We start from the raw sequence: 57,671 nt of genomic DNA, 5'->3' as shown, positions 1-57,671 counted from the left end.
GGTCCATCCGCTCTCCGCGCGATCGTCGACGAGGAACACCGGACCCCGGACCCCGGCAAGGCTGGCCGCCAGGGCTGGCGGGACGGTCAACGCCTGGTGGAGCGCCCGGACCCGCTGGGCGCTGTTCGAGGACGGCAGTCCGAACTCCGGCGCCTGATCGGTGTACTCCAGCGCCCCCAGCAGCGGGAGGCGCCCCACCTCGGCGATGCGCGCGGCCAGGGAACCGACCAGCTGGGGGCGGCTGCGTGAAGGCAGCGCCACCACGCCCACGGGCCGGGCCGGGGCGTCGGCCGCCCCCGAGGCCCAACCGCCGGGCCCCCGGGCCCAGTCGGCGAGCACGGCCACCACGGCCTGTACGACATCGTCCGGAACGGGCTGATCGGCTGCCTGCGGGGCCAGCATGGGGCGCAGCCGGTTGCCCCAGCCGATGTCGGACAGCCTCCCCAGGGCGCGGCCGGTCGAGGACTGTTCCCCGGCCGGGATCCGCCCCTTGAGGTCCACGCCCACCGCCGCGAGCCCGGTCGGCCACATCCTGCGCGGTTCCAGTTCCACGCCGGGACGGCCCAGTTCGCCCCGGGCGGTGTCCAGCGCGGCCCCGGAGACCTCCGCCGTGAAGCGGGCGCCGGCGCAGTTGTCGCAGCGGCCGCAGGGAGCGGCCTCCTCGTCGTCGAGCTGGCGGCGCAGGAACTCCATCCGGCACCCGGTGGTCGCCACGTAGTCCCGCATCGCCTGCTGCTCCGCGGCCCGCTGCCGGGCGACCCAGGCGTAGCGCTCGGCGTCGTACGCCCAGGGCTCGCCGGTGGCGGTCCAGCCGCCCTTGACGCGGTGGACGGCGCCGTCGACGTCGAGCACCTTGAGCATCGTCTCCAGCCGGGTGCGGCGCAGGTCGACCAGCGGCTCCAGAGCCGGCAGCGACAGCGGACGGCCCGCCTGCGCCAGCACGTCCAGGGTGCGGCGGACCTGCTCCTCCGGAGGGAAGGCCACCGAGGCGAAGTACTGCCAGATCGCCTCGTCCTCCCGGCCCGGCAGCAGCAGGACCTCGGCGTGCTCGACACCGCGGCCCGCGCGGCCGACCTGCTGGTAGTAGGCGATGGGGGAGGAGGGCGAACCCAGGTGCACCACGAAGCCCAGGTCGGGCTTGTCGAAGCCCATTCCCAGGGCGGACGTCGCCACCAGGGCCTTGACCCGGTTGGCCTGGAGGTCGCTCTCCGCCTGCTCGCGGTCGGCGTTCTCGGTCTTGCCGGTGTACGAGGAGACCGTGTGTCCGCGGTGGCGCAGGTAGGCGGTGACCTCCTCGGCGGCGGCCACCGTCAGGGTGTAGACGATTCCGGAACCCGGCAGCTCGGCCAGGTGGTCGGCGAGCCAGGCCAGCCGGTGCGCCGCGTCGGGCAGCGTCAGGACGGCCAGGCTGAGGCTCTCGCGGTCCAGCGGGCCGCGCAGCACCAGCGCGTCCGTACCGGCCCCGGTACCCAGCTGCTCCGCGACGTCGGCCGTCACCCGGGCGTTGGCGGTCGCGGTCGTCGCCAGCACGGGAACGCCCGGCGGGAGATCGGCGAGCATCGTGCGCAGCCGGCGGTAGTCGGGACGGAAGTCGTGGCCCCAGTCGGAGATGCAGTGCGCCTCGTCGACCACGAGCAGCCCCGTGGCCGCCGCCAGCTTGGGGAGCACCTGGTCGCGGAAGTCCGGGTTGTTGAGCCGCTCCGGGCTGACCAGCAGGACATCGACCTCGCCCGCCGCCACCTCGGCCTGGATGCCCTCCCACTCCTCGGGGTTGGCGGAGTTGATGGTGCGCGCGTGGATACCGGCCCGGGCGGCGGCCTCGACCTGGTTGCGCATCAGCGCGAGCAGCGGGGAGACGATGACCGTCGGACCGGCGCCGGCGGCCCGCAGCAGGGAGGTGGCCACGAAGTAGACCGCGGACTTGCCCCAGCCCGTGCGCTGGACGACCAGGGCCCGCCGCTTGTGTGCGACGAGGGCCTCGATCGCCCGCCACTGGTCCTCGCGCAGCCGTGCGGTGCCCGTGGGGTCGCCCACGAGGCGGGCGAGTACGGAATCGGCCGAGGACCTCAGGTCTGCGTTCATGCCCCCATGCAACCCGATGCCTCTGACATCGCGCCAATGCGGCCCCGGACCTGTGGATGTTGAATACCGAACGGGTTATCCACAGGGGTTTCCGGTTCGGACCGCGCACGGGACCGTCGACGCATGACGACGAACAGCGAATCACCCAGCCCGTCCGGACGGCCCTCCCTCAGCCCTTCCGGTGCCCCCTCCGAATCCCAGATCACCCTGCGCAGCCCGGCGGAACTGGCCGACGCGCTGCCCTACATGCTCGGCTTCCACCCCACCGACTCCCTCGTCATGGTCACCGTGCACGGCGAGAACGGACGCTTCGGCGGCCGGCTCCGCGTGGGCATCCCCCTCGCCCCCGCGGAATGGGAGGACACCGCCCGGCAGGTCGCCGAATGCCTGATCCGCGGCAGCGAACGGCGCGGCGACAAGCCCGACGGCATCGTGGTCTTCCTCTGCCAGGACCCCCGGGACGGCGAGAGCGGGCAGCGGGTCATGACCCGGCTGCGGCCGCTCGCCCAGCGGCTGCGGATCGCCTGCGGCGCATTGGACGTGCCGGTCCTGGAGGCCCTGTGCCTCTCCGCCGGCCGCTACTGGTCCTACACCTGCGGCGACGACGGATGCTGTCCGGCCGAGGGCAACCCGCTGGCCCCGCCCGGAACCTCGGTGATGGCCGCCGCGGCCACCTTCGCGGGGCTCCAGGTCCGGGGCTCCCTCAAGGAGATCGAAAGCCGGCTGACCCCGCTCGGCGGGACCTGGGCCGTCGAGCAGGAGGAAGCCCTGGAGCGGGCCGCCGCCGCCCTGGTGCCGAGGATCCTCGACGGGGCGACCAGGGAGGAGGTCGGCGCGGAGACCCTCGCCCTGGCCCGGACCCTGATGCGGCGCCTGACCCTCGCCCCGCCCGTGGAGGGCGGCCCCCGCGCCGACGACTGGGACGACGCGCTGCTCGGCCACGACGAGGCCGCCGCCGTGATCCTCGGACTCCAGGACCGGGAGATCCGCGACATCGCCGCCGAGTGGATGGAGGACGAGGAGGCCGCCCCCGCCCTGAGGCTGTGGCGAGCCCTCGCCCGGCGCTGCGTCGGGGCCTACGGGGAACACGCGGCCGCCCCGCTGACCCTGGCCGGCTGGGTCTCGTGGTCCACCGGGGACGAGCCGACCGCCCGGATCGCCTTCGGGCTGGCCCTGCGCGCCGACGCCGAATACCGCTTCGCCCAGCTCCTCCACCACGCCTGCAACGAGGGCATCGACCCCGAGGGGCTGCGGGAGTGCCTGCGCGAGGAGCGCAGGCGCCGCGAACCGGGCCGCAGGAGGCGGGCCGCGGCCACCCGCCCGCCCGGCCGCCGCACCGGACGGCACCGCCGCGCCTCCCGCCGCCCCGAGGGGAGCGGGCAGTGAGCCCCCGTCAGGTCCGTGCGGGGACCCGGCGGCGGGCGGCCGGCGCGGCCCCGCCCCGGAATCACCCCGCCAGGCGCGGGCAGCCGCCACCGGGGCCCGTGACCCGGGCCGGGGTGGGGACGTTCAGGGGGAGGGTGGTGGGGGCCCGGCCGCGCCGCCGCCCCGCAGAACCGGCCGGAGCGCAGACAAGGCGGCACATGGCTCCCTCCGTACCCCGAAGCGGCCCGCCCGGGCCCCCTCCCACCCCGGCGCCCCGTCCACCCGAACCGGCGCCCGGCCACCCGCCGGAGCGCTCGGCCGGCCGTCCGCCGGGGGCCGTCGGGTCGGCGCGGCAGCCCTCGGGGCAGCCGTCCGGCGCTGGTGCGGGCCGGCTCGGGCAGGGGCGGGACGGCGGAGCCGGGCTGCCCGGGCAGGCGTCCGGTGGTGGCAGTGGCAGTGGCAGTGGCGGTGGCGGTGGTGGGCACAGGGCCGAGCTGCCTCCGGTGCACGGGGCGGTCGTCTGCGTCGCCGCCCCCTGCCTGGCCATCTCGCCCGAGCACGGCCAGCTGACCGGGCGGGGGATCGACGGGATCTACCGCTCCGGGCGCCGGCTGCTGTCCCGCTGCGTGCTGCGCGTCGCCGGGCGGGACCCGGTCGCCCTCCACGGCCGCAGCCTCGGCGCCGACCGGGCCGCCTTCACCGCCACCGTCCGCACCGGAATCGAGCCCGGACCGGACCCCGACATCGGGGTGGAACGGGTCCGCCACGCCGACGGCACCGAGCGCATCACCGTGCGCAGCTTCGCCGCCCGCCCGCTGCGCCTGCCCGTCGAGGTCTCCCTCGGCACCGACCTGGCCGACCTGGCCGCGGTGGCCGCGGGGCGCGCCGGGCCGGAGTTCGCCGCCGCGGTGCACGCGGCGGGACTGCGCTGGGGCACCGGCGACGCCCTGGCCGTCACCACCGCCGAACCGGCCCCCGACGACGCCCTCGCCTCGGCCGGGCTCCTGCGCTGGGAACTCGAACTGGGCCCCGGCGAGTCCCGCACCATCGAGCTGCGGACCACCCCCGACCGCCTCACCCGGGCCCCCGCCGGGCAGGTGGCGAACCCGCTGGCCGCGGCCCGCGCCGAGGGGGACGACCCCAGGGCCGACGCCTGGTTCCGCACCAGCGTCGAGGACCTCCGGGCCCTGCTCCTGCGGGACCCCGCGGCACCCGGCGACGCCTTCGCCGCGGCAGGAGTGCCGTGGCGGCTCGGGCTCGCCCCGGCGGAGTCGCTGTGGGCCGCGCGGATGGCACTGCCGCTCGGCACCGGGCTGGCCGCCGCCACACTGCGGACCCTGGCCCGCGCGCAGACCGGGGGACGGGGCCCGGACGCGGGGAAGATCCCGGGTCCGTTGCGGGCCGCCGGGCCGCAGCTGCCGCCCGGGTGCACCGGGACCGAAGCCACCCTCGGCTTCCCGGCGGTGCTCGCGGAGGCCCGGCGCTGGGGCCTGCCCGAGGAGGACGTGGCCCGGCTGCTGCCCGTCGCGGAGCGCTGCCTGGACTGGCTGCGCGGGTCGCTGGGGGAGGACGGCTTCCTGGCCGATCCCGATCCGGGGCCGCGGCGCTGCGAGACCCAGGCCCACGCCCACCGGGCCGCGCTCCTCGGCGCCGATCTGCTGGACGGGTGCGGTCGCGACGGAGCGGGGGAGTGGCGGGAGTGGGCGGCCGCGCTGCGGGAGAGGTTCCGGGACCGGTTCTGGATCGACGGCCCGGACGGGGGCCGCCCCGCCGCCGCCCTGCACCCGGACGGCCGGCCGCTGCCCCGGCTGACCGGAGCCGCCGCGCACCTGCTGGACACGGGCCTGCTCGGCGGGGGCCGGCTCGCCCCCGGGCTGCTGGACGCCGTCCGTACCGAACAGCTCGCCCGGCTGCTCGGAGCCCCCGCCATGGACTCGGGGTGGGGGCTGCGGAGCATGGCCGCCAGGGAGCCGGGGCACAACCCCTTCGGCCACCGGTCCGGAGCGGTCCGGGCGCACGAGAGCGCCCTCGCGGTGGCCGGGCTGGCCCAGGGGGGCTTCGAGAAGGAGGCCGCCGGTCTGCTGCGGGGCCTGCTCGACGCGGCCGAGGCCTTCGGATACCGGCTGCCGGAGATGTACGCCGCCGAGCAGCGCACAGCGGGCAGCGCCCCGCTGCCGCATCCCGCGGCCTGCCGGCCGGCCGCGGTGGCCGCCGCCGCCGGGATCCACGCGCTCACCGCCCTCGCCGGCATCCGCCCGGACGCCCCGGCGGGCACCGTCGCCGTGGCCCCCCGGGCGGGCGCCCCGCTCGGCGCCCTGCGCCTCTCCGGCCTGCGGGTGGCGGGGGAGCCCTTCACCGTCCGAGTGAGCCGCCTCGGCGTCGGCATGGTGGAGGAGGCCGCCGATGGACTGCAACTGGGAGGCTGAGACGACGGCCGGGAGGTGGTGCCGCGCGCTCGGGAGGATCCGGTCCGGGCTCCGGATCGCCGCTCTCGGGATCACCAAAGGACTGTTTATCGTCAAGCAGACGACTATGATCGCGGCATGTCTCCCTACGACCCGTCGGCCTTTCCGCCCTTCGCCGTCACCGTCGATCTGGTCGTGCTCACCGTGCGGCGCCACGCGCTCTGCGCGCTGGTCGTCCGACGGGGTGAGCAGCCGTTCCAGGGGCGCTGGGCGCTGCCCGGCGGCTTCGTGCGCGGGGACGAGGACCTGGCCGGTGCCGCGGCCAGGGAACTCTCCGAGGAGACCGGGCTCTGCGCGCACGACCCGGCCGCGCCCGGCGTGGACAACGGCGCGCACCTCGAGCAGCTCGCCACCTACGGGGACCCGCAGCGCGACCCCCGGATGCGGGTGGTCAGCGTGGCGCACCTGGTCCTCGCCCCGGACCTGCCCGCCCCGAGGGCCGGCGGCGACGCGAACAGCGCCCGCTGGGCTCCCGTCGACGAACTCCTGGAAGGCCCGGACCGGGCCTCCGCCGGGCTCGCCTTCGACCACGCGACGATCCTCGCCGACGGCGTCGAGCGGGCCCGCTCGAAGATCGAGTACTCCTCCCTGGCCACCGCCTTCTGCCCGCCCGAGTTCACCGTGGGTGAGCTGCGGCGGGTGTACGAGGCCGTGTGGGGCGTGGCGCTCGACCCGCGCAACTTCCACCGCAAGGTCACCGGGACCCCCGGCTTCCTGGTGCCCGCCGGGGGGACGACGACCCGTCAGGGCGGACGGCCCGCCCAGCTCTTCAGGGCCGGCGGCGCGACCTTGCTCAACCCGCCCATGCTGCGCCCCGAGGTCTGATCGGACGGAGCCGCGCCGACGGCGCCCTCCGCCGTCCGGGGGGCTGCCGGCAGTCATATCGGCAAGGACTCGGACCGGTTGCGTACAAAATCGGACATATCGCGTTATCTTGCTTGCGGTACTCACGCTGCCGCAGAGCGGTCTCACACCCCGCGAGAGAAGCGATGCTCCAGGCCATCGGACTCACCAGCACACCCCGTCGAGATCTCCCGCCCCTCGTGGACGACCTCACCTTCGAGGCCCGCCCGGGGTGCGTGACCGCCCTGCTCGGAGAGCCGGGTTCGGGCAAGACCACCGCACTGCGGCTCATGCTCGAACTCGAACCGGGCCGCGGCGTCACCTACTTCCGCGGCCGCCCGCTGCACCGGATCCCGCATCCCGCCCGCGAGGTCGGGGTCCTCCTCGGCGATGTCCCCGGACACCCGTCGCGGACGGTCCGCAGCCAGCTGCGGATGCTCTGCGCCGCCGTCGGCGTACCGGCCTCCCGCGCCGACACCATGATGGAGGTCGTCGGCATCGGCGGCCTGCGCGACCAGCGGCTCGGCTCCCTCTCGGCCGGCATGGACCGCCGGGTCGGGCTGGCCGCGGCCATGCTCGCCGACCCCTGCACCCTGATCCTCGACGAGCCCGCGGCGGGGCTGGCCCCCCGGGACCGGGCCTGGCTGTACGGCCTGCTGCGCGGCCACGCCTCCCTGGGCGGAGCCGTGCTCTTCACCACCGGCGACGCGAAGGAAGCCGCCCGCAGCGCGGACCGGGTCGTCTCCATCGCCGCGGGCCGGCTCGTCGCCGACCAGGACGCCGCGGACTTCGCGCGCACCAGGCTGCGGCCCCGGGTCGCCGTGCGCACCCCGCACGCCGCCCGGCTGGCCGACGTACTGGGCCGCGAGGCCAGAGCCGCGCACCGGGTGGTCGAGATCGTCGAGGAGAGCGGCAGCCGGCTCTCGGTCTACGGAAGCAACTGCGCCGAGGTGGGTGAGGCCGCGTTCCGGCACGGCGTACTGGTCCACCAGCTCGCCGACGAGACCGGCGACACCGGAGCGCCCGTCCCGCCCGTACCGCAGGCCCGCACCGGAGCCGGCTCCGGCGCACGGGTGGAAGCCCGCGCGGAGGCACGGGTGGAAGCCGCCGCCCAGGTCCGCACCGGACCGGGCGTCCCCGCGGCCGGGGGTGGCGCCGGCGTCCACCGCGAACCCGGCGCCGGTACGGGCCCCGCCGGAGGGGCCCGTACCGAACCGCCCGCCCAAACCCCGCCCGCTCCCGGCCCGGCCGTCCCCGCCCACCCGTCCGCCGGGCGTGCGCGCTCTCTCGCCGGGAGCGCCCGGCACGCCCGTCCCGCGCGCCCGGCCCCGCCGGTGCGCCGGGTGGGCGGCCCGCTGCGACCGCTGCGCTACGAGCTGCGCCGCGTCTTCGGCACCGCCACCCCCTTCCTCACGGCCGCCCTGGTCGTCGCCGTCTCCGCCGCCACCGCCCTCGTGCTGGCCCGCACCGGCCACACCCCGCTCAACCGGGTCCTCGCCGCCTGGCCGCAGCCCTTCCCGCTGCCCTGGGCCGCGCTCGGCGCCGGACTGCTGGGCGCCCTGGCCTTCGGCGAGGAGTACCGCTACCCCGCCCTCGCGGCCGACCGCGGCACCGTGCCGCGCCGGTTGGGGCTGCTCACGGCCAAGCTCGGGGTGTGCGCCGCCCTCGCCCTCCTGCTCGGAGCCCTCGTGGTCACCGCCGACGCCGCGGCGGTGCGCCTCGTCTTCGGTACGGCACCGCTGCGGGCACCGGCCGACTGGCCCGCCGCTGCCGCGAGTTGGGCCGGGCTGCTGGTCGGCTGCGCCTGGGCCGGGGTGCTCGCCTCCGGGGCCTTCCGGTCCTCCCTCGCGGGCATGGCCGCCGTGATCGCCGTACCGGTGGCGGTCGTGCCGCTGGTGCGCAGAGCCCTGGAGGGGCAGTCCGCGTACCCGGCGGGCGGGGTGGCCTCCCGGCTGCGGGCCCTGGCCTCCGCGCCCTGGCCCGCGGAGGCGGACCGCTTCGTGCTGGGGGCCCTTCGGGTGATGGCCCAACCCGTCGGCACCGCGCTGGTGTTGTCGTTGATGGTCCTGTTGTGCGCCTATGGGTTCACAGGACTGCGCGCCCGAGTCCGATGGTGATCGTTCCGATGCGGGAGGCGACTGCCCGGTGACCGGAGAAGACCGCTTCGCGCGAAATCACGCGAAGCGGACCGCAACTCCCCGCAAAAGGCCCGGTTCCTTACGATAAGTCGTCAATTGCGTAGGTGGCACCGATCACCCTTTCGTGTGCTTTTCACCAAAGACCTCAAGGGTCGTGGAGGCACGGCCGACAAAGGATTCGTGAGTACCCTTGCGCACACCATGATGACCGCCGCCCGCCATGCCGACACCGGCCTCGCCGGCCCGGGCGACCTCGACCGCTACCCCTACGCGGAGGCCGCCGGCTCCGACCGGGTCGCGCCACCCCACTGGGACGGCGGCGACGTCGAGTTGAGCCGCGTCGGCCGCCGGGCGGCCGGCAGTCGCGGCCGCGGGCTCCACGGCCAACTCGTCCAGCAGCTCGGCCAGATGATCGTCTCCGGCGACCTCGGCGCGGACCGGCCCCTGGTCCCGGAGGAGATCGGCCAGCGCTTCGAGGTCTCCCGCACCGTCGTCCGCGAATCGCTGCGGGTCCTGGAGGCCAAGGGCCTCGTCAGCGCCCGGCCCAACGTGGGCACCCGGGTCCGGCCGGTCGCCGACTGGAACCTCCTTGATCCCGACATCATCGAGTGGCGCGCCTTCGGCCCCCAGCGCGACGACCAGCGCCGCGAGCTCAACGAGCTCCGCTGGACGATCGAGCCGCTGGCCGCCCGCCTCGCCGCCGGCCACGACCGCCCCGACATCCAGCAGCGCCTCTCCGACATGGTCGAGATCATGGGCCACGCCCTCGGGCAGGGAGACGCGATCACCTTCGCGCGCGCCGACAACGAGTTCCACGCCCTCCTGATCCAGATCGCCGGCAACCGCATGCTGGAGCACCTCTCGGGCATCGTCTCCGCCGCCCTCCAGGTCTCCGGCAGCCCCGTGACCTCCTGCGACCGCCCCAGCGAAACCTGCGTGGCGCACCACGCGCGCATGGTCGAGGCGCTGGCCTCCGGCGACAGCTTGGGTGCCGAGAACGCCATGCGCCAGCTCCTGACGGTGCACCCGGAGGTAGAGCGCGTGGTCCCCGCACCGCGCGAGCACTGACGCTCCGACGCACGGGGGCGTGGGAGCGCACCACCGGTCGCCGGGTCCTTCGGGCCCGGCGACATCGGCGTGCGCGGCTCCCCGCGCGGCCCCCCGGGCCGGGCCGTACGGGTGCGCGACCGGCACGGGTGGGCGCACGCCGTGTGACGCAGCCCACGGAGGGGTGTACTCGGGACACGAAGATTGGGCGTAACGCTCCGCGACGTCACGCGATGAACTAAGAGGTGATGGCCGACGGAGGGAAGACAGCAGCCCTTGGGGATGCTGTGCAGCTCCCCGGCCCCTGCCCGCGCCCCCGGCCCATCCCCAGTCGGTGGTCGTCGGCTCCGGTCCAGCACCACGCCGGGGTCGGAAGCCGTTCCCATCGTTCCGAGAGGTTGTTCGTGTCGGCCAGCACATCCCGTACGCTCCCGCCGGAGATCGCCGATTCCGAGTCTGTGATGGCGCTCATCGAGCGGGGCAAGGCCGAGGGGCAGATCGCCGGCGATGACGTGCGTCGGGCCTTCGAGGCTGACCAGATTCCAGCGACCCAGTGGAAGAATGTTCTGCGCAGCCTCAACCAGATCCTCGAGGAAGAGGGTGTGACGCTGATGGTCAGTGCCGCGGAGTCGCCCAAGCGCACCCCCCGCAAGAGCGTCGCAGCGAAGACTCCCGCGAAGCGGACGACGACGAAGACCGTCGCGGCCAAGACGGCGGCCGCCCCGGCAGCGGCCGACGCCGTCGCGGAGCCGGGGACGACGGACCCCGACACCGCCGACGCGCTCGCCGGGGAGCCCGCGGCCGAGCCCGCCGCGAAGAAGACGGCGGCGAAGAAGACCGCCGCCAAGAAGGCCACCGCAAAGAAGACCGCCGCGAAGAAGACGGCGGCGAAGAAGACCGCCGCCAAGACCGCCGACGAGGGCGAAGAGGAGACCCTGGAAGAGGGTCCCGAGGCCGTGAAGGCGGAGGCCGAGGAAGAGGAGGAGGGCGGCGAGAACAAGGGCTTCGTCATCTCCGACGACGAGGACGACGCCCCCGCCCAGCAGGTCGTCGTGGCCGGTGCCACCGCCGACCCCGTCAAGGACTACCTCAAGCAGATCGGCAAGGTCCCCCTCCTCAACGCCGAGCAGGAGGTCGAGCTCGCCAAGCGGATCGAGGCGGGCCTGTTCGCCGAGGACAAGCTGGCGAACTCCGACAAGCTGGCCCCCAAGCTCAAGCGCGAGCTGGAGATCATCGCCGAGGACGGCCGCCGCGCCAAGAACCACCTGCTGGAGGCCAACCTCCGCCTCGTCGTCTCCCTGGCCAAGCGCTACACCGGCCGCGGCATGCTCTTCCTCGACCTGATCCAGGAAGGCAACCTGGGCCTCATCCGCGCGGTCGAGAAGTTCGACTACACCAAGGGCTACAAGTTCTCCACGTACGCCACCTGGTGGATCCGGCAGGCGATCACCCGGGCCATGGCCGACCAGGCCCGCACCATCCGCATCCCGGTGCACATGGTCGAAGTGATCAACAAGCTCGCCCGCGTGCAGCGCCAGATGCTCCAGGACCTGGGCCGCGAGCCCACCCCGGAGGAGCTCGCCAAGGAACTCGACATGACCCCCGAGAAGGTCATCGAGGTCCAGAAGTACGGCCGCGAGCCGATCTCCCTGCACACCCCGCTCGGCGAGGACGGCGACAGCGAGTTCGGTGACCTCATCGAGGACTCCGAGGCGGTCGTCCCGGCCGACGCCGTGAGCTTCACGCTCCTGCAGGAGCAGCTCCACTCGGTCCTCGACACGCTGAGCGAGCGCGAGGCCGGCGTGGTCTCGATGCGCTTCGGACTGACCGACGGGCAGCCCAAGACCCTCGACGAGATCGGCAAGGTCTACGGGGTCACCCGCGAGCGCATCCGCCAGATCGAGTCGAAGACGATGTCGAAGCTGCGCCACCCGTCGCGTTCGCAGGTGCTGCGCGACTACCTGGACTGAGCCGGGCCGAGGGCCGGCCGGGGGCGGGCGCGGCCCCGGGCCCGGCCGGATCCCGGGCTGCCGTCGAGCGGGCTTCGGCGTGCCCTCGACCGCATCGGCGGGCCTCCGGCACCGCACGGGGCAGCGGGTGCGCATGTTCCCGGGTCATCCCACTCTGGGTGTATTCGAGCACACTCAGAGTCAGGAGGCCTCATGCGTCGTCCCTTCGCCCGTGTCCTGGTGGGCGCTCTGACCCTCGTGGCGGGAGCGGCCGCGGCGCCGCTGGCCCAGGCGCCCAGGGTGGCCGCGGACAGCGTCGTCATAGGCGGGAGCCCGGTACGGGTCGCCGACAGTCCGTGGGTGGTGGCCCTCGCCAGCCGTGACCGGTTCGGGGGTATCCGGGACGGGCAGTTCTGCGGGGGTGTCGTCGTGGCACCCACCACGGTGGTGACGGCGGCGCACTGCCTCGGCCGCCAGGTACTGGGCGGGCCGGTCGAATCCGTCGCCGACTTCCGCGTGATCACCGGACGTACGGAGCTCCGCGCGCCCGAGGGCCGCGAGATCGCGGTGCTGGAGGCCCGGGTGAACCCGGCCTACGACCCCGGGACCAACGCCGGGGACCTCGCCGTGCTGGAGCTGGCCGAGGCGGTGCCGGCGGACCATGTCCTGCCCATGGCCGGGGCCGGCCACCCCGCCTACGGAGCGGGCACCGAGGCGGCGGTGTACGGGTGGGGCGACACCAGCGGCTTCGGCGACTACGCGTACGGACTGCGGGCGGCACGGGTCACCGTACTGGCGGACGACGTCTGCCGTCGGGCGTACCCAGGGGACTCGGACGGGCGCTACCAGGAGGACTCCATGGTGTGCGCGGGCGACCGCTCCGGCGGGAAGGACGCCTGCCAGGGTGACAGCGGCGGGCCGCTGGTGGCCCAGGGGCGGCTCATCGGGGTGGTGTCCTGGGGCCGGGGCTGCGGGCGCGCGGACAGTCCGGGGGTGTACACCCGGATCGCCCCGTTGGTCGGCTTCGTGAGCGGCCCGCAGGGGGGCGTACGGCCGGGCGGGCTCTAGGAACACCACCCGAGGCCGGGGAGGGGCTCCAGGCGGCCCGTACGGCCCCTGAAGGGGTGCGTGGGCCGGAAGCCGCGGAGTCCGGGCGGCTCCGGACATGAGGACGGGCGGCCATCCCTGGGTCTCAGAGATGCCGCCCGTCGACCGGCCTGGCCGGTCCTGGCTCGTCGGATGCGAGGTTCAGGCTTGTGTCAGCGGTCCTCGTCGGCCGCGCTTGCGGCGGCCGGAGCGGACGTAAGCCGCTCGGTCTCATCCTGTATTTCCGCGGCGATCTTCTTGAGTTCCGGCTCGAACTTACGCCCGTGGTGGGCGCAGAAGAGCAGTTCACCACCGCTCAGGAGGACGACGCGCAGATATGCCTGGGCGCCGCAACGGTCGCATCGGTCAGCGGCCGTCAGCGGGGTCGCGGGTGTCAGAACAGTAGTCACGTCGCCTCTTCTCTAGCTCGACGAGCTGTCGTACCAGGGTCAACATCCAACCAGGCCGAAAACGTTCCCGCTCGCGGCTTTTCCTCGAAACTTCCTTCCGAAGCTGGCCGGCTGCTGCCGGTTGGCGGCGAAGGAGCCGTATTGCGTTGCTTTACGGTTTCGCGTTGTCAGTCGTTCGCTTGTAGCAGTTCTCGTCCTCCCGGCGTGAGTGCCGGTTGTGCATGAGGACGTGCCCGAACCCTAAATGGTTCATGCGTCGAAGGGAACGTGATGTTTGCTTCACCCCCCGGGGGGATCGAACATCCGTGCGGATCTGGACTACGCTGTGGAAGCCACGAGGGTGGCGTTGCATCGGCTCTACCAGGCCTCGGTACCCTTCGACCGGCGACCGAGCCATCCCTGCGCCCGACCGGGCCAGAAAAGAAATTCAGCGAGGAGCGAACTGCGTGACCGCCGACACGTCCGTGCCTTCCAGCGCGCTGCTGTCCGGAGCAGACCGGGACGGCTCCAACTACACCGCGCGGCACCTGCTCGTCCTCGAAGGCCTCGAGGCCGTCCGCAAGCGCCCTGGTATGTATATCGGCTCCACCGACAGCCGAGGCCTGATGCACTGCCTCTGGGAGATCATCGACAATTCCGTCGACGAGGCCCTGGGCGGCTACTGCGACCACATCGAGGTGATCCTGCACGACGACGCCTCCGTCGAGGTCCGCGACAACGGCCGCGGCATCCCGGTCGACGTCGAGCCCAAGACCGGCCTGTCCGGGGTCGAGGTCGTCATGACCAAGCTGCACGCCGGCGGCAAGTTCGGCGGGGGCTCGTACGCGGCCTCCGGCGGTCTGCACGGCGTCGGCGCCTCCGTGGTCAACGCCCTGTCGTCCCGCCTGGACGTCGAGGTCGACCGGGGCAGCTCCACCCACGCCATCAGCTTCCGCCGAGGCGTCCCCGGCCTCTTCGCGGACCAGGGCCCCGACAGCGCCTTCGACCCCGCGAGCGGGCTGCGCAAGGTCAAGCGGATCCCCAAGGGCAGGACGGGCACCCGGGTCCGCTACTGGGCCGACCGCCAGATCTTCCTCAAGGACGCCCGGCTCTCCCTGGAGAACCTCTACCAGCGCGCCCGCCAGACCGCCTTCCTCGTGCCCGGCCTGACCATCGTCGTCCGCGACGAGCGGGGCCTCGACGGCGCGGGCAAGACCGAGGAGACCTTCCGCTTCGACGGGGGCATCAGCGAGTTCTGCGACTACCTCGCCCCGGACAAGGCCGTCTGCGACGTCCTGCGCCTGACCGGCTCGGGCACCTTCAAGGAGACCGTCCCGGTCCTCGACGACCGCGGCCACATGACCCCCACCGAGGTCACCCGCGAGCTCGGCGTGGACATCGCCCTGCGCTGGGGCACGGGGTACGAGACCGGCGTCAAGTCCTTCGTGAACATCATCGCCACCCCCAAGGGCGGCACCCACGTCTCCGGATTCGAGCGCTCGGTCACCAAGACCGTGAACGAGGTGCTGCGCTCCGCGAAGCTGCTGCGCGTCGCCGAGGACGACGTGGTCAAGGACGACGCCATGGAGGGCATGACGGCGGTCGTCACCGTCCGGCTCGCCGAGCCGCAGTTCGAGGGCCAGACCAAGGAGGTGCTCGGCACCTCCGCGGCCACCCGGATCGTCGCCGCCGTCGTCGCCAAGGAGCTCAAGGCCTTCCTGACCTCCACCAAGCGTGACGACAAGCAGCAGGCGCGCGCCGTGATGGAGAAGATCGTCGCGGCCGCCCGGACCCGGATCGCGGCCCGCCAGCACAAGGAGGCGCAGCGCCGCAAGACCGCGCTGGAGTCCTCCTCGCTGCCCGCCAAGCTGGCCGACTGCCGCAGCGACGACGTGGAACGCAGCGAGCTCTTCATCGTCGAGGGCGATTCCGCGCTCGGTACGGCCAAGCTCGCGCGGAACTCCGAGTTCCAGGCGCTGCTGCCGATCCGGGGCAAGATCCTCAACGTCCAGAAGTCCTCGGTCTCGGACATGCTCAAGAACGCCGAGTGCGGAGCGATCATCCAGGTCATAGGAGCCGGCTCCGGCCGCACCTTCGACATCGACGCCGCCCGCTACGGGAAGATCGTCCTCCTCGTCGACGCCGACGTGGACGGCGCGCACATCCGCTGCCTGCTGCTCACGCTCTTCCAGCGGTACATGCGCCCGATGGTCGAGGCGGGCCGGGTCTTCGCGGCCGTGCCCCCGCTGCACCGGATCGAGCTCGTCCAGCCCAAGAAGGGCCAGGACAAGTACGTCTACACGTATTCGGACAACGAGCTGCGCCAGACCCTGCTGGAGTACCAGCGCAAGAACATCCGGTACAAGGACGCCATCCAGCGCTACAAGGGCCTCGGCGAGATGGACGCGGACCAGCTGGCGGAGACCACCATGGACCCCCGCCACCGCACCCTGCGGCGCATCAACATCGGCGACCTGGACTCCGCCGAGCAGGTCTTCGACCTGCTCATGGGCAACGAGGTGGCCCCGCGCAAGGAGTTCATCACCGGCTCCGCGGCGACCCTGGACCGCTCGCGCATCGACGCCTGACCCGGGCGCGGTACCGGCTGGCGGCGGCCGGTACCGCGGATGCGGGAACGCGTTCCGGCACACCGGTGCCGCTCGCTCCATCACCTGAAGGGGTGAAGAGCACCGGTACATCAGTCCGGAAACCGACCAACCGGCACATCCTTGTGGGCACGCGGCCAATGCGGCAGCGGACAAGGAGAGTTCGGTGGACAAGCACGAAGGCCGTGATGCCGGAACGATCCGGCTGGACGACCCCTGGTACGACGCGCTGGCCGTGGGCTGGGGCGAGGGATCGGACACGGTCCCGGCCCAGGTCCCTCCGGCTCCCGGAGGCCGGGCCGCGCCCGGCGCGTCCGACATCTACCTGGAAGTGCAGCGCAGCGCCGCCTTCCAGGAGGTCCGCGGCCGCTACCGGGGGTTCGTCGTCCCCGCGACCGCCGGCTTCTTCCTCTGGTACGTCGCCTACGTGGTCGCCGCCACCGCGGCACCCGGGTTCATGGCCCGGCCCGTGGCCGGAGCGGTCAACGTGGCCCTGCTGGCCGGCCTCGGACAGTTCCTCAGCACCTTCCTGCTGACCTGGGCCTACGCCCGGCACGCGCGGCTGCGCCGCGACCGGGCGGCGCTCGACCTGCGCTGGACCGTCTTCGAGCAGGAGCGCGTACACGAACGGGTACAGGAGCGCGCACAGGGACGCGCGCCCTCCCGGGAGCAGGAGCACGGGCAGCCGCGGACGGCGACCGGCCCCGGGGAGGACGCGTGACCACCGAGCACCAGACCCTCGCGCTGATCCTCTTCAGCGCCTTCATCGCGGTCACCCTCGGCATCACGACCTGGGTCAGCCGCAACCGGCACGGCTCGGCCGAGGAGTTCTACGCGGGCGGGCGGCTCTTCTCCCCGATGGAGAACGGTTTCGCCATCGCCGGCGACTACATGTCGGCCGCCTCCTTCCTCGGGATCTCCGGGCTGATCGCCCTCTTCGGCTACGACGGCCTGCTCTACTCCGTCGGCTTCCTCGTCGCATGGCTGGTGGTCCTGTTCCTGGTCGCCGAACTGGTCCGCAACTGCGGGCGGTTCACCCTCGCCGACGTGGTCGCCGCGCGGATGAGCGAGCGGCCCGTCCGGATCGCCGCCGGGACCTCCTCGGTGGTCGTCTCCGTGCTGTACCTGGTCGCGCAGATGGTCGGGGCGGGCACCCTGGTCGGCCTGCTGCTCTCGGACGCGGGGCCCGCCGCCCGGACCCTCACCGTGATCGGGGTGGGCGCGCTGATGGTGGTCTACGTGACCTTCGGCGGGATGCGGGCCACCACCTGGATCCAGATCGTCAAGGCGGTGCTGCTGATGGGCGGGGCCCTCGCCCTGACCGTGCTCGTCCTGCTCCGCTTCCACGGGAACGTCGACCAGCTCCTCACCGGCGCCGCGGAGCGCAGCGGGCACGGGGCCCGTTTCCTGAGTCCCGGCCTGAAGTACGGAGGGGACTGGACCGCCCGGATCGACTTCATGAGCCTGGGTCTCGCCCTGGTCCTGGGCACCGCCGGGCTGCCCCACATCCTGTCGCGCTTCTACACCGTGCCGACCGCGCGGGCCGCCCGCCGGTCGGTGGTGTGGGCGATCGCGCTGATCGGCGGCTTCTACCTGATGACCGTCGTCCTCGGTTTCGGGGCGGCCGCGCTGGTGGGTCCCGACGAGGTGCGGGCCTCGAACGCCTCCGGGAACACGGCCGTACCGCTGCTGGCGGCCTTCCTCGGCGGGGGCGCCGAGTCCACCGGGGGCGCGGTCCTGTTCGCGATCGTGTCGGCCATCGCCTTCGCGACCATCCTCGCCGTGGTCGCCGGGATCACCCTGGCCTCGTCGGCCTCCGTCGCGCACGATCTGTACGCCTCCCTCAGGCGCCGGCGCGCCAGGCAGCGCAGCGAGGTGGCCGTGGCCCGGGTGGCGGCCGTGGGGATCGGGGCGGTGGCCATCGCCCTGGGGCTGCTGGCGCAGGACCTGAACGTGGCCTTCCTGGTGGGGCTGGCCTTCGCCGTCGCGGCCTCCGCCAATCTACCGGTGCTGCTGTATTCGCTGTTCTGGCGGGGCTTCACCACGCGGGGGGCGGTCTGGTCGGTGTACGGCGGGCTGGTTCCGGCGGTGCTGCTGGTCGTCCTGTCACCCGTGGTCTCCGGGAGCCCCGACTCCCTCTTCCCGGGCGTGGACTTCCAGTACTTCCCGCTGCAGAACCCGGGGATCGTCTCGATCCCGCTCGGCTTCCTGGCCGGCTGGCTGGGCACCGTCACCTCCGCGGAGGAGGCGGACGAGCGCAAGCACGCCGAGACGGAGGTCCGCTCCTTGACCGGGGCCGGGGCGGTGTGAGCCGCCGGGGCCTAAGCGGTGTCCGGCGGGCGCCAGGCGTAGCGGTGTTCGGGGCGGCCGGTCTCGCCGTAGCGCAGGGCCAGGGTGACGCGGCCGGCGCGGTCCAGCAGCTTCAGGTAGCGCTGCGCGGTCTGCCGGCTGACGCCGGCGCGGTCGGCGATCTGCTGGGTGGACAGGGGGCCTTCGGCGGCGCGCAGCACCTGGCGGACCAGCTCCGCGGTGGTGGGGGAGTGGCCCTTGGGCAGCTCGTTGGGGGTGTCGGCCGCGGCGAGGGCGCCGAAGATCCTGTCGACCTCCGCCTGTTCGGCCTCGCCGCCGCCGGAGAGGGAGCGGCGCAGGGAGGCGTAGGCCTCCAGCTTGGCGCGCAGGCCGGCGAAGGTGAACGGCTTGACCAGGTACTGGAGGGCGCCGAGCCGCATGGCCGCCTGGACGGTGGTCAGGTCCCGGGCGGCCGTGACCATGATCACGTCGGTGTGGTGGCCCAGCTGGCGCAGGCGGCGTACCAGGTCGAGGCCGTTCCCGTCCGGGAGGTAGTGGTCGAGGAGGACCAGGTCCACCGGGCGGGCGGTGAGGAAGCCGAGGGCCTCGGCCGCCGAATGGACCTCGCCGGACACCTGGAAACCGGGAACCTTCGCCACGTACGCCGCGTTGATCCTGGCAACACGCATGTCGTCGTCGACGACCAATACGTGGATCGGGGTCTCGTTCATCGCAGGGCCTCCGGGAGTACGACGGAGAACTCCGCCCCTCCGTCCGCTGCTTCACCGGCCCGGGCGCTGCCGCCCTGCCGCTCCGCGAGGCGGCGTACGAGGGCCAGCCCCAGCCCGCGCTCGCGGTGGGCCTTGGGCCGCTTGGTCGACCAGCCCTCGGTGAAGACGTCCTCGCGCCGGCCGGCGGGGATCCCGGGACCGCTGTCGCGCACCCGCAGGACGGCGGTGCGTCCCTCCGCGCGGATGTCGACCTCGACCAGGGGCGAGGCCGAGCCGGCCGCCGCGTCCATGGCGTTGTCCACGAGATTGCCGAGGATCGTGACGAGGCCGCCCGGGTCCACCAGGCGGTCGGGGAGGAGGGCGGCCGGGGCGAGGCGCAGCGCGACGCCGCGCTCGGCGGCGACGGTGGCCTTGCCCACCAGCAGGGCGGCGAGCAGGGGGTCGTGGACCTTCTCGGTGACCTGCTCGGCCGTGGTGCGGTGCACGCCGACGACCTCGGTGACGAAGGCGACGGCTTCCTCGTGCAGTTCCAGTTCGAGCAGGCCGAGGAGGGTGTGGAGACGGTTGGCGTGCTCGTGGTCCTGTGCGCGCAGGGCGTCGATCAGGCCTTTGGTGGAGTCCAGTTCGCGGCCCAGGCGCTCCACCTCGGTGCGGTCGCGCAGGGTGGCGACGGCTCCGCCGTCCGCGGTGGGCATGCGGTTGGCGACCAGGACCCGCGGGCCCTGGACGGTCAGCAGGTCACGGCCGGTGACCCGGCCGGTCAGGACGTCGCTGGTGCGGCCCGCGCCCAGCACCTCGTCCAGGGGCCGGCCGGCGAGGGTGTCCGTGCTGTCCTCGGGGAGGCCCAGCAGCCGGGCGGCCTCGTCGTTGACGAGGCGGACCCGGTCGTCCGGATCGAGGGCGATCACGCCCTCCCGGATGGAGTGCAGCATGGCCTCGCGTTCCGCGAGGAGGCCCGCGATATCGGAGAAGGCCAGGTCGCGGGTCTGCCGCTGGATCCGGCGGGAGAGCAAGTAGGCGGCCAGCGCACCGGCGGCCAGGGCGCCGCCCGCATGGGCGAGCAGTCCGGGGATGGCACCGAGCAGCCGGTCGCGGACGCTGTCGTAGGCGATGCCGACGGAGACGGCGCCGACGACCTCCCCGTCGGCGGCGACCAGGGGGACCTTGCCCCGGGCGGAGCGGCCCAGGGTGCCCTCGTCGATCTCCATCACCTCGTGGCCCGCGAGGGCGTCGCCGGGGTCGGTGGAGACGGGTCGTCCGATGCGGTCGGGGCTCGGGTGCGAGCGGCGGATGCCGTCGAGGTCGATGACGACGACGTACTCGGCCCCGGTCGCCCTGCGGATCCGTTCGGCGGCGGACTGCACGGGGCTGTCCGCCGACGGCCGCGACCGCAGGAGGTCGGCGGCCAGGGACGGGTCCGCCGCCGCGCTCTGGGCGATGGCCAGGGCCCGCCGCATCGCCTGGTCGTCCAGCTGGCCGCTCAGCGGGGCCAGGAAGAGCCCGGTCGCCAGGACGGCGACGCCCGCCGCGATGGCCAGCTGTGTCAGCAGGATCTGTGAGACGGCCCGTCTGGGCAGCCCGAGGCGCCGAGAGCCCGTGGGGAGGAACCGCATGACTAGCACCGTAGGCGGGCGGGAGAGGAAGCGGAATTCCCCCGTCTATGAGAAGGCCCACCCGGAGGCGGTGCGTCGCCGCCCGGCCGGGGGCCCGGCGGCCGTTCCGGGCGGCGCCCCGAGGGCACGACGGGTATCAGGGCAGCGGGCGGGGAGGGCGGGGGCCCGTGTAGTGGCCGCTCGGGCGCATGCGCAGGGGGCGTTCCTGGTACTCCTCCAGCGCGTGCGCGATCCAGCCCGCCGTCCGGGCGACCGCGAAGACCGTCTCCCCCGCCTCGGCGGTCATCCCGCAGGACACCGTCAGTACCGCCAGTGCCAGGTCCACATTGGCGTGCAGCCCGTGCCGGGCCATCACCGCCGCCACGTCACGTGCCGCGCCGAGCGCCGGGGCGGCCTGCGGGAGCGCTTCCAGGCGCCCGAACAGGGCCCGGGCCCTCGGGTCCTCGCCCCGGTAGAGCCGGTGGCCGAGCCCGGGCACCCGGCGACCCGCGCGCAGGTGCTCCGCCACCACCGGCGCGGCACCGCCCCGCTCCAGCACCTCCGTCAGCATCCGGTGCGCGAGCCGCCCGGCCGCCCCGTGCAGGGGCCCCTCCAGCGCGCCGAGCCCGGCCGAGACGACCGCGTACGGATGGGCCCGCGCCGAGGCGGCCACCCGTACCGCCAGGGTGGAGGCGGCCAGGTCGTGGTCGGCCAGCAGGGCCAGGGCCAGGTCCAGGGTGTCCACCGCCGACGGGTCCGGCTCCCGCCCGGTCAGGCGGGGCCACAGGGCCCGGGCGAGCCGCCCGTCGCCGTCCCCGCCGGCTTCCCGGGGTGACGGCCCGGGCAGGGCGCCGACCAGCGTCGGGATCAGGCAGCGCGCGGAGCCCAGTACCGCCTCCTCGGACAGGTCGAAGCGCAGCGGGTCCACCACCGCCGCGCCGGCGACCGCGACCCGCAGCCGGTCGAGGGGCCCGCTGTGCTCGGGCAGCGCGGCCACCGCCCGCCGGGCGGCGGCGAGCGCCTCCGGGGGAGCGGTGAACCGGGCGCCCCGCGGCAGGGCGCCCGTCCAGAGCCATTCGGCGACCTCCTCGAAGGCGTACGCGGAGGCCAGTTCCACGGCGTCGACGCCCCGGAAGAAGTACCGGTCGTCCTCGATGAGGGTGAGCGAGGTGCGCACGGCGAGCTCCCCGGCGGGGACCGCGGCCTCCCGTCGGCTGCGCCTCGCCAGGGCCTCCACCTCGCGGGCGTCGAAGGTGCTGCCCCGCCCGACCGCGTCGCGGCGGCTGCCGAGCTGGCCGCGGCTGACGTACGCGTACACGGTCGCGGGCTTCACCCCGAGGAGCTGCGCCGCCTCGCGGGTGGTCAGCCGTCTCTCGGTACCGGTCTCGGCGGGACGGTCGTCGCCGCGGTCGTCACTCATGACGCACAGCCTACATATGTTGATTCGATCAATATTGAAATCGATCGAGTCAAGGGTTGATGGTCGACCCATGAACACCACCGTCGAAGTACCCCGCGGTCTCGCGGGAGTCGTGGTCACCGAGACCCAGCTCGGTGACGTCCGGGGCCGCGAGGGCTTCTACCACTACCGCCAATACTCGGCCGTCGAACTCGCCGCGAGCCGCACCTTCGAGGACGTGTGGCACCTAATGTTCCGCGGCACGCTCCCCGCGGACCTCGCCGAGCGGGCCGCCTTCGCCGCCGAGACCGCCCCGCTGCGGCACCTGCCCGCCGAGGTGCGGGACGCCCTCCCCGCCCTCGCCCGTGCCACCGCCCCCTCCGGGCCGCTCTCCGGACTGCGCACCGCGCTCTCCCTGCTCGGCGCCTGTTCCGGCTTCCGGCCGGTCTACGACCTCGACCCCGGCCGCCGGGCCGCCGACGCCCTCGCCGCCTGCGCCGCCGTGCCCACCCTGCTCACCGCCCTGCACCGGCTGGGCCGGGGCCTGGAGCCGGTCGGACCGCGCGACGACCTCCCGTACGCCGCCAACTACCTGTGGATGCTGACCGGCACCGAACCCGACCCGGTCCGGGCCCGCGCCGTCGAGCGGTACCTGATCTCCACCGTCGACCACGGCTTCAACGCCTCCACCTTCACCGCCCGCGTCATCGCCTCCACTGGTGCCGATGTCGCGGCCTGCCTCACCGGGGCGATCGGCGCGCTCTCCGGCCCGCTGCACGGCGGGGCGCCCAGCCGGGCCCTGGACACCCTGGACGCCATCGGCACGGTGGAGCGCATCGGCCCCTGGATCCGGGAGCGGGTCCTGGCCGGTGACCGGATCATGGGCTTCGGCCACCCCGTGTACCGCACGGAGGACCCGCGTTCGCGGATGCTGCGGGAGATCGCCCGGGAGTTCGGCGGGCCGCTCGTGGACTTCGCCGTCGAGGTCGAGCGGCAGGTGGAGGAGATCCTCGCCGAGCTCAAGCCGGGCCGTGAGCTGCACACCAACGTGGAGTTCTACGCGGGCGTGGTCATGGAGCTGTGCGGGCTGCCGCGCGCGATGTTCACCCCGACCTTCTGTGCGGCGCGGGTGGTCGGCTGGAGCGCCAACGTCCTGGAGCAGGCCGCCGACTCGAAGATCATCCGCCCGGCCGCGCGCTACACCGGCCCGACCCCGCCGCAGCCGGTACCCGTGCCGGCCTGAGGCCGGCCCGACGGCCCTGACGGCCGGCGGTCCACCTGACGACGGCCCACGGTCCACCGGCCGGTCCGGTGCCGGCCCGGCCGGTACCGTCCCGGGCTGGCTACGATCGTCCGGATGAACAGCGTCCAGCCCATTCCCGTCGTGGTCCTCGCCGGATTCCTCGGCTCCGGCAAGACCACCGTCCTCAACCACCTCCTCGGCAACCGGGGCGGCACCCGGATCGGCGTCGTCGTCAACGACTTCGGCTCGATCGAGATCGACGCGATGTCGGTGGCCGGACAGGTCGGCGACTCGATGGTCTCCCTCGGCGGCGGCTGCCTGTGCTGCGCGGTCGACGGCAGCGAACTGGACGCGTACCTGGACAAGCTCGCCGCGCCCGTCCACCGGATCGACGTGATCGTCATCGAGGCCAGCGGGCTCGCCGAGCCCCAGGAGATGATCCGGATGCTGATCGCCAACGAGAACCCGGCGATCCGCTACGGCGGTCTGGTGCAGGTCGTCGACGCGGCGGAGTTCGACCGGACCCGGACCGCGCACCCGGAGACCGACCGTCACCTCGCCGTCGCCGACCTGGTGGTGCTCAACAAGACCGACCGGGTGGACCCCGCCGAACGTTCCCGGATCGAGGGGGAACTCGCCGCGCTCTGCGCCCCGGGGACGCCCGTGGTCGGCGCCGACCACGGGCGCATCGACCCGGAGATGCTGTTCGACCGCCGCCCCTGGGCCGAGACGCGCGGGCAGCTCTCCTTCGAGGACCTGATCGCGGAGGCGGCCCAGGACCACGACGGCGCCGCCCACGCCGGGCACGCGCACGCCCGCTACGAGAGCGTCGAGTTCACCTCCGACCAGGCCCTCTCCCCGCGCCGGCTCATCGACTTCCTCGACCGGCGCCCGGCCGGCCTCTACCGGATCAAGGGGTTCGTCTGGTTCGGCGTGCCCGGCCACGAGGAACGGTACGAGGTCCACGCGGTCGGCCGCTTCCTGCGGTTCGGCCCCGGCCCCTGGGGGCGGGGGGAGCCGCGCCGCACGCAGCTCGTCCTGATCGGCGCGGGCATCGACGGGCCGGGCCTGCTGCGCGAGCTGGAGGCCTGCCGCGAACCGGCACCGCACGAGACCCGTCCCGAGAGCATGTGGGCGGTCCTGCGCTACGTCCCCCGGCCGGTGCCGGCCGAGCCCTCGGACCCCTTCGTGCCGGAGGACGCCCTCGCACCGGAGGACCCCTTCGCGCCGGAGGACCCCTTCGTGCCGGAGGACCCCTTCGTGCCGGAGGATCCGTCCGGCTCCGAGGGCCCGTTCGCGCCGGAGGAAGACCCCTCCGCGCGGGAGCCGTGAGCGCCGGGCTCGGGCTCTGACTCGGGCTCAGGCCACCTCGACGCCGTACTCCCGCAGCAGGTCCGTGAGGCCGCCCCGGTAGCCCTTGCCGCCGATGACGAACTTCCAGTCGCCGTTGGGGCGGCGCCGGAAGGAGCCGAGCACCAGGGCCGTCTCGCCCGCCCGGCCGTCGGAGACCTCCAGCTGGTCGATCTCCGCGCCCGCCGCGTCCAGCAGCCGGATCCGGGCATCGGTGAAGCCGGCCAGGTCCGCGTCCGGATTCACCTGGGGGTCGACCGCGGCGACCAGCACCAGGCGGTCGGCGCGCTGCGGGAGGGCGTCGAAGCCGACCTCGACGGCCGCCTTGTCCGGGGCCGAGTGCGGGCGCGAGCGCACCGAACCGTCCGGGGTCGCCGGGTTGTTGAAGAAGACGAAGTGGTCCTCGCTCAGCACCCGGCCGCCCTCGCAGACCAGCGCGCACACGTCCAGTGCCACCCCGCCCGACCAGGTCATGCCCAGCAGGTTGCGGTCGGCGGGGACGGGAGGCAGCTCGGCCCCGGCGGCCGGCTCGGCCGCGCTGGGCGTGGCGGCCGGGCCCGCGGCGCCGGCCGCCGGCGAGGAACCGGCGCTCCGCTGGGCCGGGACGGAGCCGCCGCCGAGGCGCCCCCGCAGGCCGTACCGGTGCAGCAGCTCCACCAGGTCCGCGCCGGGAACCAACTCCAGCGGCTTGCCGTTGGCAAAGGTGTACGACCCGGGTCCGAAGGACGAGGTGGTGACCAGTACCCCCTTGTTCGCCCCCGCGTCCTGGACCGTGCCGTACAGGTCCCGTACCGCCGTCGGCGGCACGGTGTTGCGGTAGCGCTTGACCTGCACCACGATCCGCCCGCCCCGGATCGGGGCCGGGTCCAGCGCCTCGACGTCCACACCGCCGTCGCCGGACCGCTGCGTGGTCACCGCCTCCATGCCCATCGCCCGGAAGAGTTCGGCGACCAGGTTCTCGAAGGCGATCGGGTCCATCTGGAAGAGGTCGGGTTCCTCCTCGCCGCCCCCGGTGTGCCCGCCGTGGCTGACGACACCCCCGCCGACCTCGCCCGGCCGGCGGCCCGCCCGGACGGCCATCAGCTGGTCCGGCCGCGCCGACAGCTGCCCCCGCAGCCCCTCGGTCAGGCAGTCCACCGCGCTCACCTGCTCCAGCCGCAGCCCGGAGAAGGCGGTACGCGCCGCCTGCACGGCCGCCAGTACGATCTGGGCCTCCCGGCCCGTCACCGGATCGTGGTCGTCCACGAAGCCGTTGACCACCACCGAGTCCAGGGCGCCGAACTCGTCCGCCGCGTACAGCTCGCGCGGTACCAGCAGCAGGCACTGGGCGAGCACGTCCCGGTACAGCGCCCGGCGCTGCGTGGCCGGCCGGGCCGTCTCCCTGTCCTGGTCCGTGCTCGGCATGTACCGCACGGACTTCACCTCCGGCACCACCTCGTACCGGGGCAGCTCCCAGTCCAGTACGAGCTGGCGCGCCGCGGGGTCGTACGCCGCCGAGACCTGGCGGGGCAGCTCCCCGGGCCAGGCGGTCGAGGCGTACAGCGCCGCGGAGAAGTACTCCACCACCGCGTCGGGCTCTCCCGCGCGCAGGGCGCCGGCCAGATCGGTGAGGCCGTCGTTGTGCCGGCGGATACCGGCGAGCTGCTCCGCCGCCCACCGGTCGTACTGCTGCCGGTACGCCGCCAGCCGGCGCAGGCGATCCTGTTCGGCGGCGTGCGCGGCCTGCCAGGCCCGCGTGTACCGGTCGTGGGCCTCCCGCTCCGCCTGGGCCCGGCCGCGCGAGCCGAGGGTCCAGCCGCTGCTCTGCTGCTGGAACTGCGCCAGCTGCGGCATGGGCACGGGGTGCCCGAGGGCGCCGGGGTCGAAGGGCTGGAGCTGCTCGGGCCGCACCAGGGAGGCCATCCGGAACGCCGGTGCCCGGCAGCCCGAGGCCAGCAGCCCCCGCAGCACCTCCACCCGCGCGTCCAGCTGCTCGGTACGACGCCGCGCCTCGGCCTCGCGGTGCTGTCGGTAGGCGGCCTGCTGCTCGCGCCGGTCCCGGGCCGCCTCACGCTCGTACGCCCGCTGCCGGCGCTCCGCCTCGCGCATCTGGATCAGCTGCGTCTGCTGCTGCTGTCGCTGGGCCTCGGCCCAGACCCCGATCATCCCGCTGGACCGACGACTCATCGGCTCTGCTCTCCCCCCACCCGCGTGTACCGGGAAAACAGTAGTGGGCGGGCGGGGCGGGCGGCCCGGCGAACGCCGACGTCCACCCGCTCCGCCCGCCCCCGTCACACGGCTACAGCGCGGCGCCCGCCAGCGAGTCGACGTCGGCCGGAAGCGCCGTGCCCGAGCCGTCGCGACGCGGGTCCGGGGCCGGCAGGGCTGCCGGGGAGCCGTTCTTCGCGGCCGCCCGGACCGGGGCGTTGCCCGCCCAGGCCAGCGTCAGCGTGTCCTCGCCCTTCAGGAACCGCTGGCAGCGCACGCCGCCGGTGGCCCGGCCCTTGCGCGGGTACTGGTCGAAGGGGGTCAGCTTGCCGGAGCGCACCGAGTCGTCCAGCGTGCCGTGCGAGCCCGCCACGGTGAACACCAGGGCGTCCCGGGCCGGGTCCACCGCCGAGAAGTGGATCACCTTGGCGTTCTCCGAGAGTTTGATGCCCGCCATGCCGCCCGCCGGGCGGCCCTGGGGGCGGACCTGGCTCGCCGGGTAGCGCAGCAGCTGGGCGTCGTCGGTGATGAAGACCAGGTCCTCCTCACCCGTGCGCAGCTCGACCGCGCCGACGACGCGGTCGCCCTCCTTGAGGGTGATGACCTCCAGCTCGTCCTTGTTCGCCGGGTAGTCGGGCACGACCCGCTTGACCACGCCCTGCTCGGTGCCCAGGGCCAGGCCCTGCGAGGACTCGTCGAGCGAGAGCAGGCAGACCACCGTCTCGTCGGCCTCCAGCCCGGAGAGGAACTCCGCGACCGGGGCGCCGCCCGCCAGGTTCGGCGCGGCGTGCGTGTCCGGCAGCTGCGGCAGGTCGATCACCGAGAGCCGCAGCAGCCGCCCGTACGAGGTGACCACGCCCACCTCGGCCCGGGCGGTCGCCGCGACCTGCGAGACGATCACGTCGTGCTTGGCCCGGGGCCCGCCCTCCTGCTCGGGAAGCGGTTCGCCCGTCACGGTGCGCGCCAGCAGGCCCGTCGAGGACAGCAGCACCCGGCACGGGTCGTCCGCGACCTCCAGCGGAACCGTGCCGACCGCCGTGGCCGCCGACTCCAGCAGGACCGTACGGCGCTCGGTGCCGAACTTCTTCGCGACCGCGGCCAGTTCGGTGGAGACCAGCTTGCGCAGCTCGTTGTCGGACTCCAGGATCCCGGTCAGCTCGTCGATCTCGCCGGTCAGCCGGTCGCGTTCGGACTCCAGCTCGATGCGGTCGAACTTGGTGAGCCGGCGCAGCGGGGTGTCCAGGATGTACTGGGTCTGGATCTCACTGAGCGAGAACCGCTCCATCAGCCGGGCCTTGGCCTGCGCCGAGTTCTCGCTGTCCCGGATGAGCCGGATGACCTCGTCGATGTCGATGAGCGCGACCAGCAGGCCCTCGACCAGGTGCAGGCGGTCGCGGCGCTTGGTGCGGCGGAACTCGCTGCGCCGCCGGACGACCTCGAAGCGGTGGTCGAGGTAGACCTCGAGCAGCTCCTTGAGGCCGAGCGTCAGCGGCTGTCCGTCCACCAGCGCCACGTTGTTGATGCCGAAGGACTCCTCCATCGGCGTCAGCTTGTAGAGCTGCTCCAGCACCGCCTCCGGGTGGAAGCCGTTCTTGATCTCGATGACCAGGCGCAGGCCGTGCGAGCGGTCGGTGAGGTCCTTGACGTCGGCGATGCCCTGGAGCTTCTTCGAGCCGACCAGGTCCTTGATCTTCGCGATGACCTTCTCGGGACCCACCGTGAAGGGCAGTTCGGTGACGACCAGGCCCTTGCGGCGCGCCGTCACGTTCTCCACGGCCACCGTCGCGCGGATCTTGAACGTGCCGCGGCCGTTCTCGTACGCGTCCTTGATCCCGGACAGTCCCACGATCCGGCCGCCCGTGGGCAGGTCCGGGCCCGGCACGAAGCGCATGAGCGCCTCCAGGTCCGCCTGCGGATGGCGGATCAGGTGGCGGGCGGCCGCGATGACCTCGCCGAGATTGTGCGGGGGCATGTTCGTGGCCATGCCGACCGCGATCCCGGACGCGCCGTTGACCAGCAGGTTCGGGTAGGCGGCGGGCAGCGCGACGGGCTCGCGCTCCTGGCCGTCGTAGTTGGCGGTGAAGTCGACCGTGTCCTCGTCGATCGACTCCGTCATCAGCGACGTGGCGTCGGCCATCCGGCACTCGGTGTAACGCATCGCGGCCGGCGGGTCGTCGTTGCCGAGCGAGCCGAAGTTGCCGTGGCCGTCGACCAGCGGCAGCCGCATCGAGAAGGGCTGCGCCATGCGCACGAGGGCGTCGTAGATCGACGCGTCGCCGTGCGGGTGCAGCTTGCCCATCACCTCGCCGACGACGCGGGCGCACTTCACGTACCCCCGGTCGGGCCGCAGCCCCATCTCGTTCATCTGGTAGACGATGCGCCGGTGGACCGGCTTCATCCCGTCCCGGGCGTCCGGCAGGGCGCGGGAGTAGATCACGGAGTAGGCGTACTCGAGGAAGGAGCCCTGCATCTCATCGACGACGTCGATGTCGAGGATCCTCTCCTCGAAGTCCTCCGGCGGCGGGGTCTTCGTGCTGCGGCGGGCCATCGCTGCGCGGCTCCTTAACCAAGGTTCGGGTGTACTGGGTGAATCTGGCGGGGTTGACGCGGACCATTGTGGCCCGACGCACCGACAACGCGGACTCCGACCCCGGGGGTCCCCCTACGGAGTCGGGGGAGTGACCCGGGAACTTCTCCGGCCGTCGGTGCGCTTGCATACAGTGGCAGGTCTGACAGAAATCTCTGCATCGCGATCGAAGGGACCACATGCCCATGGGTCACACGGCCACAGCTCAGGCCGGCTCCGGCGGCCTGACAGCGACCGAGCACCGGCTGGCCAACGGCCTGCGCGTGGTGCTGTCCGAGGACCACCTCACTCCGGTCGCCGCCGTCTGCCTCTGGTACGACGTCGGCTCGCGCCATGAAGTCAAGGGGCGGACCGGTCTGGCTCACCTCTTCGAGCACCTGATGTTCCAGGGGTCGGCGAGCGTACCGGGCAACGGCCACTTCGAGCTCGTCCAGGGTGCCGGCGGCTCGCTGAACGGCACCACCAGCTTCGAGCGCACCAATTACTTCGAGACGATGCCGGCGCACCAGCTGGAACTCGCCCTGTGGCTGGAGGCGGACCGCATGGGCTCGCTGCTGGCCGCCCTGGACGAGGAGTCCATGGAGAACCAGCGCGACGTCGTCAAGAACGAGCGCCGCCAGCGCTACGACAACGTTCCGTACGGCACGGCTTTCGAGAAGCTGACCGCCCTCGCCTACCCGGAGGGCCACCCGTACCACCACACCCCGATCGGCTCGATGGCCGACCTGGACGCCGCCTCCCTGGAGGACGCGCGCAACTTCTTCCGTACGTACTACGCGCCCAACAACGCCGTGCTGTCGGTCGTGGGGGACATCGACCCCGAGCGGACCCTCGCCTGGATCGAGAAGTACTTCGGCACCATCCCGGCGCACGACGGCAAGCAGCCGCCGCGCGACGGCACGCTCCCCGAGATCATGGGCGGGCAGCTGCGCGAGGAGATCGTCGAGGAGGTCCCGGCGCGCGCGCTGATGGCCGCCTACCGCCTGCCGCACGACGGCACCCGTGAGTGCGACGCCGCCGACGTGGCACTGACCGTGCTGGGCGGCGGCGAGTCCTCCCGCCTGCACAACCGCCTGGTACGCCGCGACCAGACGGCCGTGGCGGCCGGCTTCGGCATGCTGCGGCTGGCCGGCGCGCCCTCGCTGGGCTGGCTGGACGTCAAGACCTCCAGCGGCGTCGAGGTGCCCGCCATCGAGGCGGCCGTGGACGAGGAGCTCGCGCGGTTCGCCGCCGAGGGCCCGACGGCCGAGGAGATGGAGCGGGCACAGGCGCAGCTGGAGCGCGAGTGGCTGGACCGGCTGAGCACGGTGGCCGGACGGGCCGACGAACTGTGCCGCTTCGCGGTGCTGTTCGGCGACCCGCAGCTGGCCCTGACCGCCGTCCAGCGGGTGCTGGACGTCACCGCCGAGGAGGTGCAGGCCGTGGCCGCGGCCCGACTGCGCCCCGACAACCGCGCGGTACTGGTCTACGAGCCGCTGGCCGGCGCCGAGGCCCACGAGACCGAGCAGCACGACGAGAACGAGGGGGCGGAGCAGTGAGCGACACCGCAGCCGTCACGATGACCTTCCACCCGCGGCCGCAGGCCGGCGAGGCGAAGCCGTGGGCCTTCCCGGCCCCCGAGCGTTCCACGCTCCCCAACGGCCTGACCTTGCTGCGCTGCCACCGCCCCGGCCAGCAGGTGGTGGCGGTCGAGGTCAACCTCGCGGCCCCGCTGGACGCCGAGCCCGAGGGGCTCGACGGGGTGGCCACGATCATGGCCCGCGCCCTGTCGGAGGGCACCGACAAGCACTCCGCCGAGGAGTTCGCCGCCGAGCTGGAGCGCTGCGGCGCCACGCTCGACGCCCACGCCGACCACCCCGGCGTGCGGGTCTCCCTGGAGGTCCCGGCCTCCCGGCTGCCCAAGGCGCTCGCACTGCTCGCCGAGGCCCTGAGCGCGCCCGCCTTCGCCGACAGCGAGGTCGACCGCCTGGTGCGCAACCGGCTCGACGAGATCCCGCACGAGCTGGCCAACCCGCAGCGCCGCGCCGCCAAGGAACTCTCCAAGGAGCTGTTCCCCGCGACGCTGCGCATGTCCCGTCCGCGCCAGGGCACCGAGGAGACGGTCGCGCGGATCGACGCCGGCGCCGTACGCGCCTTCTACGAGGCGCACGTACGCCCCTCCACCACCACCGCGGTGGTGGTCGGCGACCTGACCGGCATCGACCTGGACGCCCTGCTGGCGGACACCCTGGGCACGTGGACGGGCGACACGGCCGCGCCCCGCCCCGTCCCGCCGGTGACGGCCGACGACCGGGGCCGCGTGGTCATCGTGGACCGGCCGGGCGCCGTCCAGACGCAGTTGCTGATCGGCCGGATCGGCCCGGACCGGCACGACATCGTCTGGGCACCGCAGGTGCTCGGCACCTACTGCCTCGGCGGCACCCTCACCTCCCGCCTGGACAAGGTGCTGCGCGAGGAGAAGGGCTACACGTACGGCGTGCGGGCCTTCGGGCAGGTGCTGCGTTCGACCGCCGACGGCAAGGGCGCCTCGATGCTCGCCATCAGCGGTTCGGTGGACACCCCCCACACGGGTCCCGCGCTGGAGGACCTCTGGAAGGTGCTGCGCACCCTCGCGGAGGGCGGACTGACCGACGCCGAGCGGGACGTGGCGGTGCAGAACCTGGTGGGCGTGGCCCCGCTGAAGTTCGAGACGGCCGCCTCGGTCGCCGGCACGCTCGCCGACCAGGTGGAGCAGGAGCTGCCGGACGACTTCCAGTCGCGGCTGTACGCGCGGCTGGTCGAAACCGGTACGGCGGAAGCCACTTCGGCCGTGGTGAGCGCCTTCCCGGTGGACCGCCTCGTCACCATCCTGGTGGGCGACGCCGCGCAGATCGAGGAGCCCGTCCTGGCCCTCGGGATCGGCGAGGTCACCGTCGTCTCCAACTGAGCGGCGCACCGCCTGAGACGGGCCGGCAACCGGCCCCGTTTCCAGGGGGCTTCGGCGGAACATCCGCCGAAGCCCCCTTTGTCCGTTTGGTGGAGTGGCTGCGTGTATGCGGTGTGGCGTACGCAACAAAAGCGCTCGTCTGTTTGGCGATTGACTGACGATCCGCCTAGCGTCGGCCGTGCTGTTCGTCAGTTCGTACCCGCCGCACCCGCGGCACCGGACAGCGATCGCCGAGTCCCCGTCAGGCGCGAGCCTGGGGAGCCGGGGACCCACATGCGTCCCTGGGGTGAATCGGACCCCCTCGCAAGAGGAGGCCCGTAGGAGACCTTCCTGCTCCGAACCCGTCAGCTAACCCGGTAGGCGAGAGGGAAGGAAAGGATCACCCCCTTCATGGCGTTTGGCAGTCGTGCCGCCGGTTCTGGTAAGCACCGTGGTTCCAGCCGTCTGAGCCGCAAGACCGCCGGCTACGCCGGCATCGCCGCCCTCGCCACCACGGGCGTGGTCGGCACCCTGGCCGCTCCGGCCTTCGCGGCGGACAACAGCAGCGCTCCGTCCATGGAGGACACCGGTCAGAACGCGATCGTCGTCGCCGACGGTCTGCAGGACGACATCGAGGTCCAGGCCGAGTCCCAGCAGCGCGCCGCCGAGGCCGTCGCCGCCCAGGCGCAGGCCGAGGCCGAGGCGAAGCAGCGGGCCGCCGAGGCCAAGCGCGCCGCCGAGGCCGCCGAGGCCAAGGCCAAGGCCGAGCGTGAGGCCGCCGAGGCCAAGGCCAAGGAGGAGGAGCGCAAGCGCTCCAACGCCTTCGTGGCCCCGGTCAGCGCCTCCGTCACCACCCAGTACGGCGCGGGCGGCGGCATGTGGTCCTCCGGCAGCCACACGGGCATCGACTTCGCCGTCGCCCAGGGCACCTCCGTGCACGCCGTTGGCGCGGGCACCGTCGTCGAGGCCGGCTGGGGTGGCGCGTACGGCAACAACGTCGTCATCCGCCACAACGACGGCACCTACACCCAGTACGGGCACATGTCCTCGCTGAACGTCTCCGTCGGCGAGCAGGTCGGCGCCGGCACGGTCATCGGCCTGTCGGGCAACACGGGCAACTCCAGCGGCGCGCACCTGCACTTCGAGGCCCGCACGGGCGCCTCGTACGGCTCGGACATCAACCCGCTGACGTACCTGCGCAACCGCGGCGTCGGCATCTGACCCGCAGCGCGCTTCACCGAAGAAGGCCCCGGCTCACCGAGCCGGGGCCTTCTTCGTCGTGCCTTCTTCCGCCGCGTGTCCGCCGCTGTCGCCGTCGCCTTCGCGCCACCGGCCGGCCGTCGATTGTTCCGGATTTCCGGGCCCGCTCGGAAATTATCGCGTGTTGCAATAGAGTCGCAGCACGGCCACGATAAACCGAACCGAAACCCAGCGGAGGTCCGGCCTTGCGTATTCCGGCGCACGCGGTGTGCACAGCGATTCGCGACGATATCGTCTCCGGATTCTTCGGGCCGGGCGGCCGGCTCACCGAGGAGGTGCTCGCCCGCCGCTACGGGGTCTCGCGCGTCCCGGTCCGCGAGGCGCTGCGCACCCTGGAGTCCGAGGGCTTCGTCACCACCCGGCGGCACGCGGGGGCCTGCGTGGCCGAGCCGACCGAGCAGGAGGCCGCCGACCTGCTGGAGCTGCGGATGCTGCTGGAGCCGCTCGCCGCCTCCCGGGCCGCCCGCCGGCGCACCGACGGCCACCTGAAGGTGCTCCGCGGACTGGTCAGGCTGGGCCGGGAGCGGGCCGGCCGGGGCCAGGGGGAGGACCTGCGCGCCCTGGGGAGCTGGTTCCACGAGACGCTGGCCCAGGCCTCGGGCAGCCCGGGGCTGATCGCCCTGCTGACGCAGACCCGGCACAAGATCGCCTGGATGTACGTGGTGGAGGCCCCCGCACAGCCCGTGGAGTGCTGGGCGGAGCACGGCGCGATCGTGGACGCGGTCGCGCGCGGGGACGCGGAGCGGGCCCGGGCCCTGACCGCGCTGCACGCGCAGCGGACGGCCGGGGCGCACCGGCCGAGGGTGAGGAATCCGCAACCTGCCGTAAACACGGCGAGCGCTCCGCATTAACACGTCCCGTATACAACGGAGGGATATCCGTGCGGTGCCGGTTTTCCTCGGATTTCCCGACCGGTATTACGTGCCGTGCTCCGGTTCCCTTGCATGGAATTCGGAATTGCCCGGAGGTGCGAGAGGGCCTTGCCCTTCCGTCGCCCGTCGCCCGTCGTCCGGTCTCCCGGGCGGCCGGAAAACGCGGAAGCCGCGGTCCCCGAGGTGGTGGGCGGGGACCGCGGCTTCCGGCGTACCGGACCCGAAGGGGTCAGACGGTCTCGGGAAGCTCCTCGAGGCCCTCGGCGACCAGCTTCGCGAGGCGGTCGAGCGCGACGTCGGCACCCTCGGCGTCGGAAGCCAGGACGATCTCCTCGCCGCCCTGGGCGCCCAGGCCCAGGACCGCCAGCATCGACGCGGCGTTGACGGGGTCGCCGCCGGCCTTCGCGATGGTCACCGGGACGCCGGAGGCGGTCGTCGCCCGGACGAAGATCGAGGCGGGACGAGCGTGCAGGCCCTCGGCCCAACCGACGTTGACGCGGCGCTCTGCCATGGTGATGCCCTTCAGGTTCTTGCGGTTGTCTAGACCAGTCTCTCACGCCGTCCGGAATGCTCGGGCCCGCCCTCCGGCCCGGATCCACCGCCGTTCGACCCTCCCCAGCTTGCACTGGTTCGCCCCGGTCCGCCGCATTCGCCGCGCCCTCGCCGGACGGCCCGCCCACCGCACCCGTACACCTGCCCGGGCCGCCCCTTAAGGTGACCCCATGACCACCGCGTCGGACCCCTCGTACCCGGCCCACTGGGAAGCGGACGTCGTGCTGCGCGACGGCGGCACCGCCCGGATCCGCCCCATCACCACCGAGGACGCGGGCCGCCTGGTCAGCTTCTACGAGCAGGTCTCGGACGAGTCGAAGTACTACCGCTTCTTCGCCCCTTACCCCCGCCTCTCGGACCGCGACGTCCGCCGCTTCACGCACCACGACTACGTGGACCGGGTCGGCCTGGCCGCGACCATCGGCGGGGAGTTCATCGGCACCGTCCGCTTCGACCGCATCGGGCCCGACGGACGGCCCGCCTCCGCCCCCGCGGACGAGGCCGAGGTCGCCTTCCTGGTCCAGGACGCCCACCAGGGCCGCGGGGTCGCCTCCGCCCTCCTGGAGCACATCGGCGCGGTGGCGCGGGAGCGGGGCATCCGCAGGTTCGCGGCCGAGGTGCTCCCCGCCAACACCAAGATGATCAAGGTGTTCACGGACGTCGGCTACCAGCAGAAGCGCAGCTTCGAGGACGGCTCCGTCCACCTCACCCTCGACCTCGAACCCACCGCCGAGTCCCTCGCCGTCCAGCGCGCCCGCGAACAGCGCGCCGAGGCCCGCTCCGTGCAGCGGCTCCTGGCCCCCGGCTCCGTCGCGGTGATCGGAGTCAGCCGCTCCGGCGCGGGCGTGGGCGCCACCGCCCTGCGCAACCTGCGCGACGGAGGCTTCCGCGGGCACCTCTACGCCGTCAACGAAGCCCGCGCCCCCGGCATGGAGGGCGACCTCCTGGAAGGCGTGCGCGCCTACCGCGGCCTCGCCGACATCGGAGCCCCCGTCGACCTCGCCGTGATCGCCGTCCCCGCCGCACGCGTCCCCGACGCCGTCGCCGCCTGCGGGGAGCACGGCGTGCAGGGGCTGGTGGTCCTGTCCGCCGGATACGGCGAGAGCGGGCCGGCCGGACTCGCCCGCCAGCGAGAACTGGTGCGGCAGGTCCGCTCGTACGGGATGCGCCTCATCGGGCCCAACGCCTTCGGGGTGATCAACACGGCCCCGGAAGTGGAGCTGAACGCCTCGCTCGCCCCGGCCCCCGCCGGCGCGCGCGGCAGGATCGGCCTGTTCACCCAGTCCGGAGCCATCGGCATCGCCCTGCTGTCGGCCCTGCTGCGGCGCGGAGAGGGACTGTCGTCCTTCGTGTCGGCCGGGAACCGGGCCGACGTCTCCGGCAACGACATCCTCCAGTACTGGTACGAGGACGAGGCCACCGACGTGGCCCTCATGTACCTGGAGACCCTCGGCAACCCCCGCAAGTTCACCCGCCTCGCCCGCCGCACGGCCGCCGCCAAGCCGGTGGTCGTCGCCCGGGGCGGCCGCCACACCCCCGCCGGACACGTCGTCCCCGGCACCCGGCTCCCCGAGGCCACCGTCTCCGAGCTGCTCCGCCAGGCCGGCGTCATCCGCGTCGACACCGTCACCGAGCTGGTCGACGTCGGCCTGCTGCTGGCCGGCCAGCCACTGCCGGCCGGACCCAGGGTGGCGATCCTCGGCAACTCCGAGTCCCTCGGCGTGCTCACCTACGACGCCTGCCTGACCGAGGGGCTGCGCCCGCTGCCCCCGCTGGACCTGACGACCGCCGCCGGCCCCGCCGACTTCCGTACGGCCCTGTGCGCCGCCCTCGCCTCCGACGACTGCGACGCCGTCGTCGTCACCGCCATCCCGTCCGTGAGCGACCGCGAGCTGGCCGACGACCTCGCGCGGGCGCTGCGGCAGGCCGTCGCCGAGGTCCCGGGCAAGCCCGTGGCCGTCGTGCACGTGGAACTCGGCGAACTCGTCGAAGCCCTGTCCGCCGCCGGCGACGCGTCCCGCGCCGAGCCCCCCGCGGCGCCCCTCCCGCCCGCCGGGCCCGCGGCCGGCGGCGACGAGCCCGACGGCGACGAGCCCGGCGGCGACGAGGCCGGCCCCGAGGGCGCCGGCCGCATCCCCGCCTACCCCGCCGCCGAGCGCGCCGTGAAGGCCGTCGCCGAAGCCGTGCGGTACGCCCGCTGGCGCCGGGACAACGCCGAGACCGGGCAGGTCCCCGAGTACGAGGACATCGACGAGGCCGGCGCCGCCGCCCGGCTCGCCACCCTGCTGGCCGGCGTCGAAGAGGGGACCGCGCTGACCCTGGACGAGGACGACGCCCGCGAGCTGCTCGGCCGCTACGGCATCCGGGTCCTGCCCGCCCTCCCCGCCCCCAGCCCCGACGCCGCCGTCCGCGCGGCCCGGGTCCTCGGCTACCCGGTCGCCCTCAAGACCACCGCCCCGCACCTGCGCCACCGCGCCGACCTGGGCGGCGTACGCCTCGACCTCACCACCGAGGCCGAGCTCAGGCGCTCGTACGAGGAGCTCACCGACGCCCTCGGCAAGCCGGCCGAGCTCCAGCCCGTGGTGCAGACGATGGCTCCGCGCGGGGTGGACACCGTCGTCCGGGCCACCGTCGACCCCGCCGCCGGAGCCGTCCTGTCCTTCGGGCTCGCCGGAGTCGCCTCCGAGCTGCTCGGCGACACCGGGCACGGCCTGGTCCCCGCCACCGACCGGGACGCGGCCGCCCTGATCCGCTCCATCCGCACCGCGCCGCTGCTCTTCGGCTGGCGCGGCAGCGACCCCGTCGACACCCCCGCCCTGGAGGAGCTGCTGCTGCGGCTGTCCCGGCTGGTGGACGACCACCCCGAGGTGACCGGGGTCTCGCTGGAGCCGGTCGTCGTCGCCACCGAGGGGCTCTCCGTGCTCAGCGCCACCGTCCGCGTGGCCCACCCGCCCGCGCGGACCGACCTCGGGCCCCGCACCCTGCCGAGCTACTGAGCGCACGGCAGGCAGGGGCAGCCCGTACGGGCCTTAGGATGGACCTCATGGCGAAATCCGGTACGACGACCCAGGGACTGCGCGCGGCCATCGAGCGCAGCGGCTACTACCCGGCCCTCGTGGCCGAGGCGGTGGAGGCCGCGGTGGGCGGCGAGCCGATCTCGTCGTACCTGGTCCACCAGGAGACCACCTTCGACTCCAACGAGGTGCGCCGGCACGTCACCGTGCTGGTCCTGACCGGCAACCGGTTCATCGTCAGCCACACCGACGAGCAGGCCGCCGACGCCGGGTCGCCCTCCCCGTACGCGACCACCTCCACCGAGTCGGTCAAGCTCTCCAGCATCTCCTCCGTGGTGCTCAGCCGCGTCGTGGCCAACCCGGAGTCGTACACGCCCGGCCAGCTGCCCCGCGAGGTCGTCCTGACCATCGGCTGGGGCGCCGTCTCGCGCATCGACCTGGAGCCCGCCGCCTGCGGCGACCCCAACTGCGACTCCGACCACGGCTACACCGGCAACTCCACCGCCGACGACCTCAGCCTGCGCGTCAGCGAGGCCGGCGACGGCCCCGAGACGGTCCGCCAGGCGCTGGTCTTCGCGCAGGCGCTCAGCGAGGCGACGGCGGCGACCTCCGGTCCCGCCCGCTGATGTCGTACTCCGTGCCCTCGAACTGGCAGGACGAACCGGAACTGCTCGACCTCGCGGGCGCCCCGGTCCCGCAGTACGGCTCCGGCTCGCTCGCCGACCTGCTGCCCACCCTCGCCGCCGGCCAGGGCGTACCCGGCCTCACCGCCGGGATCACCGAGCTGGCCCCGGCCGACCGGAACTGCGTGTTCCTGGTCGACGGCATGGGCTGGGAGCAGATCAGGGCGCACCCGGGCGAGGCCCCGTTCCTCACCTCCCTGCTCGCGAGCTCGCGCGGCGGCACGGGCCTGCCGATCACGTCCGGTTTCCCGGCGACGACCGCCACCTCCCTGGCCTCCGTCGGCACCGGCCTGCCGCCCGCCCGGCACGGCCTGCCCGGCTACGCCGTGCGCAACCCGGCCTCCGGCCAGCTGATGAACCAGCTCCGCTGGCAGCCCTGGACCCCGCCGAAGCCCTGGCAGCCGTACCCGACCGTCTTCCAGCTCGCGGACGCCGCCGGGGTGCACACCGCGCAGGTGTCCGCGCCGCACTTCCAGACCACCCCGCTCACCCAGATCGCGCTCAGCGGCGGCACCTTCCACGGCCGCATGACCGGCGAGGAACGCATGGACCTCGCGGCGATCCAGCTCGCGGCGGGCGAGCGCTCGCTCGTGTACACGTACTTCAGCGAACTCGACGGAGCCGGCCACCGGCACGGCGTCGACTCCGACGCCTGGCGCGGCCAGCTCATGTACGTCGACCGGCTCGTGCAGCGCCTCGCGGAGCAGCTGCCGCCGCGCTCCGCCCTGTACGTCACCTCGGACCACGGCATGGTCGACGTCCCCTTCGACGAGGACTCCCGGATCGACTTCGACGAGGACTGGGAGCTGGGCGCGGGCGTGGCCCTGCTCGGCGGCGAGGGCCGGGCCCGGCACGTCTACGCGGTGCCGGGCGCGGAGGCCGACGTACTGACCGTGTGGCGCGAGGTGCTCGGGGACCGCTTCTGGGTCGCGAGCCGCGAAGAGGCCCTGGAGCTGGGCTGGTTCGGTACGCCGGGCGAGTGCGACGAGCGGGTCCTCGGGCGGATCGGCGACGTGATCGCCGCGGCCCAGGCCGACGCCGCGATCACCGCCTCCCGCAACGAGCCCAACGAGTCGGCGCTCACCGGCATGCACGGCTCCATGACCCCGGCCGAGCAGCTGGTCCCGCTGCTCGAAGTCCGCACCTGACCACCCCTGTTCGCCCTTCTCCCGCCCTGACCCGAAAGGTCCCGTACTTCCCATGCCCGAGCTGGTGTTCTTCTCCGGAACGATGGACTGCGGAAAGAGCACGCTGGCTCTGCAAATCACCCACAACCGCTCCGCGCGGGGCCTGGTGGGCGTGATCTTCACGCGGGACGACCGCGCGGGCCAGGGCAAGCTGTCCTCCCGTCTGGGACTGGTCACCGAAGCGGTCGAGGCGACGGAGGGCATGGACCTCTACGCGTACCTCGTCGCCCAGCTCTCCAAGGGCGGCAAGGCGGACTACGTCATCGTCGACGAGGCGCAGTTCCTGGCCCCCGGCCAGATCGACCAGCTCGCACGCATCGTGGACGACCTCCACATGGACGTCTTCGCCTTCGGCATCACGACGGACTTCCGCACCAAGCTCTTCCCGGGTTCCCAGCGCCTGATCGAGCTGGCGGACCGCCTGGAGCAGCTCCAGGTCGAGGCCCTCTGCTGGTGCGGCGCGCGTGCCACGCACAACGCCCGGACGGTGGGCGGGGAGATGGTGGTCGAGGGCGCCCAGGTGGTGGTCGGGGACGTGAACCGTCCGGCGGAGGAGATCGGCTACGAGGTCCTCTGCCGCCGCCACCACCGCAGGCGGATGACGAGCGCCGCGGCCCACGCGAGCGCCCTCTCGCCGGACGTCCTCCCGGTCAACCACGCCTGAGAGGGTGAGCCGGGGGCCGGAATCGGGCACGGTGACGGGAGGTAGTCCAAAAATGTATCCCAGTTCGGCCGTCCCGCCAGCCACACTGGCCCCATGACCGGTCGCGACTTCGACGAACCGCCGGGCCCTGATCGGCAACCGCCGACGGTCCGGCCGGGATACGGCTCCGTCTACCGGACGCCACCGCCCGGATCGGGGCCCGTGCCGGGCAATCCCTACGCCCGCCCGCCGGTGCAGGCAGCGGACTTCGTGCCCCTGCCCCGCCGCGGCCTGCGGGGCAGGAGTGGTGCGCTGGTCGCGGCCGGGGTCGCGGCTCTGCTCGCCCTCGGCGGCGGCTCGTACGTCCTCCTCCGCGACGGCTCCGGTGACGCCGGGGACGGCGACACCGCCGCCCCCGCCGTGTCCGCGTCCGTGGACCAGGGAGACGGCCGGGGCCCCGGCGGCCCCCCGTTCGTCTTCGACCCCAACGCCGGGATCCAGCCGGGCGAGGGCCGGGTCTGGCTGGTGTCGAACCGGACGGAACTCGCCGGCTCGGGAGCCTCGCAGTACGGCCCCTGGCGCGTGGGGGACGCCGTGATCAAGGCGATGGACAAGGAGATCACCGCCTACACCGCGACCGACGGCAAGGAGAAGTGGAAGCTTCCCCTCGCCACTGCGCTGTGCGGGGTCCCGGAGAGTCCCGCCCCGAACGGGAAGATCGTCGTCGGGGTCCGCGAGAAGGACAGCGCGACCTCCGAGTGCACCCACCTCCAGCAGGTCGACCTCACCACGGGCCAGGCGGGCTGGAAGCTGGAGATACCGAAGGAGAAGGCCTCCGACCGTGCCTCGGAGTTGCGGCTGGCCATCTCGGGGGACACCGTCGCGGTGGCGCGTGCCGCGGTCATGAGCGGTTTCTCGGTCACCGACGGGCACAAACTCTTCGGTACACCGAGCATCGGCTGCCCCCCGACGACGTTCGGCGGCGGCACCGCCCGGCTGATGCTCGTACGCGAATGCTACGGCCAGGGCTCGGCCGACGGGCAGGCGGTGATCGAGGAGGTCGACCCGGCGACCGGCGCTGCCAAGTGGAGCTACCAGTACGCGAAGGGCGCGAAGCTCGGCCAGATCCTGTCCGTCGACCCGCTCGTCGTCAGCACCTACAACACGCAGGAGAAGGTCTGGCACATCACGGCCTTCGCCGCCGACGGCAAGGTCCGCTCGCAGACCAATGCCTCCTTCGGGGTCAGCAAGCGGTGCAACGGCTGGGGCAGCGGAAGCGGCGACCTGCACGACTGCCCCGCGGCGGTGGCCGACGCGGACACCCTCTACATCGCGGGCGGCACACCCGACGCCAAGTACCCGCTGCACGTCGACAAACCCGACGAGGTGATCGCGGTCGACCTCAACACCGGTCAGGTGAAGTGGCGCACGACGGGCCCCGACGGCCGCGTCATGTTCCCCCTGGCCATCGAGGAAGGGAAGGTCGTCGTCTACGTCGACACGGACAAGGGCCTGTCCGCGGCGATGGCGGCCATCCCGACGGGCGGAGGCCGGCCCCAGATAGTCCTGCAGAGCCCGAAGATCGCCAAGGGGCCCCAGTCCGCCTTCTACACCTCCAGCGTCCGGCTGGCCTGGGTCGAGGGACGCGTCTTCCTGCTCAACGGGTCCGTCCGCAGCCCGGAGCCGAAGAAGGTGGACCACTCCCTGCTGTCCTTCGGGAAGTAGGTCGCGGGACCCCGGCGGGAAGGGTGGCCGGATCCGCACGCTCCCCGCCCCGGAGCGTGACGAGCGGCGGCCACCGCCCTATCGTTGCGCGCCATGTGGCCAGGACAGCAGACGCCCGATGGCGACCAGAGCAGGCAGAACCCCGGGCAAAACCCATACCGGCAGCCGGATCCCGGACAGCAGGGCTCCCAGACCGGCCCCTACGGACCAAGCGTATTCGGCCAACCTTGGCAGGGCGCCACGCCCGGTGCGCACCAGCAGTACCCTTCCGGCGCGCCGACTCCGCCTCCCGGACCGGCGCCGCGTTCCGCGCCCCGGCGGAAGGCCGTCGTGGCGATATCGGTGACGACGGCCGTGGGGGTGGCCGCCGCGGCAACCGCCGTGGTCCTGTTCCGGGACGGCGGCACGGCGGACGGCGCCGGGGGGCCCGCTTCCCCCGCACCCGCCTCCGGTTCCCCGTCCGGCTCCGCCTCCCCGGGTGCCCCGGGCTCGGTGAAGCCGACGGTCAAGGGCTGGAAGGTCGTGGTGAATCCGGCGCACGGCACCGCCTTCGACGTACCGCCGGACTGGGAGGTCCTGGAGCCGCAGATCTTCAGCGGCTTCTCGGACGACAAGAACCCCGACAAGCCGGCGATCGGGCACACCGCGCCCGCCTTCTTCAAGAAGAAGTGGTGCAGTCTGGACGCCAACGGCGACGGCTACGTCAACGACATCGCGCTCGCGTCCACCGGCACCAAGGGCGCCGACGGCGCCAAGACCACCGACGAGGTCGCCGAGAAGACGGCGACGGCCTGGGCGTACTCCGCGTTCGCATCCCCGGACAAGCAGGTCGTCAAGTGGGACAAGCCGGTGGCCTACACCACCAAGGCCGGGGTCAAGGGGAGTTACGTGAAGGCACGCACCGAGGGCGCCAAGAAGGACCACAAGTGCGCGGGGGACGGCTGGGCGATCGCCTTCGGCTTCAAGAACTCCAAGGGTGACTTCGTCGCCTGGGACTTCTACGGCCGGTCGGGCGTCCAGGGAGCCGTCCGCGACGACTTGGTCATGCGCATCCTCAGCACGGTCCGCCTCTCCGGCGACCCGGTCCCAGACCCCCTCCGCAAGGAGACCGCTCCTTCGTCTCCGTGAGCCTGGAGCCGCCCAGTTCCTCGCGCCGGAGCAGACCGACCAGCCGGCACGCGCCTTTGAGGGCATCTCGCCGAGTCACGGGCGAACCGGACGCGGATGTCCTACCGTTGGCGGCGCGTGCCGATGTGGGCCGTGAAGCTCCGAAAGCCGTGGGACGGGGGACGTGTAGTGCCGATCGGATTCGTCGATCGCGTGGAGCACATGGAGGAACTGCGCTCGGTCCTGGCCGGGCTCACGGAGGGGCGGGGCGGTCAGGCGGTCGTCTTCGACGGCGTGTCAGGAATGGGCAAGTCCGCGCTGCTGAGGGCCTTCGAGGCCGAGGCCGTCGTGTCGCCGGGTCCGGTGAGGTGCCGGATCGTGTCCGCCAGGTGCCAGCCCGGAATCGGGCCGGACCTGATGTACGGGCCGGTGCTCGATCTCCTCCTCAGGCTCGGTGAGGACCAGGAGCCCCGGCGGCGCGGTGTCTTCAGGAGGATGCTCGGCGCCACCGGGCAGGGGATGGTCCGGTCGGCTCCGGAGGTGCTGTCCGCGATCGTTCCCGGGCTCGGAGCGGTGTTCACGCTGGGCCGGGAGATCACCGAGGCCTCGCTCGAATCCGGGTCGATGCCCTTCGACAGCCTCTTGCCCTTCCGGCACGCGGCGGCGCTCAGGATCGTCGACGGTCTGCTGGAGGTGGTCAGGCAGGGCCCGCCCACCGCGCTCGTGATCGATGACGTCCAGCACATCGACGAGAGCAGCCAGTTCGTCCTCGACCAGCTCCTGCGCAGACTGCCCCGGGAGCGGCTCGCCATCGTGCTCGGCCACACCAGCGACGGAGCGTACGCGGACGGCCGGGAGTCCAAGGTCGAGGCGCTGCTGCACCGCTGGGCCACCGAAGGGCTGCTGCGGCGCAGGACGATGAGGGGACTGCCGCAGGACGCGATCGCCGAACTCGTCGCACAGCGGCATCCGGCGGCTCCGCCCGCCCTCTCGCACCGGCTGGCGGAACTGACGGGCGGCCATGCCATCTTCGTGACGCTCTGCCTGGACGAGTGGAGCCCCGACCACGGGGCGGATGTGGCCCTGCCGCCCTCCCTGTCGCGGGTGGTGGAGGAGCGGCTGCGCATGCTGACCGAGCAGGACCGTGTCCTGCTCGCCACGGGCGCCGCCCAAGGGGAGGTGTTCCTGTCCGGCACGGTCGCGGCGGTCACGGGTGTGGCGCACGACGTGGTGATGGAGCGGCTCCGGCTGATCGCGCGCGACCACCGGCTGATCGTCCCCGAGGCGCCTCCCGCGTGGGCGCGCTGGGAAGCGGCGGACTGCTACCGCTTCGAGCACCGCGCGCTGTGGACGGTCGTCTACGGGCAGCAGAGCGCCGAGCAGACGCGCTCGCGGCACGCACGGATCGCCGTGGCGCTCGGCCAGGCGGGACCGGAGACCACGTCGATGGAGCGGCGGCTGGAGATCGCGCGTCATCTGAGGCAGGGCGGCCCCGCCTGTCTCGCGGCGTCGGCCGACGCCCATTTGGCACTCGCGCGCGACGCGGCCACGGAAGGGCTCTCCTTCGCCGAGGCCGAGCGGCACTGTGAAGAGGTGATCAGGGCCACCCGGGAGCTCCCCGCGGGCGCGGAGGGCCGGGACCGGCGCTTCGTACAGGCGGTCGAGCTGCTGCTCTCGCTGACCGAGGTGCGCTGGCGCGGGCAGAGCCGGCCCGCGGGCGGACCGGACATCGACGGTCTGGCGGCTGAGGCGGAGGACGCGGCGGCCCGGTGCGGGGAGCCGGAACTGGCCGTCCGCGCGACGCTGCTGCGCGGCAAGACCCTGCTCGCCACGCAGGGACTCGGCCCCTCACTGGTGAAGCTGGCCGCGGCCGTGGAGCTGGCCGAGGAGCACGGGGACCCCGTCGCCCTCTTCGTCGCCCGTGTCGAATACGGCCGCCAGGTCTCCAAGCGCAGGCTGGCCGACGGCCTGGAACAGCTCCGGGAAGCAGAACGCATGTACGCCTCGGACCCGCGCCTGGGTGGCAGCGGTGAGCCGGTCCTGCAGCACGCCCGCAACCTGGGGGAGATGCAGCTCGGGATCACCCTCTTCGACAGCGGGCACCTGACCGAGGCGCTGACGAGGCTCACCCGGTGCGTCGCGCGGTTGCGCGACGAGCCGTTGCGGGCGGAGCTGCCCATGGCGCTCAACTACCTCGCCCAGGTGCACGTGGGCCTCGGCGACTACGGGAAGGCGGAGGAGGCCCTGCGAGAAGCCCTCGAGTTCGAGGCGGACCGTGGCGGGGACAGCGCCTGGCACGCGTACAACGCGGCGCTCCTCGCCCGTATCGTCTCGCAGCGATCCGAGGACCCGGACGAGAGCCGCCGGCTGATCACCGAGGCCTGGGCGGAGACCGAGCGGACGTGGCTGGCCAATCTGGTCCCCATCGTGCGGAACCTCTACGCGGAAGTGCTGCTCGACCATGCGGGCGAGTACGGGGAGGAGCTCGACGGCGCGGAACGGCTGGCGGTCGCCACGTGCGTCGAGACGCGGCGCAGCGGCATGGTGCGCAGCGAGATCGCCGCGCACTCGCTGCGCAGCCGGATCCTGGTGCGCAAGGGCGACGTGGCGGGAGCCGAGGAGCACGCGCGGGAGGCCCTGCGCATCCTGGACGAGGTCGGGGACATGCCCGCCCTGCGTACGGAGGAGGTCCTCTACCACTCGGCGCTCGTCCTCTCGGCACGCGGATCCGAGGACGAGGCGCGGACACTGCTCGGCCGTGCACGGGACGAGGTCCTGCGCAAGGCGGACCTGATCACCGATCAGGCGATGCGGGAACGCTTCCTGGCAGGCGTATCGCTCAACCGCGCCATTCTCGGAGACGGCGGGGCCGGCCGGTGATGCGCGGAGCACTCATGCCGGTGGGCTTTCCGCCGCTCGCGGCCGAACTGGGGTGGCCATGCTGACGATCACCAAGGAGTTCCACTTCTCGGCCAGTCACGTTCTCGACCGGCTGCCGAGCTGGCACCCCTGCGCCCGGATGCACGGGCACAACTACGTCGTGGTGCTCGAGCTCCGCGCCCGCCGGGAGGACCTCACCGAGGCGGGGTTCGTGCGGGACTACCGGGACCTCGACGCGTTCAAGAGATGGATGGACGACACCCTCGACCACCGTCACCTGAACGAGGCGATGGGGGGGGGGTGCCTCACCCTCGGCGGAGAACCTCGCCGTGTGGATCTTCGATCTCTGGACGGAACGGATCCCCGAGCTCACGGCGGTGAAGGTCTCCGAAACCCCCAAGACCTGGGCCGAGTACCGGCCCCGCTGACGCCAGGCGCGCGCCGGGCCGCCTTCCACCGTCAGAAGCGGCCGGGCGAGGCCGGGCCGACGATGCTGAACACGGCGCCGTCGCGGTCCCTCAGGGTGCGTTCGTCGGGGAAGGCGGCGGAGTCCCCGGCGGGTACGGTGCTGCCGCCCAGCGCGGTGGCCGCCTCCACGGCGGCGTCGAGGTCCGGGACCCGGAAGTGGACGCGCCAGCGCGGCCTCAGGTGCGGGTCGGGGGTCTCCGCGAGCGTTCCGCCGTGCAGGCGGGCCACGGTCCTGCCCGCGCGGCGGAGCAGGATGCGGTCGTCCTCCTCGACGTAGGCGACCTCGCAGCAGTTCCCGTGGTCGCAGGCCCACTCCAGGACCTCGCCGTAGAAGATGGCGGCGTCGAAGGCGTTCCTGGTGTGCAGCTCCAGCCAGGCCGGCGCCGCGTCGCCGCCCATACCCCAGTCGGGGATGGCCTCGCCCTGCCAGATGCCGAAGACCGCCCCGTCGCGGTCGGAGGCGAGCGCCGCCCGGCCGGTGCCGAAGGACAGGGGGCCGACGGCCACCGTTCCGCTGCGCTCCCGGATGCGTGCCGCCGTGACGTCCGCGTCGTCCACCGCGAAATACGGGGTCCACGCGACGGGGATGCTGAGGGTGGGGGGCAGCGCGCCGAGACCGGCCACCGGGATCCCGGTGGCGAAGCCGACGGTGAAGGCCTCGCCGAGGTGGGCGGGCCCGAATTCCCATCCGAGGACCGCGCTGTAGAACTCTTTCGCCGCACCGAGGTCGCGGGCCATGAGACTGACCCAGCAGGGTGCGCCGAACGTTTCGTGACTCGATGTCGACACGTTGAACCCCATCCGCCGGTGCGCCCCCGGAAGCCCTTCCACAGTACTCGCGGGCGGCTTCTCGGGGCGTCGCGTAGCCGTGCGGGCGCGCTCCGTCAGGTCGCGGAACGCCCGCCACATCCTCGTACCGGGCCGCGGCGGACCCACGGCGACACGCCGTCAGGCCTCCGGGACGAGACCGTCGGCCACCAGGCCGGCCAGGACCGCCCGGCCCAGGGTGTCGACAGCGGAGCGGGGGCGGACCATCACCGTGAACTCCTTCACCCGGCCCGCGTCGTCGAACTGGAGAAGGTCGATGCCGTGGATCTGCTTGCCCGCCACCAGCGCCCGGAAGGGCAGGATCACCGACCGGGCCTCCTCGCCGTCCGTGCAGGTCTCGGCCGCGCCCTCCAGCCGCCCCAGGTAGCGCAGGTCGTCGAAGGTGCGCAGCAGGACGCCGAAGAGGCCCAGCACGGCGGCCTTGCCCTCGAACGGCTTGAACTTCACCGGGCTGTAGAGCCGGATGTCCTCCGCGAACAGGTCGTCCAGCGCGGCGAGGTCGCGCTTCTCCACGGCGGCGCGGAAGCGTTCGGCGGTCTCCATGGCCCCTCCTCCAGTCGGTGACTACTCAACGAGGCGACTAGTCATATTGTTGACTATGCTGCCGGGAGGGGCACCGAAAGGGAAGAGGGATACCGGCCATGGCCTTGCGGCACGCGGTACTGGCGGCACTGCTCGACGGCGAGTACAGCGGCTACCAGCTGGCGAAGGCGTTCGACATCAGCGTCGCGAACTTCTGGCACGCCCTGCCCCAGCAGCTCTACGCCGAACTGGCGAGGCTGGAGGCGGACGGGCTGGTCGCGGGCCGGGAGGTGGTGCAGGAGTCCCGGCCCAACAAGCGGCTGTTCCGCGTCACCGACGCCGGGCGGGCCGAACTGGAGCGGTTCGCCGGGGCCCCCTCGAAGCCCTCCTCGATCCGCGACGACCTCCTCGTGAAGGTCCAGAGCGCCGACCGCATCGGCACCGCCCCGGTCATCGAGCAGCTGGAGCAGCGGGCCACCGCCGCCGAGGCCAAGATCGAACTGTTGCGCACGCTGCTGCGGACCATGCGCGGCGGGATGGACGAGGACGCGTACCTGCTCCGGGGAGAGCGGATCGGCGGGTACCTGACCTGCCTGCGCGGGGTGGCCTTCGAGGAGGGCCACCGGGACTGGTGCCTGCGCACGGCGGACGTGCTCAGGCGGAGGGAGGGGACCAACCGTGCGGAGGACTGAGTACCTGCGTTACGTCGCCCTGGGCGACAGCCAGACCGAGGGGCTCGGGGACGGCGACGACACGACGGGCCTGCGGGGCTTCGCCGACCGGCTCGCCGGGCACCTCGCGGCCGCCGCTCCCGGGCTGCTGTACGCGAACCTCGCGGTCCGGGGCCGGCTCGCCGGGCAGGTCCGCGCGGAACAGCTCGCGCCCGCCCTCGAGCTGCGGCCGGACGTCGCGACCGTCGTCGCCGGGGTCAACGACCTGCTCCGGCCGCGCTTCGACGCCGCAGAGGTGGCCGGGGAGCTGGAGGAGGTGTTCGCGGTGCTCACGGCAGCCGGTGCCCGGGTGGCCACCGTGACGTTCCCGGACGTGGCGCGCATCGCACCCCTGGCCCGGCCGCTGGGCCCCAGGGTGACCGAGCTCAACACCCGCGTCCGCGCCGCCGCCGGCCAGCACGGGGTCGTGGTCGCCGAGACCGGCCGGGCGGCCGTCGCCACCGATCCGCGCCTGTGGACCGCCGACCGGCTCCACGCCAGCCCCCTGGGCCACGCCCGTATCGCCGCCGCCCTCGCCGAGGCCCTGGAGCTGCCCGGCAGCGGCGGCGCCTGGAAGGAACCGCTGCCGCCCCGGCCGCCCCGCTCCGGCGCCCGGGCCGTCGCCGCCGAGGCGGCCTGGGTGGCCGGGTTCCTCGGCCCCTGGCTGGGCCGCCGGCTGCGCGGCACCTCCTCCGGCGACGGCCGCGGCGCGAAGCGCCCGCGACTGCTGCCCGTCCGGGCCTAGGGAGCAGCCGTCCGCACCAGGGCGAAGACCGCCCCCTCCGGGTCCGCCACCATGGCCAGCCTGCCCGTGATCCGGTCCCGGGGCGGTGCGACGACCCGGCCGCCCAGCTGGGTCACCCGGGCGGCGGCCGCGTCGGGGTCGGCCACCTCGAAGTACGTCATCCAGTGCGGCCCCCGGTCGTGCGGCAGCGCGCGGCCGACCCCGTGGACGGCGGCGACCGGACGGCCGCCCAGGCGCAGCGTCAGATAGTCGAAGTCGGCCGCGAGGTCCGGGTGCCGTTCGGCGTCGTGGCCGAAGACGTGCTCGTAGAACTTGCCGACCGTCGAGGTGTCCTGGGTGACCAGCTCGTTCCACACCGGGGTGCCGGGCGTCCCCGCCCGCCGGGTCCCGGGGAGCCCTTCGGTCTGCCAGATCCCGAAGATCGCGCCCAGCGGGTCGGAACAGATCGCCATCCGTCCCGCGGCCCCGGCGTCGAGCGGGCCCACCGCCACCGTGCCCCCGCAGGACCGGATGGACTCGGCGGTGCAGTCGGCGTCGTCCGTGGCGAAGTACGTCGTCCACGCCACCGGAAGATGGCGGTCCGGCGGCATCTCGCCGATCCCGGCGACCTCCTCGCCGTCGAGGAAGGCCCGGACGCACGGGCCGAACTGGGTGGTGGGACCGGGCTCGTACTCCCAGCCGAACAGGTCGGCGTAGAAGTCCTCCGTGCTCCCGAGGCCGTGCACCATCAGACTCACCCAGCACGGTGTGCCGGACGTGCGCCGTGAAGCTCCCGATGCCTCCGTCATGTCAGCCGTCTCCTGCCGTCGTGTCCCTGGTCCCCGCAGATGCTTCCACTCCGCGGCATCCGGCGCGCCCCGACCGGCCGCACGACCGGGGCCGGGAACAGAGATGACCGAATCACTGCGGCCCGTCGACGTCCGGCTTCTGACACGGGTTCGAGGGCCGGGAGGAAGATGGGCGCATGACTGCGATTCTCTCCGCCTCCGAACTGAAGAGCGAGCTGGCCGCTCCCCGGCCGCCGGTGCTCCTGGACGTCCGCTGGCAGCTGGGCGGCCCCGACCAGCGTCCCGCCTACGAAGCCGGGCACATCCCCGGTGCCGTCTACGTCGACCTCGACCGCGAACTGGCAGGTCCGCCGGGGGCGGGCGGCCGCCACCCGCTCCCGGACCCGGAGGACTTCGGCGTCGCGATGCGCCGGGCCGGCGTACGCGCCGACGGGCCGGTGGTCGTGTACGACGGCGGTCTGGGCTGGGCGGCCGCCCGTGCCTGGTGGCTGCTGCGCTGGACGGGACACCCGAACGTGCGCGTGCTTGACGGCGGGCTGGCCGCGTGGACGGCGGTCGGCGGTGCCCTGACCGCCGAGGCGGTGACACCGACCGAGGGTGATTTCAAGCCAACCCCGGGAGCGTTCGGACTGCTGGAGGCCGACGACGCGGCCACGCTGGCCCGAACGGGCCTGCTGCTGGACGCCCGCGCGGGGGAGCGCTACCGCGGAGAGGTCGAGCCGATCGACCGGGTCGGCGGGCACATTCCGGGCGCGGTGTCGGCCCCGACCACCGAGAACGTCGGCCCGGACGGCCGGTTCCTGCCGGCCGGGGAGCTCCGCGCCCGGTTCGCGGCACTGGGCGTGGCGGGGGACACGGCGGTCGGCGTGTACTGCGGTTCGGGGGTTTCCGGGGCGCACGAGGTCCTCGCGCTGGAGGTGGCCGGCATCGCGGCGAGCCTGTACGCGGGCAGCTGGTCGCAGTGGTCCTCGGACCCGGCGCGGCCCGTGGCCACCGGCCCCAACCCCTGACGGTTCCGCGGCCGGCGGCGCCCCCTCGGGGGTGCCGCCGGCCGGGCTACTCCTGCTTCTTGCGCCGGGTCCCGAAGACGATCTCGTCCCAGCTGGGCACGGCCGCCCGGCGCCCCGGCCGGACCCCGTCGGCCTCGGCCTGCCGGTCGGTGGTGCCGGTCAGCCGCTCGCGGTGGCCCGCCACCGTGCGCGGCATCAGCACGTCCGCGTACGCCGCACCGGCGCCGGCGGACGCCGCCGCGGCGGGCGGCTCCTCGGACTCCGGTTCCTCGGCGGGTGTCTCCGTACGGTCCGGGACCACCAGGTCGCCCCGGAAGCTCGGGACCGCCTCCAGCAGGCTGGTCAGGGTGTCCCGTTCCTCCTCGGGCTCCGGCGCGGGAGGCGGGGAGGGCCGGTTCTCGGGCCGCTCCAGCTGCCGGTCGAGCGCGCGGTCCAGCGGCCGGTCGCGGGGCAGCCGGGCGATCCTCGGCACGAAGGGGAAGCTCGGCTCCGGGGTGGAGGGCAGGTCGTCGGCCTCGCCGATCAGGGAGCGGGCCTCGTCGTCCACCGCCACGACGAGCCGGCGCGGCGGGTCGTACGACCAGCTCGCCGAGTGCGGTTCGCCCGCCACCCGGTAGACCAGCAGGACCTCCCACGTGCCGTCGTCGCGGCGCCAGGAGTCCCACAGCACGGAGTCCTTGTCGGCGCCGCGCAGCGTGAGGCGCTCCTGCACGGCCTCGCCGAGCTGCGGGCCGGTGTTCTCGCCGGGGCGGCGTACGGGGGTCTTGCGGGCCCGCTCGGCCATGAAGGCGCGCTCGGCCAGCACCGGACCCTCGAAGCGGCGTACCCGGTCGACCGGGATGCCCGCGAGCTGCGCGACCTCCTCCGCGGAGGCACCGGCCCGTATGCGGGCCTGGATGTCGCGGGGGCGGAGGTGGCTCTCCACCTCGATCTCGATCTGGTTCAGGCGCGCGCGGTCATTGCGCACGGCAGCCCGCAGCCGCTCGTCGATCGGAAGCGTGTACTCCGTGCTGTCCGCAGCCTTGAGCACCAGTCGTGTTCCGTCATTCGAGACGGCCACGACACGCAGTTCGGGCATGGGGACCTCCCGGGTGGTGCCTGCCGACGTCACGTGCGTCGCTGCTTCCGCTAGTCGAGTGTGGCCTGCCCGGGTGCAGCCTGCCACAACCTTGCCGAGTTAAACCGGCGTGTCGGGCATGCGCCCTTGATCGACGTTATGGCACGGTTACCTGTTGGGCACGCACAGTGACCGAGTGGTTACTGTGCGCAGCAGGAGCCCGTGCAATACCGCGGCATCACCGGTCTTGAGCGCCGCTTCTGCATCAGCCGGCCCCCTCTCCCGGGTCCGGACATCCGCGAGGAAGGACGGCCCCAGGGCTCGCCACAGTACTCCATTCGGGCCACCCGGGTGGACCGCCGCGCCGCCGAACTTGTCCCGGGCGGTGGGAGTCGGCCTGCCCGGAATCGGGTCCGGAGCCGGGTCCACCTGCGGACGCGGCCGTTTCCGGGTGTCCTGCTCCACAGAATCCGCATGAACGGAACTGCCTGTTCGCTCAGGGCGCCGAGGAGCGGTCCCCCGGCGCCCCCTGAGCGGGGGTCAGTCCCCGAGGATCCGCCTCAGGTAGTCGTTGCCGAACAGCCGGTCCGGGTCCAGCCGGTCCCGCAGCGCGGTGAACTCGGCGAAGCGCGGATAGGCCGCGGCGAGGTACTCCACGTCCCGGGTGTGCACCTTGCCCCAGTGCGGCCGTCCCCCGTGGGCGGTGAAGATCCGCTCGGCCGCGGTGAAGTAGGCCTGGTACGGGGTGCCCCGGTACATGTGCACCGCGATGTACGCCGTGTCCCGCCCGGACGCGGTGGACAGGGTGATGTCGTCCGCCGGGGCCGTGCGCACCTCCACCGGGAAGCTGATCCGCAGCGGGGAGCGGTCGACCATCGCCTTGAGCTCCCGCAGCGCCTCCACCGCCCGCTCGCGCGGAAGGGCGTACTCCATCTCCACGAACCGCACCCGGCGCGGGCTGGTGAACACCTTGTACGGGATGTCCGTGTAGGTCCGCGCCGACAGGGCGCGGCTGGCGACGCGGGCGATCGAGGGGATCGTCGCCGGAACGGCGCGGCCCAGGGAGTTGACGGCCTGGAAGAGGCCGTTGGAGAGCAGCTCGTCCTCGATCCAGGCGCTGACCGCACCGGGCGGCGCGGCGGGGCCCTGGCTGCGGTTGTTGCGCTTGGTGTTGCAGTTGCCGGTGTGCGGGAACCAGTAGAACTCGAAGTGCTCGTTCTCCGCGACGTGCTGGTCGAACTCGGAGGCCACCTGCTCGAAGCGCATCGGCTCCTCACGGGCGGTCAGGAGGAAGAGCGGCTCCACCGCGAAGGTGATCGAGGTGACGATGCCCAGGGCGCCGATGCCGATCCGGGCCGCGGCGAAGACCTCGGGGTTCTCCTTCTCGGAGCAGGTCATCAGCCGGCCGTCCGCCGTCACCAGTTCCAGTGCGCGGATCTGGGCGGCGATGGAGGCCGAGTCGCGGCCGGTGCCGTGGGTGCCGGTGCTGGTGGCGCCGGAGACGGTCTGCTCCATGATGTCGCCCATGTTGGTGAGCGAGAGGCCCTGCCGGGCCAGGTCCCTGTTCAGGGCCTTGAGGGCGGTGCCCGCCGCCACGGTGACGGTGCCGGCCGTCCGGTCGACCGACAGGATCCCGCTGAGCGCCTGCGGCCGTACGAGCACCCCGTCGGTCGCGGCCGCCGCGGTGAAGGAGTGGCCGGTGCCGACCGCCTTCACCCGCAGCCCCTCCCCGGCGGCCCGGCGGACCGCCTCCTGGAGCTCGCCGACCGAGGCCGGAGTCACCACGCGCGCCGGCGTGGAGCGGACGTTGCCCGCCCAGTTACGCCACGCGGCCGGTGCGTTCTTCGCTGCTGCTGTCCCCGACGTCGCCATCGCTGGCTGGCTCCTCCCCTTGCGCCGGCCTCGTCAGCCGGCGGTATCCCGCGAACGCCACCGCCGCCGCGGCCACTCCCGAGGAGATCGAGACCACGAACCCGCGCTGGGCTCCGGCCGCGTCGATCACCAGACCGGTCGCCGAGGAGCCGACCGCCACCCCGACCGCCAGGCCGGTGCTGATCCAGGTCATGCCCTCGGTGAGCTTCGCGCGTGGTACGTGCGCTTCGATCAGGGCCATCGTGGTGATCATCGTGGGAGCGATGGCGAGGCCCGAGACGAAGAGCGCCACGGCCAGAAACGGAAGGTTCCCGGCCAGTAGGAGGGGGATCATACTCACGGCCATCGCACAGATGCCCAGTACCCAACGGCGTTCGGCCTTGCCCTTGAGGTGCAGCAGGCCGAAGACGATTCCGGCGATACAGGACCCCGCCGCCCAGATCGCCAGGATGAAGCTGGCGGACGACTTGCTGCCCTGCTCGTCGGCGAAGGCCAGCGTCGACACGTCGATGGACCCGAAGATCGCGCCCGTCGCCACGAAGGTGGCCGTCAGTACCTGCAGTCCCGGGGAGCGCAGGGCCGAGGTGCGTCCGGTGTCCGGGGCGCGCGGATGCGGGGCCGGCTCCGTGGAGCGCTGCGCGGTGAGCAGCCAGACGCCGACGAGCAGACAGCCGGCCGCGATCACCGGTCCGGCCTCGGGGAACCAGGTGGTGGACAGGCCGATGGCGAGGATCGGACCGAAGATGAAGCACACCTCGTCGATCACGGACTCGAAGGAGTACGCGGTGTGCAGGTCGCGCGGGGAGTCGCGGTAGAGCTCGGTCCACCGGGCCCGGACCATCGAGCCGACGCTCGGTACGCAGCCGGCGACGGCGGCGCACACGAAGAGCGTCCAGTCGGGCAGGCCGTACGCCGCCGCGAGCACCAGTCCGGTGACGGCGGCGACGGAGACCACGGTCGCGGGGCGCAGCACCCGGCGCTGCCCGTGCTGGTCCACCAGCCGGGAGACCAGGGGGCCGACGAAAGCGGCGGCGAGGGCCAGGGTGCCGGTGAGGGCGCTGGCCATGGCGTAGCGGCCGGTCATCTCAGAGATCATCGTGAGGATGCCGACGCCCACCATCGATATCGGCAGACGGCCTATGAGGCCGGCGGCGCTGAACCCCTTGGTGCCGGGGGCCGCGAAGATCGCGCGGTAGGGACTGGGCAAGGTCGCTCCGTAAGGGACGTCATCGGCCCATACAGGTTAGGACCGCCGGCAAGGCGCCCGCATGGGGAAAAATCAGCGCTTCGGCTTAGGGTTACCTTACCTACGCCGCGTCCGGGATGCGGACCGGCCGGTTCTCCCCGGCGGAACCCGAGTGGCAGGATTCGAGGCATGTCAGACCAGCTCCGTGCACCCGCCGCGCCGGTGGCCGAAGGCCTCGCCGCCCCCTACGACGCCCTGCTGCTGCTCTCCTTCGGCGGCCCCGAGGGACCCGACGACGTCGTGCCGTTCCTGGAGAACGTCACGCGCGGCCGCGGCATCCCGCGCGAGCGGCTCAAGGAGGTCGGGCAGCACTACTTCGGCTTCGGCGGGGTCAGCCCGATCAACGCGCAGAACCGCGAACTGCTGGACGCCCTGCGCAAGGACTTCGCCGAGCACGGGCTGGACCTGCCCGTCTACTGGGGCAACCGGAACTGGGCTCCGTACCTGACCGACGTGATGCGGGAGATGGTCCGCGACGGGCGCCGCCGCATCGCCGTCCTCGCCACCAGCGCCTACGCCTCCTACTCGGGCTGCCGCCAGTACCGCGAGAACCTCGCCGACGCGCTCGCCGCCCTGGCGGAAGAGGGCCTGGAGCTGCCGCGCGTGGACAAGCTGCGGCACTACTTCAACCACCCCGGCTTCGTGGAACCCATGATCGACGGGGTGCTGGCCTCGCTCGCGGCCCTGCCCGCCGAGGTCCGGGACGGGGCGCACCTGGCCTTCACCACCCACTCCATCCCGAACGCCTCGGCCGACACCTCCGGCCCGGCCGAGGACCACACCGAGGACGGCGGGGGCGGGGCCTACGTCAAGCAGCACCTCGACGTGGCCCGCGTCATCGCGGACGCCGTCGCGGTCGAGACGGGCACCGCGCACCCCTGGCGGCTCGTCTACCAGTCCCGCAGCGGCGCCCCGCACATCCCCTGGCTGGAGCCGGACATCTGCGACCACCTGGCGGCCCTGCACGCCGAGGGCGCGCCCGCCGTGGTCATGGTCCCGATCGGCTTCGTATCCGACCACATGGAGGTCCTGTACGACCTCGACACCGAGGCCACGGCCAAGGCCGCCGAGCTGGCCCTGCCGGCCCGGCGCTCCGCGACCGTCGGCGCCGACCCCCGCTTCGCCGGAGCGGTACGGGAGCTGGTGCTGGAGCGCGCGGCCCGCGAGCGCGGGGAGCGCCCGCAGGAGTGCTGGGTGGGCACGCTGGGCCAGAGCCACGACCTGTGCGCGGTGGGCTGCTGCCCGGCCCGCGCACCCCGGCCGGCGGCCGCCGGTGCGGACAGCCCGTACGCGTAGGGGGAGAGCATGATCCCGGAAGAGCTGAGGACCGAACTGCTGGACGTGGCCCTGGAGGCCGCACGGCGGGCCGGGGAGCTGCTGCGCGACGGCCGGCCGGCCGATCTGGCGGTGGCCGCGACCAAGAGCAGCCCGATCGACGTGGTGACCGAGATGGACATCGCCGCCGAGAAGCTGATCACCGGCGTCCTCGCCGAACGGCGGCCCGCAGACGGGCTGCTGGGCGAGGAGGGCGCGGACAGCCCCGGCACGAGCGGGGTGCGCTGGATCGTCGACCCGCTGGACGGCACCGTGAACTACCTCTACGGGCTCCCGAGCTGGGGCGTGTCCATCGCGGCCGAGTACCGGGGCGAGACGGTGGTCGGCGTCGTGGCGGCGCCGATGCGCGGGGAGACGTACCACGCGGTGCTGGGCGGCGGGGCCTGGTCGGGCACCGCCCCGCTGGCCTGCCGGCCGGCCGCGCCCCTGGACCAGGCGCTGATCGGCACCGGCTTCGCGTACGTCCAGACGCGGCGGGCCCACCAGGCCGAGGTCGCCGCGCGGATCATCCCGCTGGTGCGGGACGTCCGGCGCGGCGGTTCGGCGGCGCTCGACCTGTGCGACGTCGCGGCCGGGCGCCTCGACGGGTACTGGGAGCGCGGGCTGAACCCCTGGGACCTCGCGGCGGGCGAACTGATCGCCCGTGAGGCGGGCGCGCGGACCGGCGGGCGGCCTTCGGAACCGGCCTCCGGGGAACTGGCGCTCGCGGCCTCCCCGGCGGTCTTCGCGTCGCTCCAGCCGCTGCTGGAGGAAGCCGGAGCCTGGCACGACTGACGTCACCCGGAGCCGGCCCGGCACGACCGGGCGGGCACCGGGACAGCACCGGGGGGGGGGGGGGGGGGGGGGGGGGGGGGGGGGGGGGGGGGGGGGGGGGGGGGGGGGGGGGGGGGGGGGGGGGGGGGGGGGGGGGGGGG

General features: G+C 73.5%; 42 protein-coding genes, 1 pseudogene and 1 riboswitch (1 of these 44 running past the window's edge). Of the genes and pseudogenes, 29 read left to right on the top strand and 14 right to left on the bottom strand.

Annotated features, from left to right (window positions below):
• On the bottom strand, positions 1-2,082 hold the 5' portion of the coding sequence (locus ACZ4WZ_RS22570; RefSeq protein WP_467892869.1) for a RecQ family ATP-dependent DNA helicase. It extends 78 nt beyond the left edge of the window; 2,082 of the gene's 2,160 nt are visible here — the first part of the coding sequence; the start codon lies at positions 2,080-2,082; the stop codon falls past the left edge of the window.
• Positions 2,083-2,205: 123 nt separating this feature from the next.
• Between ACZ4WZ_RS22570 and ACZ4WZ_RS22565 the strand changes: the two genes are divergently transcribed.
• The 7 genes from ACZ4WZ_RS22565 (at position 2,206) to ACZ4WZ_RS22535 (ending at position 12,957) form a co-directional block, all read left to right on the top strand.
• Entirely contained in the window at positions 2,206-3,468 is a 1,263-nt protein-coding gene (locus ACZ4WZ_RS22565; RefSeq protein WP_467892867.1) for a DUF4192 domain-containing protein, read from the top strand.
• Between the two features lie 197 nt (positions 3,469-3,665).
• Positions 3,666-5,873, top strand: coding sequence for a glycogen debranching N-terminal domain-containing protein (locus ACZ4WZ_RS22560; protein WP_467892866.1), 2,208 nt, complete (start codon positions 3,666-3,668; stop codon positions 5,871-5,873).
• A gap of 117 nt (positions 5,874-5,990) precedes the next feature.
• Positions 5,991-6,737: an NUDIX hydrolase gene (locus ACZ4WZ_RS22555; protein WP_467892865.1), complete on the top strand. Its 747-nt coding sequence runs from the start codon at positions 5,991-5,993 to the stop codon at positions 6,735-6,737.
• A 164-nt stretch (positions 6,738-6,901) separates the two neighbouring features.
• Positions 6,902-8,872 (top strand): ATP-binding cassette domain-containing protein, encoded by a 1,971-nt coding sequence (locus ACZ4WZ_RS22550; protein WP_467892863.1) that lies wholly within the window; start codon positions 6,902-6,904, stop codon positions 8,870-8,872.
• Between the two features lie 147 nt (positions 8,873-9,019).
• Positions 9,020-9,961 carry a FadR/GntR family transcriptional regulator gene (locus ACZ4WZ_RS22545; protein WP_467892862.1) on the top strand — a complete coding sequence of 314 codons (942 nt, stop codon included), beginning with the start codon at positions 9,020-9,022 and terminating at the stop codon, positions 9,959-9,961.
• Between the two features lie 383 nt (positions 9,962-10,344).
• On the top strand, positions 10,345-11,910 hold the full coding sequence (locus ACZ4WZ_RS22540; protein WP_467892860.1) for an RNA polymerase sigma factor: 1,566 nt from the start codon (positions 10,345-10,347) through the stop codon (positions 11,908-11,910).
• A gap of 192 nt (positions 11,911-12,102) precedes the next feature.
• Positions 12,103-12,957 (top strand): serine protease, encoded by an 855-nt coding sequence (locus tag ACZ4WZ_RS22535; protein WP_467892858.1) that lies wholly within the window; start codon positions 12,103-12,105, stop codon positions 12,955-12,957.
• 191 nt (positions 12,958-13,148) lie between these two features.
• On the opposite strand, the gene ACZ4WZ_RS22530 is transcribed toward ACZ4WZ_RS22535, so the two are convergent.
• Positions 13,149-13,385, bottom strand: a complete 237-nt coding sequence (locus ACZ4WZ_RS22530) for a DUF7455 domain-containing protein (protein ID WP_125816943.1) — start codon at positions 13,383-13,385, stop codon at positions 13,149-13,151.
• A 446-nt stretch (positions 13,386-13,831) separates the two neighbouring features.
• Between ACZ4WZ_RS22530 and ACZ4WZ_RS22525 the strand changes: the two genes are divergently transcribed.
• From ACZ4WZ_RS22525 to ACZ4WZ_RS22515, 3 genes are all read left to right on the top strand, one after another.
• Positions 13,832-15,952, top strand: coding sequence for a DNA gyrase/topoisomerase IV subunit B (locus ACZ4WZ_RS22525; RefSeq protein WP_467892856.1), 2,121 nt, complete (start codon positions 13,832-13,834; stop codon positions 15,950-15,952).
• A 184-nt stretch (positions 15,953-16,136) separates the two neighbouring features.
• Positions 16,137-16,691 (top strand): DUF485 domain-containing protein, encoded by a 555-nt coding sequence (locus ACZ4WZ_RS22520; RefSeq protein ID WP_467892854.1) that lies wholly within the window; start codon positions 16,137-16,139, stop codon positions 16,689-16,691.
• Positions 16,688-18,280 carry a solute symporter family protein gene (locus ACZ4WZ_RS22515; protein ID WP_467892852.1) on the top strand — a complete coding sequence of 531 codons (1,593 nt, stop codon included), beginning with the start codon at positions 16,688-16,690 and terminating at the stop codon, positions 18,278-18,280. Before ACZ4WZ_RS22520 ends, ACZ4WZ_RS22515 begins: the two co-directional genes overlap by 4 nt.
• An 11-nt stretch (positions 18,281-18,291) precedes the next feature.
• Here ACZ4WZ_RS22515 and ACZ4WZ_RS22510 read toward each other — a convergent pair whose 3' ends face one another.
• The 3 genes from ACZ4WZ_RS22510 to ACZ4WZ_RS22500 form a co-directional block, all read right to left on the bottom strand.
• Entirely contained in the window at positions 18,292-18,990 is a 699-nt protein-coding gene (locus tag ACZ4WZ_RS22510) for a DUF7342 family protein (protein ID WP_467892851.1), read from the bottom strand.
• The gene (locus tag ACZ4WZ_RS22505) at positions 18,987-20,603 is read right to left on the bottom strand and encodes a sensor histidine kinase (RefSeq protein WP_467892849.1); all 1,617 of its coding nucleotides are present in this window, start codon (positions 20,601-20,603) and stop codon (positions 18,987-18,989) included. Before ACZ4WZ_RS22505 ends, ACZ4WZ_RS22510 begins: the two co-directional genes overlap by 4 nt.
• 136 nt (positions 20,604-20,739) lie before the next feature.
• Positions 20,740-22,002, bottom strand: a complete 1,263-nt coding sequence (locus ACZ4WZ_RS22500; RefSeq protein WP_467892847.1) for a citrate synthase — start codon at positions 22,000-22,002, stop codon at positions 20,740-20,742.
• Positions 22,003-22,072: 70 nt separating this feature from the next.
• Here ACZ4WZ_RS22500 and ACZ4WZ_RS22495 point away from each other — a divergent pair, with 70 nt between their 5' ends.
• On the top strand, positions 22,073-23,224 hold the full coding sequence (locus tag ACZ4WZ_RS22495; protein WP_467892845.1) for a citrate synthase/methylcitrate synthase: 1,152 nt from the start codon (positions 22,073-22,075) through the stop codon (positions 23,222-23,224).
• A gap of 114 nt (positions 23,225-23,338) precedes the next feature.
• Positions 23,339-24,556: a CobW family GTP-binding protein gene (locus ACZ4WZ_RS22490; RefSeq protein WP_467892843.1), complete on the top strand. Its 1,218-nt coding sequence runs from the start codon at positions 23,339-23,341 to the stop codon at positions 24,554-24,556.
• 27 nt (positions 24,557-24,583) lie between these two features.
• Here ACZ4WZ_RS22490 and ACZ4WZ_RS22485 read toward each other — a convergent pair whose 3' ends face one another.
• Positions 24,584-26,740, bottom strand: coding sequence for a restriction endonuclease (locus ACZ4WZ_RS22485; protein WP_467892841.1), 2,157 nt, complete (start codon positions 26,738-26,740; stop codon positions 24,584-24,586).
• A gap of 112 nt (positions 26,741-26,852) precedes the next feature.
• Positions 26,853-29,309, bottom strand: a complete 2,457-nt coding sequence (locus tag ACZ4WZ_RS22480) for a DNA gyrase/topoisomerase IV subunit A (RefSeq protein ID WP_467892840.1) — start codon at positions 29,307-29,309, stop codon at positions 26,853-26,855.
• Positions 29,310-29,533: 224 nt separating this feature from the next.
• On the opposite strand from ACZ4WZ_RS22480, the gene ACZ4WZ_RS22475 reads away from it, so the two are divergent.
• The 4 genes from ACZ4WZ_RS22475 to ACZ4WZ_RS22460 all read left to right on the top strand — a co-directional run bounded on the left by ACZ4WZ_RS22475 (position 29,534) and on the right by ACZ4WZ_RS22460 (position 34,364).
• A complete protein-coding gene (locus tag ACZ4WZ_RS22475; protein WP_467892838.1) occupies positions 29,534-30,886 on the top strand; it encodes a M16 family metallopeptidase in 1,353 nt (450 codons plus the stop codon).
• A gap of 20 nt (positions 30,887-30,906) precedes the next feature.
• A complete protein-coding gene (locus tag ACZ4WZ_RS22470; RefSeq protein ID WP_467892963.1) occupies positions 30,907-32,274 on the top strand; it encodes a M16 family metallopeptidase in 1,368 nt (455 codons plus the stop codon).
• 218 nt (positions 32,275-32,492) lie between these two features.
• Positions 32,493-32,652, top strand: a riboswitch (cyclic di-AMP (ydaO/yuaA leader).
• 12 nt (positions 32,653-32,664) lie between these two features.
• On the top strand, positions 32,665-33,474 hold the full coding sequence (locus tag ACZ4WZ_RS22465; RefSeq protein WP_467892836.1) for a M23 family metallopeptidase: 810 nt from the start codon (positions 32,665-32,667) through the stop codon (positions 33,472-33,474).
• Positions 33,475-33,698: 224 nt separating this feature from the next.
• Entirely contained in the window at positions 33,699-34,364 is a 666-nt protein-coding gene (locus ACZ4WZ_RS22460) for a GntR family transcriptional regulator (protein ID WP_467892835.1), read from the top strand.
• 250 nt (positions 34,365-34,614) lie between these two features.
• Here the strand turns inward: ACZ4WZ_RS22460 and ACZ4WZ_RS22455 are convergent, their stop codons facing one another.
• Positions 34,615-34,896 (bottom strand): HPr family phosphocarrier protein, encoded by a 282-nt coding sequence (locus tag ACZ4WZ_RS22455; protein WP_361598842.1) that lies wholly within the window; start codon positions 34,894-34,896, stop codon positions 34,615-34,617.
• A 211-nt stretch (positions 34,897-35,107) separates the two neighbouring features.
• Here ACZ4WZ_RS22455 and ACZ4WZ_RS22450 point away from each other — a divergent pair, with 211 nt between their 5' ends.
• The 8 genes and pseudogenes from ACZ4WZ_RS22450 (at position 35,108) to ACZ4WZ_RS22415 (ending at position 46,604) form a co-directional block, all read left to right on the top strand.
• Complete coding sequence (locus ACZ4WZ_RS22450; RefSeq protein WP_467892833.1) at positions 35,108-37,933, top strand: bifunctional acetate--CoA ligase family protein/GNAT family N-acetyltransferase; 2,826 nt, start codon at positions 35,108-35,110, stop codon at positions 37,931-37,933.
• A gap of 47 nt (positions 37,934-37,980) precedes the next feature.
• Entirely contained in the window at positions 37,981-38,577 is a 597-nt protein-coding gene (locus tag ACZ4WZ_RS22445) for a DUF5998 family protein (protein ID WP_388938311.1), read from the top strand.
• A complete protein-coding gene (locus ACZ4WZ_RS22440) occupies positions 38,577-39,782 on the top strand; it encodes an alkaline phosphatase family protein (RefSeq protein ID WP_467892831.1) in 1,206 nt (401 codons plus the stop codon). Before ACZ4WZ_RS22445 ends, ACZ4WZ_RS22440 begins: the two co-directional genes overlap by 1 nt.
• A 52-nt stretch (positions 39,783-39,834) precedes the next feature.
• Positions 39,835-40,485, top strand: a complete 651-nt coding sequence (locus ACZ4WZ_RS22435; RefSeq protein WP_467892829.1) for a thymidine kinase — start codon at positions 39,835-39,837, stop codon at positions 40,483-40,485.
• 93 nt (positions 40,486-40,578) lie between these two features.
• Positions 40,579-42,189 (top strand): outer membrane protein assembly factor BamB family protein, encoded by a 1,611-nt coding sequence (locus ACZ4WZ_RS22430; protein ID WP_467892828.1) that lies wholly within the window; start codon positions 40,579-40,581, stop codon positions 42,187-42,189.
• Between the two features lie 330 nt (positions 42,190-42,519).
• On the top strand, positions 42,520-43,317 hold the full coding sequence (locus tag ACZ4WZ_RS22425; protein ID WP_467892826.1) for a DUF8017 domain-containing protein: 798 nt from the start codon (positions 42,520-42,522) through the stop codon (positions 43,315-43,317).
• 201 nt (positions 43,318-43,518) lie between these two features.
• Complete coding sequence (locus ACZ4WZ_RS22420; protein WP_467892962.1) at positions 43,519-46,176, top strand: AAA family ATPase; 2,658 nt, start codon at positions 43,519-43,521, stop codon at positions 46,174-46,176.
• Positions 46,177-46,234: 58 nt separating this feature from the next.
• Positions 46,235-46,604 (top strand): annotated as a pseudogene (locus ACZ4WZ_RS22415) (6-pyruvoyl trahydropterin synthase family protein).
• Between the two features lie 31 nt (positions 46,605-46,635).
• On the opposite strand, the gene ACZ4WZ_RS22410 reads toward ACZ4WZ_RS22415, so the two are convergent.
• Together ACZ4WZ_RS22410 and ACZ4WZ_RS22405 are read right to left on the bottom strand one after the other, a co-directional pair.
• A complete protein-coding gene (locus tag ACZ4WZ_RS22410; protein ID WP_467892825.1) occupies positions 46,636-47,382 on the bottom strand; it encodes a VOC family protein in 747 nt (248 codons plus the stop codon).
• Between the two features lie 210 nt (positions 47,383-47,592).
• On the bottom strand, positions 47,593-48,015 hold the full coding sequence (locus ACZ4WZ_RS22405) for a nuclear transport factor 2 family protein (protein WP_467892824.1): 423 nt from the start codon (positions 48,013-48,015) through the stop codon (positions 47,593-47,595).
• 98 nt (positions 48,016-48,113) lie between these two features.
• Between ACZ4WZ_RS22405 and ACZ4WZ_RS22400 the strand changes: the two genes are divergently transcribed.
• Both ACZ4WZ_RS22400 and ACZ4WZ_RS22395 read left to right on the top strand, forming a co-directional pair.
• Positions 48,114-48,686: a PadR family transcriptional regulator gene (locus ACZ4WZ_RS22400; RefSeq protein ID WP_467892823.1), complete on the top strand. Its 573-nt coding sequence runs from the start codon at positions 48,114-48,116 to the stop codon at positions 48,684-48,686.
• Entirely contained in the window at positions 48,673-49,449 is a 777-nt protein-coding gene (locus ACZ4WZ_RS22395) for an SGNH/GDSL hydrolase family protein (RefSeq protein ID WP_467892822.1), read from the top strand. The genes ACZ4WZ_RS22400 and ACZ4WZ_RS22395 overlap by 14 nt, the downstream gene beginning before the upstream one ends.
• Here ACZ4WZ_RS22395 and ACZ4WZ_RS22390 read toward each other — a convergent pair.
• Positions 49,446-50,237, bottom strand: a complete 792-nt coding sequence (locus ACZ4WZ_RS22390) for a VOC family protein (protein WP_467892820.1) — start codon at positions 50,235-50,237, stop codon at positions 49,446-49,448. The genes ACZ4WZ_RS22395 and ACZ4WZ_RS22390 overlap by 4 nt on opposite strands.
• Before the next feature lie 176 nt (positions 50,238-50,413).
• Between ACZ4WZ_RS22390 and ACZ4WZ_RS22385 the strand changes: the two genes are divergently transcribed.
• Positions 50,414-51,247 (top strand): sulfurtransferase, encoded by an 834-nt coding sequence (locus ACZ4WZ_RS22385; protein ID WP_467892818.1) that lies wholly within the window; start codon positions 50,414-50,416, stop codon positions 51,245-51,247.
• Positions 51,248-51,293: 46 nt separating this feature from the next.
• Here ACZ4WZ_RS22385 and sepH read toward each other — a convergent pair whose 3' ends face one another.
• The 3 genes from sepH to ACZ4WZ_RS22370 form a co-directional block, all read right to left on the bottom strand.
• A complete protein-coding gene (gene sepH, locus ACZ4WZ_RS22380; protein ID WP_467892817.1) occupies positions 51,294-52,325 on the bottom strand; it encodes a septation protein SepH in 1,032 nt (343 codons plus the stop codon).
• A 519-nt stretch (positions 52,326-52,844) separates the two neighbouring features.
• Positions 52,845-54,176, bottom strand: coding sequence for a D-arabinono-1,4-lactone oxidase (locus ACZ4WZ_RS22375; protein ID WP_467892815.1), 1,332 nt, complete (start codon positions 54,174-54,176; stop codon positions 52,845-52,847).
• Entirely contained in the window at positions 54,124-55,383 is a 1,260-nt protein-coding gene (locus ACZ4WZ_RS22370; protein WP_467892814.1) for an MFS transporter, read from the bottom strand. The genes ACZ4WZ_RS22375 and ACZ4WZ_RS22370 overlap by 53 nt, the downstream gene beginning before the upstream one ends.
• A gap of 168 nt (positions 55,384-55,551) precedes the next feature.
• Between ACZ4WZ_RS22370 and ACZ4WZ_RS22365 the strand changes: the two genes are divergently transcribed.
• Entirely contained in the window at positions 55,552-56,718 is a 1,167-nt protein-coding gene (locus ACZ4WZ_RS22365) for a ferrochelatase (RefSeq protein WP_467892812.1), read from the top strand.
• A 9-nt stretch (positions 56,719-56,727) separates the two neighbouring features.
• A complete protein-coding gene (locus ACZ4WZ_RS22360; RefSeq protein ID WP_467892810.1) occupies positions 56,728-57,531 on the top strand; it encodes an inositol monophosphatase family protein in 804 nt (267 codons plus the stop codon).
• Positions 57,532-57,671 lie beyond the last annotated feature (140 nt).

The organism is Streptomyces sp. NPDC029122 (assembly GCF_055569445.1).
Note: the sequence above shows the minus strand (reverse complement) of the source record. Positions and strands in the feature narration are given on the sequence as shown.

Excerpts from the sequence above, each read along its gene's own strand:
- ACZ4WZ_RS22565 (WP_467892867.1), top strand. The coding sequence starts at position 2,206 with ATGACGACGAACAGCGAATCACCCAGCCCGTCCGGACGGCCCTCCCTC.
- ACZ4WZ_RS22560 (WP_467892866.1), top strand. The coding sequence starts at position 3,666 with ATGGCTCCCTCCGTACCCCGAAGCGGCCCGCCCGGGCCCCCTCCCACC.
- ACZ4WZ_RS22555 (WP_467892865.1), top strand. The coding sequence starts at position 5,991 with ATGTCTCCCTACGACCCGTCGGCCTTTCCGCCCTTCGCCGTCACCGTC.
- ACZ4WZ_RS22550 (WP_467892863.1), top strand. The coding sequence starts at position 6,902 with ATGCTCCAGGCCATCGGACTCACCAGCACACCCCGTCGAGATCTCCCG.
- ACZ4WZ_RS22535 (WP_467892858.1), top strand. The coding sequence starts at position 12,103 with ATGCGTCGTCCCTTCGCCCGTGTCCTGGTGGGCGCTCTGACCCTCGTG.
- ACZ4WZ_RS22510 (WP_467892851.1), bottom strand. The coding sequence starts at position 18,990 with ATGAACGAGACCCCGATCCACGTATTGGTCGTCGACGACGACATGCGT.
- ACZ4WZ_RS22505 (WP_467892849.1), bottom strand. The coding sequence starts at position 20,603 with ATGCGGTTCCTCCCCACGGGCTCTCGGCGCCTCGGGCTGCCCAGACGG.
- ACZ4WZ_RS22500 (WP_467892847.1), bottom strand. The coding sequence starts at position 22,002 with ATGAGTGACGACCGCGGCGACGACCGTCCCGCCGAGACCGGTACCGAG.
- ACZ4WZ_RS22495 (WP_467892845.1), top strand. The coding sequence starts at position 22,073 with ATGAACACCACCGTCGAAGTACCCCGCGGTCTCGCGGGAGTCGTGGTC.
- ACZ4WZ_RS22490 (WP_467892843.1), top strand. The coding sequence starts at position 23,339 with ATGAACAGCGTCCAGCCCATTCCCGTCGTGGTCCTCGCCGGATTCCTC.
- ACZ4WZ_RS22485 (WP_467892841.1), bottom strand. The coding sequence starts at position 26,740 with ATGAGTCGTCGGTCCAGCGGGATGATCGGGGTCTGGGCCGAGGCCCAG.
- ACZ4WZ_RS22480 (WP_467892840.1), bottom strand. The coding sequence starts at position 29,309 with ATGGCCCGCCGCAGCACGAAGACCCCGCCGCCGGAGGACTTCGAGGAG.
- ACZ4WZ_RS22475 (WP_467892838.1), top strand. The coding sequence starts at position 29,534 with ATGGGTCACACGGCCACAGCTCAGGCCGGCTCCGGCGGCCTGACAGCG.
- ACZ4WZ_RS22470 (WP_467892963.1), top strand. The coding sequence starts at position 30,907 with ATGACCTTCCACCCGCGGCCGCAGGCCGGCGAGGCGAAGCCGTGGGCC.
- ACZ4WZ_RS22465 (WP_467892836.1), top strand. The coding sequence starts at position 32,665 with ATGGCGTTTGGCAGTCGTGCCGCCGGTTCTGGTAAGCACCGTGGTTCC.
- ACZ4WZ_RS22455 (WP_361598842.1), bottom strand. The coding sequence starts at position 34,896 with ATGGCAGAGCGCCGCGTCAACGTCGGTTGGGCCGAGGGCCTGCACGCT.
- ACZ4WZ_RS22450 (WP_467892833.1), top strand. The coding sequence starts at position 35,108 with ATGACCACCGCGTCGGACCCCTCGTACCCGGCCCACTGGGAAGCGGAC.
- ACZ4WZ_RS22445 (WP_388938311.1), top strand. The coding sequence starts at position 37,981 with ATGGCGAAATCCGGTACGACGACCCAGGGACTGCGCGCGGCCATCGAG.
- ACZ4WZ_RS22440 (WP_467892831.1), top strand. The coding sequence starts at position 38,577 with ATGTCGTACTCCGTGCCCTCGAACTGGCAGGACGAACCGGAACTGCTC.
- ACZ4WZ_RS22435 (WP_467892829.1), top strand. The coding sequence starts at position 39,835 with ATGCCCGAGCTGGTGTTCTTCTCCGGAACGATGGACTGCGGAAAGAGC.
- ACZ4WZ_RS22430 (WP_467892828.1), top strand. The coding sequence starts at position 40,579 with ATGACCGGTCGCGACTTCGACGAACCGCCGGGCCCTGATCGGCAACCG.
- ACZ4WZ_RS22420 (WP_467892962.1), top strand. The coding sequence starts at position 43,519 with ATGGAGGAACTGCGCTCGGTCCTGGCCGGGCTCACGGAGGGGCGGGGC.
- ACZ4WZ_RS22410 (WP_467892825.1), bottom strand. The coding sequence starts at position 47,382 with ATGGCCCGCGACCTCGGTGCGGCGAAAGAGTTCTACAGCGCGGTCCTC.
- ACZ4WZ_RS22405 (WP_467892824.1), bottom strand. The coding sequence starts at position 48,015 with ATGGAGACCGCCGAACGCTTCCGCGCCGCCGTGGAGAAGCGCGACCTC.
- ACZ4WZ_RS22400 (WP_467892823.1), top strand. The coding sequence starts at position 48,114 with ATGGCCTTGCGGCACGCGGTACTGGCGGCACTGCTCGACGGCGAGTAC.
- ACZ4WZ_RS22390 (WP_467892820.1), bottom strand. The coding sequence starts at position 50,237 with ATGACGGAGGCATCGGGAGCTTCACGGCGCACGTCCGGCACACCGTGC.
- ACZ4WZ_RS22385 (WP_467892818.1), top strand. The coding sequence starts at position 50,414 with ATGACTGCGATTCTCTCCGCCTCCGAACTGAAGAGCGAGCTGGCCGCT.
- sepH (WP_467892817.1), bottom strand. The coding sequence starts at position 52,325 with ATGCCCGAACTGCGTGTCGTGGCCGTCTCGAATGACGGAACACGACTG.
- ACZ4WZ_RS22375 (WP_467892815.1), bottom strand. The coding sequence starts at position 54,176 with ATGGCGACGTCGGGGACAGCAGCAGCGAAGAACGCACCGGCCGCGTGG.
- ACZ4WZ_RS22365 (WP_467892812.1), top strand. The coding sequence starts at position 55,552 with ATGTCAGACCAGCTCCGTGCACCCGCCGCGCCGGTGGCCGAAGGCCTC.
- ACZ4WZ_RS22360 (WP_467892810.1), top strand. The coding sequence starts at position 56,728 with ATGATCCCGGAAGAGCTGAGGACCGAACTGCTGGACGTGGCCCTGGAG.